The sequence below is a fragment of the Ruegeria lacuscaerulensis genome (assembly GCF_013034745.1).
Taxonomy (GTDB): Bacteria; Pseudomonadota; Alphaproteobacteria; order Rhodobacterales; family Rhodobacteraceae; genus Ruegeria; species Ruegeria lacuscaerulensis_B.
Map to the genome: position 1 here is coordinate 224,528 of NZ_WQGP01000004.1, position 54,854 is coordinate 279,381.

A 54,854-nucleotide genomic window follows, 5' to 3' on the forward strand; every position below is an offset into this window, starting at 1 on the left:
TATTGCCATTGTAGTTGTTGCAGAAAATTTTCTGGTTCAGCAGTTAATGCATGGGCGGCTTTTCCCGCTTCTGCTGTTCGATTTCTCACCGAGGAACCTCGATACTTCGCAACTACGCCGATAGCAAATCGTGGCTTTTGTGCCAGATGCGGGGCAAGCCTAACTTATAAGCTCGTAAAGCCACGAGAAACGGCCTATCTGGTCCTGCATACTTCGAGCCTCGACCAACCGGAAAACTTTGCTCCTTCAGTCCACTCCGGAATAGAAAGCAAAATGCCTTGGTTTGATATTTTGGATGATTTGCCGCGGACAAGATCTTCAGACTCCAGAGTTTTGCAAGAAGCATGGTCAAGTGTCGGTCTACCAGACCCTGAAACTTGGGGACCTTTGGCTAAGCCGCCTGATGTTTTTTAGTGATCGAGCGATTTCTGCTTTATCCCGCATGGCGGTCATTCAACGCAAATAATCCAAAGTCTGGTATCCGGAGGAGCGGCCGTTCGCGCCTAAACCTTCGGAACCCGTTTTGAGATGACGGACGGCTGCTGCCGTTCGTGAAACCGTCAGATGTCGATCTTCTCCGCGATGCTCAACGCGTCGTCGAGTTCGACCCCAAGGTACCTGAACTTGTAAACGCGGCGTGTGACGGCTCGGTTGGCAATATAGTGGATGTAAAGAACGCGTCTTGGACAAATGACATTGGCCAGGCAATTCTCGCCGGATATTGGGAAGACCCGGACTACGACCCGACGCAAAGCGCGTTCTGCTACGTGAGAGTGTTGGCAATACCGACACCGCGGTGAACGACATACGATGCAAAGGTGTTCGGAACGCAGATCCCTAACGAAGCCCCGCATTCGCTACAGGAACGAGCTAACCTATAGCCAATATGGTACATACCTCGCAGATGATTTTTTGATAATCCAATACGGCCATTCGCATAGTTTGCTTCGGGCTCAAAGCGGCTGTTTGAAGCAATCCGCGTGAGAGTCTGCTATCGTATTTGACCAACGTCCTATCACTTGACATCGAGTTGTGTGTGGTAGGTATCGTGGTATTTCTCCTGATACTTCTAATTTATTTCTCACTTAACAGTATCTTATGGGCTTAGTTATGCTGACTTCGTCTCCGCCATTTGTTTACATTGGGGCCAAAAATACCTTTGGTCAGCGATTTGGGGTTGCACCGGATTACCGGAGTCCGGTTACGCGTTGGTGCGCGGCACACAAAACATCTTACTGAGAAAAGAGTCATTTAATTCCGTCAAATTGCCCGACCCAATCCACCACAGTTTGCGCCGTTTTGTTCCATTGAGCGTCAAACTGTATATAGTGGCAGGCCCCCTCGACGGGCATGAACTCGGCTGAGTCATAACGGTTCGCCATCGCCTTGGCCGTGCTGGTCGCCACGGCCTTGTCTTCCGTGCCAGAAACGAACAAGAGCGGGCATGTCACATTGTGCGGGTCGATCAGGGTCGTTTGCGCGCTGTCATACATCCAGAACACGAATTCGAACAGCACCCGACCGGACTCGGTGCCTAACCGCTGGTGGATGTCGTGTTGCAGCGCCTCTGGCAGAGTGTTCAACCCGTAGGTTGCCAAAAGCTCGAAATCCTGACCCAAGGCTTGATCCCAGAAAGCTCCGGCAGAGATGAACAGTTTTCCAAGATCGCGCTCTTTGTCGGTGGTGGGCAGGACACCATCGACGATACTGCTGTTCAGCAGAACTCCGGCACGTATCAGACCTTGTGCCGCCAAAAGCTGAGCGACCACGCCTCCGAGCGAATGGCCAACGACAATCGGGGTTTGTCCGATCTCATTGATGGCGCGTCGTGCATCTTCGACATAGTCGGCAATGCTAAGCCCGATCAGCTTGGCGTCCCGATCCGGGCCCGGAGGCAGATCGTGGTGGCGATAGGTCAGGCTGTGACAGTTATAACCCGCTTGTTCGAAGACTTGGCGGACGGGCGCCATCGTCCAGGCAGCGGCATTTGTTCCGGTCAGCAAAAGGACGGGTGGCAGGGGTTCGTCGGTCATCGCGTGCTCGGATCCGCATGGGCTTGGGGCGTGATTTACGTATGCCCCAGAACTTTGCGCGCCACGCGGAAACATTCAAGGGCTTGGGGTACGCCACAGTAGATTCCGATCACATGGATGATGGCGCGGATCTCTTCGGGCGTAACGCCGTTGTTGATCGCGCCTTTGCAGTGAATCTCCCATTCATGCATCTTGCCCAGGGCGCCGATCATCGACAGGTTCATCATCGACCGTGTTTTGGCGTCGATGACATCATCGCCCCATCCAAAACCCCAGCACCAGGCTGTCATCGCTTCTTGGAACGGGCGGGTGAAGTCGTCAGCAGCCGCGAGGTTCTTTTCCACATATTCTGCGCCAAGAGTGCTCTTGCGTTGTTCCAGTCCTTTTAGAAACAAGTTTTCGTTGAACAGGTCTGACATTTTCACCTCGGGAGTCGTGGACAATTGTTGTGTGTTGAGCCGAGAAAATTCGTCGAATTTTCTTCGCCCTCGGGTAGGTCAGTCATCAATGGCGTCGCGCATCCATTGTTGCAACCGTGCGATTGAATGTTCGGACATAACCCCACAGCCGGGGTCCAGCACCAACGGTCCGGGGCGATAGCCGCGGGATTTCAGGCCGCGGTGGACGGATTCGACTAGACGGATATCCTCTTCGACCGTTGTCTCGCGGTCTTGCACGGCCAGTTGGCGGATGACGGCGCTTTCCGATCCGCCCTCGGTATACCATCCGCGCCAGACGGTGCAGTGATCGGCGTCATTCGCGCGCCAGTGATAGGTGTTGAGTACGTTACCCGGATAGCACTGGAACGAGAACATCGGCCACAGGAACCACGACTGGTAGTCGCCCGCATGAGGCACGGACATGTCGATAGGGTAGGTCATCTTGTCGAGGCTCTGACACTCGGTCGTATGACGTAGGACATAGCCGCCGCTGGCATCGGGCTGGATGTCGTAGGTCTCGGGCTTGACGACGCCTTCGGCAAAAGTCGGGTGGTTGGTCGGGCAGTGATAGCATTCCGAGTAGTTCTCGATACTGACCTTCCAGTTGCAGTTTTCCGGAATCTCGACCCATTCCAGCGGTTCCAGAGCGTCGATATGCGGCACAAACGCGCGGATTTCCTCGCGCACGCCAGGGTACCAGTCGTCCATGGGTGCGGCGTCATCGTCGAGGTTGACGAAGATGAAACCGTTGAACACTTCGGTCCGAACCGAGGTCAGGCAGATCGCGCTGCGGTCGAAACCGGGAACCGATTTGATATTCGGGCCGGCGCGCAATTGGCCCGTCAGTTCATAGGTCCAAGAGTGATAGGGGCAGACGACCACGCGGGTATTACCCGCGCCACTGACCATCTCGTGCGCGCGGTGTTGGCACACATTGTAGAATGTGCGGATTTCCCCGTCGCGACCCCGAATGCAGAAGAGGTTTTGCCCCGCGATCTCGAACGCAAAGTAATCACCCGGTTCGCGCACCTGCGCCACGTGGCCCGCGAATTGCCAGGTTCGGGCCAGCAGCCCCTGCAGCTCCTGCGCGAAAATCGCGGGGTCGGTATAGTATCGCGCGTCCAGTGAATGGGTCAGGGGTGCGTTCATTCGGGCTCCTCCGCGTAGAGGCCAAGTTGGTGTCTGCGTTGATGAAACCGCTCAACCCTCTCGACGATTTCGTCGCTGGAGACGGCCACCACAAAGGACAGCAGCGTTTCCAGCAAGGCGATGGTCGAGACGGAGGAGGGGAAGAATTGCGGTGTATCAGCTGCCACGACAAAGCCGTGCTGCGCGTTCAGAATGACCGGGCTGGCCGGGCTGTCCGAGATTCCTACGACAGTCATTCCCTGTTGCCGAGCCAGTTTGATGGCGTCGATCACCTCGGTCCGGTAGGGATGGCATGTGATGGCAATCAGCACGTCCTGTTCATCGGCCCAGGCCAGATCGTCCACAGGGGTTGATCCGGGGCGGGGAATAGCGTGGAATTGCTTCATCCCCGTTGACGCTAGATAGGTGAAGTTCCGTGCGTTCGCGTTGTTCACGCCCACGCCCAGCGTGAAAATCTGGCGACAGGTCCAGATATCCTCGGCCGCCGCCTTTAGGTTGGCGGCGTCAATTCCGGCAAAGGTCTCTTCGATATTGCGGATCGCGGCACCGATCATGTCTGCATAGAGCCCGCCCAGCTCACCCGACTTGCCGATATCCTGCAGCCAACGTGCACGGTCGGGGAACGAGACGCCGCCCCGGCGAATCGCATCACGGAAGGGCGCGCGGAAATCTTCGTATCCTTCGAACCCCACCTGCCGGGCCATGCGGACAAAAGTGTTGGGCTTTACTTTTGCCGCCTCGGCGATCTCGCGCACGGTCGAAACCCCAACATCCGTGGGGTTTTCCAACACGTAGCGTGCGGCCTTTTGCGCCTCGGGCGTCAGGGCCTCCCATTCCTCCGTGAGGCGGTCGAGAACGATTGATGATACATTTGTGTCATTCATGATTGACGATGGTACAAATGTGGAATTAGCCTGTCGAGCAGAAAAGCGACTCGGGAAGAGGAAATGTCATGTCCGAGAAGAAATTGCCCACCCACGCCCGCGTGGTCATTGTTGGAGGCGGCGTCATGGGGGTCGGTCTGGCCTATCATCTGGCGCATGAGGGGTGGGGCGATGAAACCGTTCTGCTGGAAAAGGCCGAGCTGACCAGCGGCAGCACGTGGCACGCGGCGGGCCAGATCACGCATTCGACCTCAAGCTTTGGGCTGGGCAAATGCGTGGACTACAATATCGGTCTCTATTCCGGTCAGCTGGAGGCCGAAACGGGTCAACCGGTGACATGGCATGGCTGCGGGTCCTTCCGCCTGGCCTATACCGAGGATGAGATGGACTGGCTGCGCCATACCCTATCGGTGGGGCGGTCGCTGGGGTTCAACATCGAACTGGTCGGTCCTGAGAAGGTGGCCGAACTGCATCCGTTCTACAATCTGGACGGTGTGTTGGGTGCGCTGCATACACCCGACGACGGTCATGTGGACCCGACCAACGTGACCATGGCGATGGCGACGGGCGCGCGCCAAAAAGGCGTCCGCATCTTCCGCAACTGCCGCGCTACCAACATCACGCAGGCCGAGAATGGCGAGTGGGTGGTTGAGACCGAGACGGGCACCATCACGTGTGAGCATGTTGTGAACGCGGGCGGCACTTATGCGCGTCAGATGGGTGAATGGTCGGGGCTGCAATTGCCGATGACCTCGATGACCCACCATTACTTCGTGACCGAACCGGTGCCTGAGTTCCAGAATCTGGACAATGAACTGCCAGTGATCCGCGATGACCGCAAAGTCTCGGGCTATATCCGGATGGAGCAACAGCGCGGGCTGATCGGGATTTACGAGAAAGAGAACCCGAACTCGGTCTGGCATGATCATTGCCCGTGGGAATACGAAAACTGGCTGTTCGATGCGGATTACGACCGGGTGATGCCGTGGCTTGAGGAAAGCCTGAACCGTATGCCGATCTTTGCCGAACTGGGCATTCAGCGTGACGTGCACGGCGCGATCTCGCACCCGCCGGACGGCAACCCGCTGATCGGGCCTGCGCCGGGTGTGCAGAACTACTGGTGCTGCTGCGGTACGCAGATCGGCATTGGCTGGGGGCCGGGTCTGACGCGTGAGTTGGCGCGCTGGATGGTGCATGGCGCCGCCGAAATCTCTATGCGCGAGTTCGATCCGCGCCGGTTCGGCAGCTATGCCACGAAGGACTGGCAGGTGATTAAGGCCGAGGAAGATTACTGCCTGCGCCACGAAATCCCCTTTCCGCATTTCAACCGTCTCGAAGGGCGTCCGATCAAGCCATCGCCCCTGTATGAATTGCTGAAATCCAAGGGCGCGGTGCATGAGGAAGTCTATGGTTTCGAGCGCCCCCGCTGGTTCGCCCGCGATGGGGTTGAACAGCGCGACCATTATTCCTTCCGCCGCACGCCCGCCGACGACATGGTCGCGGCCGAGGTCAAAGCGGTGCGCGAACGCGTCGGCATCATGGATGTCACCGCCTTTACTAAGGTCGAGGTTTCGGGGCCGGATGCCTACGCCCTGCTGGATCGGCTGACGGCCAACCGGATGCCGCAAAAAGTGGGCTCGATCACGCTGACCCATATGCTGAACCGCCGGGGCCGGATCGAGTTGGAGACCACGATTGTCCGCATGGCTGAAGATCGCTTCTATCTGGTATGCGCCGCGTTCTTCGAACAGCGCTTGCTGGATCACCTGACGCAACGGCGGGCGGATGAGGATGTTCAGATTACCGCCCTCTCGTCCGATTGGTCAGCCTTGTCGCTGAACGGTCCCCGATCGCGGGACGTACTGGCGCGCTGCACCGATGCCGATTTGACCAATGTCGGGTTCCGCTGGTTGTCCGCGCAGGAAATCACAATCGCAGGCCACAAGGTCTGGGCGTTCCGCATGTCCTATGCCGGGGAACTGGGCTGGGAGTTGCACATGCCCAACGCCGCTTGCCTCGACGTTTACAACGCACTTTGGGGCGCGGGTGAGCCGCATGGCATCGCCGACTACGGCAGCTTTGCCATGAACGTGATGCGGATGGAGAAAGGCTTCAAAGGCGCGGGTGAACTAACCAATGAAGTCACATTGGCCGAGGCGGACGTGCTGCGCTTTGCGCGCACCGACAAGGAGTATCTGGGCAAGGACATGACCCTGAACACCGACCTTCCGTGGATTTGCGCCTATCTGGAAATCGAACCGGATGGTGAGATCGACGGCCATGGCGGTGAGGCAGTGATGCTGAATGGTCGCGTGGTCGGCTCGACCGCTTCAGTGGTCTATGGGCATACCGTCGGCAAGATCCTCGCCTTTGCCTACATCAAGCCCGAGGCCGCCACGCCCGGCACCGCATTGCAGGTCGTGATCCACGGTCAATCCCGTGCAGCGCTAGTGCTAGGCGAACCGGCCTATGATCCGCAAAGCCTGCTGCCACGAACCGACGCTGCACTGGAGGCCGCGCAATGATCTTGCCTGATAGAATGAAAGCTATGGTCACGATGGGCCATGGCGGTCTCGAGCAGATGGTGCTTCACCCAGACTGGCCTCGCCCCGAACCTGCGGCTCATGAAGTATTGATCAAGGTCGCCGCCTGCGGTCTGAACAACACGGACGTCAACACGCGGTCGGGTTGGTATTCCAAGACAGTCACCGACGCGACAACCGGCGGCGCGTTTGATGAGGTGGGTGAGGAAGACCCCACCTGGGGCGGCAACCCGATCACCTTCCCGCGCATCCAGGGGGCGGATATCTGTGGTTATATCGTAGCCGTGGGTGCAGGTGTCGACCCCGCCCGTATCGGTCAGCGCGTAATCACCGATGGCTGGTTACGGGACCCGAATGATCCCGGCAACAAGGACAAAACCGGCTACTACGGCTCGGAACGGGACGGAGGGTTTGCCGAATATGCCACCACTCTGGCCGTGAATGCAGTGCCGATTACCTCTGATTTGTCGGATGCGGAACTGGCGACGTTTTCTTGCTCCTACTCAACCGCCGAAGGGATGCTGACCCGCGCTAACGTCAACGACAAAGACACGGTTCTGGTGCCCGGAGCCTCGGGCGGTGTCGGCGGCGCCTTGGTGCAACTGGCCAAACGGCGTGGCGCGCGCGTTGTCGCAATGGCGTCCGAGGCGAAACATGCCGACGTCGCTGAGCTTGGTCCTGACATGATCCTGCCGCGCGCACCAGAAAACCTGCGTGCCGCGCTGGGTGGTGAAAAAATCACGGTAGTCGCCGACGTAGTAGGCGGCCCCTATTGGCCGACCCTGATCGACATCCTCGAGCGCGGCGGACGCTATACTTGCTCCGGAGCCATCGCGGGCCCGATGGTTGAGTTCGACTTGCGCACCTTCTATCTGCGCGACCTGACCTTTACCGGCTCGACCGTGATTGACCCGCAGGTCATGCAGAACCTCGTGAAATATATCGAGGCGGGTGAGATCAAACCGGCTCTTGCCGCGACTTATCCTCTGGAGGAGCTGCGCGAGGCGCAAGCAGCTTTCATCGCCAAGCAGCACACGGGCAATATCGTGGTGATCGCATGACTTTGATTGATGTGCTGAACGCCGCGCGACAGCTGCACCAAACGCATCCTGATCTGGCTGCGTTCGGTGATTGGCCAGATGATCTGTGCGCTGTTGACGTGTCGCCAAACGCGATCCCGGCGGTTCCTCTCGTGCAGGCGATCCAGTCCGATGCCGGGCCGACCCAAGCCCTTACGAAGGCGATCTGCGCAACCGCGCATCTCGCCAATTGGAAGCTGACTTACTCCGAAGACGAAGTCGGTGCCGACTTCCTGAACCGTTTTGGCTACTATGAACTGTTCGGTCCCACGGGCCATTTCCACTCGACAAAGCTGCGGGGTTACGTGGCTTTTTGGGGTGAGGGATTAGCCTATGATTGGCACAGCCATCAGGCCGAAGAACTGTACCTAATCGCCGCCGGCCGTGCGAGGTTTCACGTCGCTGGCAATGACGCCGAACTAACACCCAACCAAACTCGTCTGCACACCAGTTGGCAAAGCCACGCCATGACAACCACCGACAGCCCCATCCTGACCTACGTGCTGTGGCGCGGCGAAGGGCTGGACGCCTGGCCCCGAATGGACGCCGCATGAAAATCACCCGCATCCGCATCTATCAGACCGGGCTGCCCTATGTCGGCGGGGCCTATGTCTGGGGTGCGGGCAAAGCGATTGAGACGGCCATCGCCTCGATTGTGGTGATCGACACCGATGCTGGGTTGCAGGGTTGCGGTGAGTTCACACCTTGCGGCGAAAACTACATGGTCGCGCATTCCCAAGGCGTGCCCGCGCTGGCGCGTTTGGTGGCCCCATCTCTGCTGGGTGAGGACCCCCGGCAGGTTGGACGGATCGAGCAGCTGATGGACCATCTGGTGCAGGGACACGGCTATGCCAAGGCGCCGTTCGATGCGGCTTGCTGGGATATTCTGGGGCAAGCCTGCGTGCAGCCCATCTGGATGTTGCTGGGTGGCAAGCTGACGGACGGTGCCCCGATGTATCGGGTGGCACCTCAGAAGGCAGTGGATGAGACCGTGGCCGAGATGAACACCTATCGTGATCATGGCTACCGTCAGTTCCAGATCAAGGTGGGCGCAGATTGGGCCACGGATATCGACCGCATCAGGGCCACGGTCCCTTTGCTGCAACCGGGTGAGATCGCCATGGCCGACGCCAATCAGGGCTGGCGCGTGGATAACGCGATCCAGGTGGCTCGGGCGACGCGCGACCTGGACTTTATCCTCGAACAACCCTGCAGAACGTACGAGGAATGCCAGCAGGTCCGCCGCGTGGCCGAACAGCCGATGAAGCTGGATGAATGCCTGACAGGAATGCACATGGCGCAGCGGATCGTCGCGGATCAGGGGGCCGAGATCTGCTGCCTGAAGCTTTCCAATCTCGGCGGGCTCAGCAAGGCTCGGCGGGTGCGCGATTTTCTGATTGAAAACCGTATTCCAGTGGTGGCCGAGGATACATGGGGCGGTGAAATCACCACTGCCACCGTCGCCCATTTTGCCGCCTCCACGCCCGAGGAATACCTGCAAAACACCACAGACCTGATGAACTACAACACCCGCTCGACCGGATGCGGCGGGGCTGTGTCGCGAAACGGCAAACTCTACGCGCCAGATGCGCCAGGTTTGGGTGTCACCCCGGATTTCAAAAGCCTCGGCGCGCCCGTGGCGGAGTACACTCTATGAAGATCAAAACCATCACCGTCTACCAAATCGACCTGCCGCTTGAGCATCCCTATTGGTTGTCTGGCGGGCGTTTGAAATTCGAAACGCTGGACGCAACGCTGGTGAAGATTGAAACCGATACTGGCTTGATCGGCTGGGGCGAGGGCACGCCCTGGGGCCATACCTACGTCCCCGCCCACGGCCCAGGCATCCGTGCCGGGATTGAAACCATGGCCCCCTTTATTATGGGCCTCGATCCACGTCGCGTGTTGGATGTGGAACGCGCCATGGATACGGCGCTCCCCGGCCATCTCTATGCCAAAAGCCCTATCGACATGGCCTGTTGGGATATTGCCGGGCAGGCTGCGGGCCTGCCAATTGCCGACCTGATGGGCGGCGGGTCCCGTACCCCGCGCCCGATTGCCTCGTCCGTCGGTGCCAAAACCGCTGAAGAAACGCGCGAGGTGATGACCCGCTACCGCGACCGTGGTTACATCGCCCATTCGGTCAAAATCGGCGGAGACGTCGAACGCGACATAGCCCGCGTTCAAGATGTTGAAAGCTTCCGCCGCCCCGGCGAAATTGTCCTTTATGACGTGAACCGGGGCTGGACTCGCCAACAGGCGCTGCGCGTGATGAAGGCCTGCGAGCCTTTGCAGGTGATCTTCGAACAGCCTTGCGAATCCCTCGATGACATCGCTGCGATCGCACCCCGCCACGCGTCGCCGGTGTCGATGGACGAAAGCCTCGTCACACTGCAAGACGCCGCCCGCATCGCCCGCGACGGGCTGGCCGAGGTCTTTGGCATCAAGCTCAACCGCGTCGGCGGCCTGACCAAGGCAGCCCGAATGCGCGATATCGCCCTGGCCCACGGGATCGACATGTTCGTCATGGCCACCGGAGGCACCGTTCTTGCCGATACCGAGGCCCTGCATTTGGCCGCCACCATCCCAGATCAGAACTGCCATGCCGTCTGGGCCTGCCAGGATATGATCACCGTCGACATCGCCAACGGTCGCGGTCCCCGCAACAATAACGGACATCTCCACCTGCCCGAAACCCCGGGCCTTGGCGTCCACCCCGACGAAGATACCCTCGGTCTCCCAATCGCAACCTACGAGGCCCCGCGATGATCCGCCCCTTCATCTGGCTAGAAATATCTCGGGGTGTGAATTGGCCGAAGGCCAAGAGAGGGGCTGGCCCCTCAGACTGCACGACATCAACACCCCAAGGACGGCCTGAATGAAAATCACCGCCATCACCCTCTGGTCCGTCGACCTCACCAGCCACGAAACCTACCACATGGCCGAGGGCAAAACCTGCGCCACCGTCAAAACCCATGTGCTTTGCCTTGAAACCGATACTGGCCTTAAAGGATGGGGCGAGGTCTGCCCGATTCCCCACTATCTGCCCGCTTATGCCGATGGCGTCCCAGCGGCGATCACCGAAATGGCCCCGGAAATCCTCGGAATGTCGCCCTTCGGGGCCGATGCCCAGATGCGCAAGCTCGACGGGTTTCTACAGGGCCACAGCTACGCAAAATCCGCCGTCGATCTTGCCATATGGGACCTATTCGGCCAGGCCACAGGCCAGCCGGTCTATGCGCTGCTGGGCGGGCGCACGCGCAGGGACACGCCGCTCTATCACTCGATTACCTGCATAGACCCCGATGAGATGGCCCGCATCGCGCAGACCGCCTATCAGACCGGTATTCGCCAGTTTCAGGTCAAGCTGGGGGTTGAAGCCGACTGGCAGGCCGATGCCGAACGCCTGACCAAAGTGCGCGAGGCTGTGGGGCCAGGGCCTATCGTTTACGGAGACTGGAACTGCGGCGCATCGCGCTTGCAGGCCACACGCACGGGCCGCGCCGTGGCGCATCTGGATGTGATGTTGGAGCAGCCTTGCAAAACGCTGGAGGATTGCGCCGCCGTCCGGCAAGCCACTGGCCTGCCGATGAAGATCGACGAAAACGCGCATGATTTGGCCTCGCTGCTCCGCGCGCATGAACTGGGCTGCATGGATGCGGTGGCGTTGAAACTGTCCAAGTTCGGCGGTCTGTCAGCAATGCGCCGCGCACGCGATCTGACCGTGCATCTGGGGGCCGAGATCTGCGCCGAATGCACTTGGGGGTCCGATATCGTCACCGCCGCCGCGTTGCATTTCGCGGCTTCGACCCCGAATGGCTCGCTGATGAACACCTGCGATCTGTCCTCATACGTGGGCCCGCGCCTCTGCCCGGATGCCCCCAGTCGCAAAGACGGTCGCATCGCCTCGCCCGAAGGCCCCGGATTGGGCGTGACGCCTGACCTGGAAATCCTTGGTTCCCCGATATTGGAGATCGCCTGAGATGCTCAAGATCAACACCCAATCCGAATGGATCGCCCGCGCCAACGCTGTTCTGCCCGCAGGGGGTTTTGGCAATTTCGACCCGGGTATCATCATCGCCCGTGGCGAAGGCAGCCGTGTCTGGGATGAGGATGGCAATGAATATGTCGACTATCTGATCGGATCCGGCCCCATGCTGTTGGGCCATGGCCACCCCGAGGTGATGGAGGCGGTGCTGGAACAATTGCCCAAGGGCATGACTTTTTTCGCCAACAACGCCAAAGGCATCGAACTGGCCGAGGCGATCATCGACGCCGTGCCGTGTTGCGAACAGGTGCGCTTTGTCGCTTCGGGCGGTGAGGCGGATATGTACGCCATCCGTTTGGCCCGTGCCTATACCGGGCGCGACAAGATCCTGAAATTCGAGGGCGGCTATCACGGCATGAGCGCCGAGGCGCAAATGAGTCTCGCCCCCAGCCGACAGGTCAACTTCCCGCAAGCGGTGCCCGACAGCGCGGGTATTCCGGCTGGCGTGGCCGAGCAGATGCTGATCGCGCCCTTCAACGATTTGGACGCTGTCGCGGCGTTGCTGAGCGAACATGACGACATCGCCGCTATCATGGTTGAGCCACTGCAACGGATCATCCCGCCTCTGCCGGGCTATCTGCAAGGGCTGCGCGACCTGTGTGACAAACACAAAGTCCTGCTGATCTTCGATGAGATCGTCACCGGTTTTCGTCTAGCCTACGGCGGCGCGCAGGAGAAATATGGCGTCACCCCTGATATCTGCACCATGGGGAAGATCATCGGCGGCGGCTTCCCCCTGGCCGCGTTGGGTGCAAGCGCCGAGATCATGAAGCATTTCGACAAAGATCAGGTGGGCGAGGGTGGCTGGCTGATGCAGTTGGGCACGCTGTCGGGCAACCCGGTGGCCTCGGTCGCGGGGTTGAAAACGATGGAGGTACTGCGCCGCGACGGCGTCTATGACCAACTGCGCGTGACCGGCGCTGCCCTGCAAAAAATGCAGACGGATGCCCTGACCGACGCGGGGATTCCACATCAGATCTGCGGGGATGAAACACTTTTCGACATCTATTTCACAGATAGCCCCTGCCGTGATTATCGCAGTGCCCGTCACGATGACCCCCAACGCAACGCGCTCTACAATAACAGTTTAAGGGCGAGTGGTGTCTTCAAGTCACCGGGTAAGCTCTACCCGTCTTTGGCCGTGACAGATGCCGATCTTGAGCTGACCCGTGATGCAGTGCGAAACGCGGTCGAGGTAATCCTTCGCGCAGGTTAATGGAAAGGAAACGGGCCGCTGTCATCGCTGACAACGGCCCTAACAGATCGGATATCAGGGTTGCGTCTCGCCCCCTCGAATACCACTTAAAATGGACAGACTTACAAAAAACTTCGACTTATTCGAGACCAACCCAACCTCTCAATCGGTGTGATCCCAATATGCGCGGATTTTTGCGCGCTGGCAGTGAACTAGATCACATACCGCTATTTTTTCTCAATTTTTCCAGTCGAAGAAACCAGGGCCAGCCCTTTGAAGCAGAGTACTTGCCATGGCGCGGCCCATTTCGGCCCCGTCCTCCACCGCGCCGGAGATCTCCTCGGCAATTGCCTCGGATCCATCGGGGCGCAGCACCTCGCCGCGCAGGCGCAATTGGCCGCCTTGCAGTTCGGCCAGACCCGCGATGGGCGTTTCGCAGGACCCGTCCAACGCCGCGAGCAGCGCGCGCTCGGCCGCCAGACGTTGTCCGGTTTCGGCGTGGTGGATCGCCTCAAGCATACACGCTGCGCGGGAATCGTCGCTGCGACGCTCGATACCGATCGTGCCTTGGGCGATGGCAGGCAGCATGTCCTCGGGCGCGATGGCGGTGGCGGGGACGTCCTCCATGTTCAGGCGGCGGATGCCGGCCATGGCCAGAAAGGTGCAATCAGCCACGCCGTCTGCCAGTTTTTTCAGTCGCGTTTGCACGTTGCCTCGGAATTCAACCACGTTCAGGTCGGGGCGGCGGTTCAGCAATTGGGCCCGGCGGCGCAGGGACGAGGTGCCGACGGTCGCACCCTGCGGCAGGTCGTGAATTGAATTCAAACTTGGCGAGATGAAGGCGTCGCGCACATCCTCGCGCGGAAGGAACGTGTCCAGCACCAGACCTGCGGGCTGTTCCACCGGCATGTCCTTGGTGGAATGCACCGCGATGTCGATATCGCCGCGCAGCATTGCCTCTTCGATTTCCTTGGTGAACAGCCCCTTGTTGCCGATCTCTTTCAACGGGCGGTCCGCGTCGATCATGGCGCGGTTGTCGCCAGTGGTCTTGATCACCACGATCTCGAACGCCTCTTCGGACAGATCAAATGCGGTGCCCAGCCTTTGGCGGGTCTCATGGGCTTGCGCCAGCGCCAGCGGCGATCCGCGTGTTCCGATCTTGAGCGGTGAGTCGGGGGAGGGCAGGGTCAGTGTCATGGCGCAAGCTTTAATCGCGTCACATTGCCCTGACAATGGGGGCAGAGCTTGACAAATTGCCACTGAGGGCCGACCCGTGGCGCAAACCGGATGATTGGGGGCAAAGATGGCCGAGACAAAGAAGATACTGCGCGCATTGGCAGGTGAAGTGCAGGATGTGCCGCCGATCTGGATGATGCGTCAGGCCGGGCGGTACCTGCCCGAATACCGCGCGACGCGGGCGCAGGCGGGGGATTTCCTGTCGCTGTGCTATAACCCCGAACTGGCGGCCGAGGTCACGTTGCAGCCGATCCGCCGCTATGGGTTCGATGCGGCGATTCTGTTTGCCGATATTCTTCTAGTGCCACAGGCGCTGGGCGCGGATTTGTGGTTTGTCACCGGTGAGGGGCCGCGCTTGTCGACCATCACCCAGCAGGCCGAGTTTGATGCGTTGAAACCCGTGGATGCGATTCATGAGACTTTGTCGCCGGTCTATGAAACCGTGCGTATCCTGTCGCGGGAATTGCCGTCCGAGACGACTTTGATCGGTTTTGCAGGCGCGCCCTGGACGGTGGCCACCTATATGATCGCCGGGCGCGGCACGCCGGACCAAGGCCCGGCCCATGCGCTGCGCGAGGGGAATGTGGCATTGTTCGAGGCGGTGCTCGAGCGGATCACGCTGGCGACGATCGAGTATCTGTCGGCCCAGATCGAGGCCGGGGCTGAGGTGGTTAAGATATTTGACAGTTGGGCCGGGTCACTGAAGGGCGAGGCATTCCAGAAATATGCGGTTGAGCCCTGCCGAGTGATCACACAGGCCATCAAGGAGCGCCATCCCGGTATTCCGGTCATCGGTTTCCCGCGCGAGGCCGGAGAGGGCTATGTTGGGTTTGCCAAGGCCACCGGCGTGGATTGTGTGGCGCTGGACAACTCGGTCGCGCCAGATTGGGCGGCGGCCAATGTGCAAGTGGATGGCTGCGTGCAGGGCAATCTGGCCTCGTCTCATATGGTGACAGGTGGGCAGGCTTTGGTGGATGAGACGCGAAAGATCGTAGAGGCGTTTTCCAAGGGACCGCATATTTTCAACCTTGGGCATGGGATCACGCCGGATGCGGATCCCGAGAATGTTCAGTTGATGATTGATACGGTGCGCGCGCGGTAAGCCAGGATGGAGGTGGCCAGCCCCCTTCTTGACCTTTGGCCAATTCATCCCCTGGGATATTTTTGGCCAGATGAAGGGGCGGATGCGGGCTGTGTTTCGATCTCGGCGCGGATTTCGTCACTGTGTTCGCCGCGTCTGGGGCTGGGTCTGAGGCGCCAATCATGGGTTGAAAACCGTGGTGCGGCCGTGGCTTGCAGCGTGCCGTCTTGCGCCGTCCATGTTTGGCGGCTTTGGTTCATGGGATGGTCGAGCGCTTGTTCGGGACTGAGGACCGGGGCGACGCAGGCATCGGAGCCATGGAACAGGTGTGCCCAGTGATCGCGTGGGTGTTGGGCGAAAATGTCGGTCAGGCGATTGGTGAGCATTGGCCAGAGTTCGCTGTTGTATTGCTGTTGGAAATCCGGGTCGTCAGACAGGTTCAGTTTGCGCAAGAATTCGGCGTAGAATTTGGGCTCCAGGCATTGGACGGTGACGAATCCTGCGTCCGAGCACGCGTATGTGCGGCTCCAATGGGGGCCGTCCAGCAGGCTTTGCCCCCGCGTGTCATGCAGGTTGCCGGTCTGCCGTAAGCTCATGAGCAGGTTCATCATATGGGCCGAGCCGTCGTAGATGGCGGCGTCAACGACCGTGCCTTGCCCGGTTTTCTGCGCATTCAACAGCCCGGCCAGAAGACCCGCTACCAGATACATGGCGCCGCCGCCGATATCGCCCAAAAGGGTGGCTGGTGTTTGCGGTGCGTCGCCGGGGGAGGATGCATACCAGAGCGCGCCGGACAGGGCGATGTAGTTCAGGTCGTGTCCGGCCGTCTGCGCTAGAGGGCTGTTCCGGCCCCAGCCGGTCATGCGACCATAGACCAGCTTAGGGTTCGTCTCGTGGCAGGGTTCGGGGCCGAGGCCCAGCTTCTCCATCACGCCGGGGCGGAAGCCTTCGATCAGGGCATCGGCCGTGGCAATCAGGCGTTTGGCGGTGCTCAGGTCGTTGGGGTCCTTTAAGTCCAGCGCAATGGATCGCTTGCCCCGATCCAAAAGCGATTGTTCGGGCATACCTGGCGTTACTGCGCCGCCTTTGCGGTGGATGGTGATGACGTCGGCGCCCAGATCGGCCAGAAGCATGGCGGCGAAAGGGGCGGGGCCGAGTCCTTCGATTTCGATGATGCGTGTTCCGGTCAGCATGGTGTTTTCCCTTTCAGGGCAGGGTTTCCGGGGCTGGGCAGAATTGCAAGGCGGATTTTGAGCGGGCAGGGTTGTGCCTCGCTTGTGAAATGGCTCTGTTCTGTTCCGGCGCAGCGCGATACTGTCCCTGCCAGAACGGGGAATATGTATGATACCAATTCTGTCGATCCGGGATTTGCGGAAATCCTATGCCGGAGGGTTTGAGGCGCTGAAAGGCGTGTCACTGGATATCGAGCAGGGCGAGATTCTGGCGCTGTTGGGCCCCAACGGGGCCGGTAAGACGACGCTGATCTCCACCGTCTGTGGAATCACCACTCCAACCTCGGGCAGTGTGACGGTTGGCGGTCACGACATTCAAACGGATTTCCGCGCCGCGCGTCGGATGATTGGCCTTGTACCGCAAGAGATCGCGCTGGAGCCGTTTGAAAAGGTTTGGAACACCGTGCGGTTTTCGCGCGGGCTGTTTGGCTATGGCACCGACAATGCCCGGATTGAGGAAATTCTGCGCAAGCTGTCGCTGTGGGACAAACGTAAAAGCGCCATCAAGGAATTATCGGGCGGTATGAAACGCCGGGTGCTGATCGCCAAGGCGCTGGCCCACGAGCCGCGCGTGCTGTTTCTGGACGAACCCACCGCAGGCGTCGATGTCGAGCTGCGCAAAGACATGTGGGAGATCGTGGCCGAGTTGAAGCAAGCGGGTGTGACAATCATCCTGACTACCCATTACATTGAAGAGGCTGAGGCCATTGCCGACCGCGTCGGTGTAATTGACAAGGGCGAGCTTCTGCTGGTGCAGGACAAGGCAACCTTGATGGCTCAGATGGGCAAGAAACAGATCGAGGTGATGCTGACCGCACCCATTGAGGCCATCCCAGATTGTCTGGCCGCGCATAACCTGACGCTGAATGGCAATGGGGACTCGCTGGTCTATACCTATGATACCAATGCCGACCGTACCGGGATCACTACCTTGTTGAACGACGTGGCCGAGGCGGGGTTGGTGTTACGTGACGTGCAGACCCGGCAATCGAGCCTGGAAGAGATTTTCGTCAATCTTGTGTCAGGAGATCCTGCATGAACTGGACCGCCATCGCCGCCATCTACCGGTTCGAAATGGCCCGGTTTTTCCGCACTCTGGCGCAGAGTTTTCTGTCACCGGTCCTGTCGACCTCGTTGTATTTCGTGGTTTTCGGCACCGCCATCGGCAGTCGTATTCAAGAGGTCGAGGGCGTGTCCTACGGGGCGTTCATCGTGCCGGGGCTGATCATGCTGTCAGTGGTGATGCTTTGTATATCGAACGCGTCATTCGGCATCTACTTCCCCAAATTCCTTGGCACGATTTATGAGCTGCTCTCGGCCCCGGTGAATTTCATCGAGATCGTGATCGGATATGTGGGAGCGGCTGCAACCAAGGCGTTGTTCGTGGGTGTGGTGATTTTGATCACCGCGACGTTCTTTGTGGACTTACGGATCGAACACCCGCTGGCCATGGTGGCCTTTTTGGTGCTGACCTGCCTTAGTTTCTCGCTCTTGGGGTTCATCATCGGCATCTGGGCCAGTAACTTCGAGCAGATGTCGCTGGTGCCGCAACTGGTGGTTACGCCGCTGATCTTTCTGGGAGGGACGTTCTATTCGATCTCGATGCTGCCGCCGGTGTGGCAAACGATCACGTTGTTCAATCCGGTGGTCTATCTGATCTCGGGGTTCAGGTGGTCGTTCTACGGTTTGGCTGACGTTCCGATCGTGTTCAGTCTGCTGGCCATTCTTGCCTTCACAGGTATTTGCCTTGGCATCATTTGGTGGATTTTCAAAACCGGTTGGCGCATCCGGAGCTAGCCAATGATCGACGTTGCATTTTTGCCCATCGACGCCGAGAAATGTGACCCTCCCGCATCCAAGGTTCAAACCGTCCCTTGTTTACCGGTGGGCCGCACTCTACATCGGCTCCCATGAAACTGCGCCTGCCCTTCGTCAAAAAACAACCCTGTGTGGCCGTTATTCGCCTGTCTGGCGCCATCGGAATGACGGGGCGCGGCTCGATGTCCGATACATCGCTAGCGCCGGTTCTTGAGAAAGCGTTTCGAAAAGGCAAACCGGCCGCCGTCGCGCTTGAGGTCAATTCGCCCGGTGGATCGCCCGTTCAAAGCTCACTGATCGGGGCGCGGATTCGGCGATTATCTGAGGAATTGAACGTTCCTGTCATAGCGTTTGTCGAAGATGTCGCCGCCTCGGGTGGGTATTGGCTGGCGGCAGCTGCAGATGAAATTTATGCCGACGACAGTTCGGTGCTGGGCTCGATTGGCGTGATTTCATCCGGTTTTGGCGCGCATGTGCTGCTAAAACGGCAGGGGATCGAACGGCGGGTTCATACAGCCGGGGCGTCGAAGTCCATGCTCGACCCGTTCTCGCCCGAAAAGAAAGAAGATGTGGCTCGTCTAGAACGTCTGTTAGGCGACATTCACGAAAATTTCATCACCCATGTGAAAACCCGGCGGGACGGGAAGCTGGACGAAAGCCAGGACCTGTTTACTGGCGAAATCTGGCTGGCGCGGCGGGCACAGGAATTGGGTCTGATCGACGGCATTGCGCATCTGAAACCCAAGATGCAGGAGCGGTTCGGCGACAAGGTCAAATTCCGCCGCTATGGCCTGCGCAAGCCGCTATTGTCGCGGGTTGGTGCGTCGGTGGCGCAAGACGCGATTGCAGGGCTTGAGGAGCGCGCGGCCTATGCGCGTTTTGGTCTGTGACGTGATCATCAAGATTGTCACACTCTTCCTGATTGCCATGGGCGTGCTGGCCATGTTCGGCAAGCTGCGCTTTCCGGGTCAAAAGAGGCTGCAATCATCCCGGTGTCCGCGCTGCGGGCGGTTCAGGATCGGCAAAGGCCCCTGCGCCTGCGAAAAAGGAGGCCGTACATGACGGCATGGCTGCTTTCGGGGCTCGGGCTGCTGATCCTGCTGCTGGCGGGTGATGCGCTTGTGCGTGGGGCCGTGAACCTCAGCCTGCGCTTGGGCGTGCCTGCTCTGATCGTCAGCCTGACCATTGTGGCTTTTGGCACTTCGGCGCCTGAATTGTTGATTGCGATCAGCGCGATTCAGGAAAACGCACCGGGGATCGCGCTTGGCAATGTGGTCGGTTCAAACACGGCCAATATCCTGTTGGTGCTGGGCCTGCCTGCGCTGCTGGCCACGTTGCACACCAGCGAATGTGACAGCCGCAAGAACTATGTCTTCATGATCATGGCAACGGTGCTGTTCATCGGGTTGGCCTTTTGCGGCGTGTTCAACTTGCTCAGCGGGGCCATCCTGTTGACGGCGCTGGCTTTGGTTCTGTGGAACGCGTTCCGCGAGGCGCATGCACACCGCAAAGCCTGTGGTGACGCCTGCGCAGACGATGATGATCTGGACGGCCTGGAAGAGGCTGATCCGAATATGCCCTATTGGAAAATCTCGATCTATCTTGTGCTGGGTCTGATCGGATTGCCGATGGGTGCGCATCTGCTGGTCGACAACGCGACGGTCATTGCCCGCACCTATGGGGTCAGCGAAACGGTGATCGGGTTGACGCTGGTGGCGGTCGGGACGTCTCTGCCCGAACTGGCGACGACCGTGATGGCGGCGCTGCGCCGTCAGGCGGATGTTGCTTTGGGGAACGTCATCGGGTCGAACATGTTCAACCTGCTGGCCATTGTGGGGATTGCCACGCTTGTCGGGCGCATCCCGGTCGATCCCGAATTCTTGCATTTCGATTTGTGGGTGATGCTGGCGGCCTCGCTGCTGCTGATCCCCTTCGTCTTTTTCAAGAAAGATATCACCCGCGGGTGGGGCCTGTTGTTGACCCTGCTGTATGTGGTCTACATCGTCACATTGCTGGCCTAACCTGACGGAGACCCAATCATGACTCGTGCCCTCGTAACCGGAGCAGGCATTCGCCTTGGTCGGGCTATGGCCCTGTATCTGGCACAGCGCGGGTATGATGTGGCCATCCACTATGCGACCTCGGAACAACCAGCGCTGGATGTTGTGGCCAAGGCTCAAGCCATGGGCCGCAGCGCGATCGCCCTACAGGCCGATGTTCTGGATGAGACGCAGGTTCAGACCTTGTTGCCCCGCGCGGCTGAGGCGCTGGGTGGACCGATAACATGTCTGGTCAACAATGCTTCGATCTTTGAATATGACAACATTCAGACGGCCACTCGAACAAGCTGGGACCGCCACATGGACAGCAACCTTCGCGCGCCCTTCGTTCTGACGCAGGCCATGGCTGAACAAGGGTTGGAACCTGAAAAAGACGATGCAGGAGAACCGGTGGCGACCGGCCTGATCGTCAACATGGTGGATATGCGCGTGCGTAAGCTGACGCCCGAATTTATGTCCTACACTATCGCTAAGATGGGTCTCTGGGCGCTGACTCGTACCGCTGCGCAGGCGCTGACCCCGGCTATCCGCGTCAATGCGATTGGTCCAGGCCCGACGATGCAGGGACATCGTCAAAGCGCCGATCACTTTAGCGCGCAGCGAAGAAACACAGTGTTGGAACGCGGCGCAAACCCGTCTGATATCACCGCTGCGCTGGGCTATTTTCTGGATGCCCACGCCGTCACCGGACAGCTTTTATGCGTGGATGGCGGGCAGCATCTTGGTTGGCAAACACCGGATGTTTTGGGCGTTGAATAGGTAATTCTCAGATAAGTTTTGCACCGCTCTCATTTCTGTTACCAACGCGTTACAAAAATGTATTGTTTTTCATGCACTTGCCCTGTGTATGAAAAAATATCAATTAAAAACAAACAGTTAGTCTACTGCCTATTTTTTGTGCAAATCAAGGAATCCTTAATGAATTAAGGGAAAATCGCGATACCCGGAAACTTATCTTCATACTTATCCACAGAAACCGTGGATTTGTTTTCTCTTGATCTGAGGCGCTCAAGATTGCAGCCATGGTGAGGGAATCATATTTCAGGCACATGACCGTCCAGAACGAATCGAACTCCGAAACCCAAAGCGTTGGATACGAATGTATACAGCGATATGTGAAAACGCTGGACAGCTCGCCCGGTGTGTACCGGATGTTGGATGCGGACAGTCGGGTTCTGTACGTGGGCAAGGCGCGAAACCTGAAGGCGCGGGTATCGAACTATACGCGGCCCGGACATTCGGGGCGGATCGAGAAGATGATCGCCGCGACGGTTTCGATGATGTTTCTGACCACGCGGACCGAGACCGAGGCACTGCTGCTGGAGCAGAACCTGATCAAGCAGCTCAAGCCCAAGTACAATGTGCTGCTGCGCGACGATAAGAGTTTTCCGAACATTCTGGTCGCCAAGGATCATGGGTTTCCGCAGATCAAGAAACATCGTGGGGCGAAGAAAGAAAAGGGCGCCTATTTTGGCCCATTCGCCAGCGCCGGAGCGGTGAACCGGACGCTGAACCAGTTGCAAAAAGCGTTCCTGCTGCGCAACTGCTCGGATTCCATGTTCGACAGCCGGACGCGGCCCTGTCTGCTGTATCAGATTAAGCGCTGTTCTGGGCCGTGTGTTGGGTTGATCTCGGAAAGCGATTACGGCGAAAGCGTCAAGGATGCGGAACGGTTCTTGTCGGGCCGGTCGACCAAGGTGCAGGAAGAACTGGCCGAACAGATGATGGCCGCGTCCGAGGCGATGGAGTTCGAACGCGCCGCCAGCCTACGCGACCGTATTCGCGCGCTGACGCAGGTGCAGACGTCCCAAGGCATCAACCCGCGCGGCGTGGCCGAGGCGGATGTGATTGGCCTCTATCTGGACAACGGGCAGGCCTGTGTGCAGGTGTTCTTTATCCGGGCCAACCAGAACTGGGGCAACAAGGACTTTTACCCTCGGGTCGGGGCGGATGTGTCGCCAGCCGAGGTGATGGAGGCTTTCCTTGGGCAGTTCTACGACAACAAGGAGCCGCCGCGTCAGTTGATCCTGTCGGACGGGGTCGAAAACGCTGATCTGATGCAGGACGCGCTGTCGGAAAAGGCCGGTCGCAAGGTGGAAATCCTTGTGCCGCAGCGCGGTGAGAAACAAGAACTGGTCGCCGGAGCCCTGCGCAACGCACGCGAGTCACTGGCACGGCGCATGTCGGAAAGCGCCACGCAGGCCAAGCTGTTGCGCGGCGTGGCCGAGGCGTTTGATCTGGACACGCCACCCGAGCGGATTGAGGTCTACGATAACAGCCATATTCAGGGCACCAACGCGGTGGGCGGCATGATCGTGGCGGGCCCCGAGGGGTTCATGAAAAACGCCTATCGCAAGTTCAACATCCGGGGCGATGATCTGACCCCCGGCGACGATTTTGGCATGATGAAAGAGGTTTTGACTCGCCGTTTCACCCGCTTGCAAAAAGAAGACCCAGACCGAGACAAGGGTCATTGGCCCGACCTGCTGTTGATCGATGGCGGCGCGGGGCAGTTGAGTGCGGTGCATGAGATCATGGTCGAACATGGCGTCGAAGACATCCCGATGGTCGGTGTCGCCAAGGGTGTGGACCGCGACCACGGCAAAGAGGAATTCCACCGTATCGGCCAACGCGCCTTTGCGCTGAAGCGCAACGATCCGGTGCTGTATTTCATTCAACGCCTGCGGGATGAGGCGCACAGGTTCGCCATCGGCACCCATCGCGCCAAACGGGCCAAGGCGGTTGGGGCGACGCCTCTGGATGAAATCCCCGGCGTGGGCGCGGCGCGCAAACGCGCTTTGCTGACCCATTTCGGCAGCGCTAAGGCGGTCAGCCGGGCCAATCTGGCGGATCTCAAGGCGGTGGACGGGATCTCAGCCGGGTTGGCGCAGAAGGTCTATGATTTCTTCCACGACAAGGGCTAGGCCCGCCGCCCGCGCCACAGGATGTACAGCCCCGAGGCCACGATCAGCGCCGACCCGATCCACATGGTCTGGTCCAGCCGCTCACCAAACATGACCACACCCAACCCGATGCCGAACAGCAGTCGGGAATAGCGGAAGGGCGTGACGGATGAGACCTCACCCGTGCGCATCGCCTTCATCAGCGAGGCATAGGCCATAACGCCCATCACGATTGCGCCGGTCATATGCAGACTGACTTGCGTGCTTAGGGGCTGCATCGGTGTGCCCTCCCAGAACCGATAGGCCAGCCCGGCGACGATGATGCAGAGGAAACCGTAGAACCCCAGCACCTCGGTCCCCAGTGACGCGGGCGCGGCGCGGCTGGCCAGATCGCGGCCTGCGAACCCCAACATTCCCAGCACCGCAAGGATGGACAGGGCCGAGAAGCTGTCTCCGGTTGGTTGGATGATAATGACGACGCCGACAAGGCCGATCAGAATGGCGCTCCACCTGCGCCAGCCGACGGTTTCGCCAAAGACCAAAGCAGCGCCCGCAACAACGACCAGAGGCGTGGCCTGCAATATCACCGTAGCCGAGGATAGTGGGGTCAGTGCGATGGCCAACACATAGAACAACCGTCCGAGTATTTCGAACACCACGCGCACTTTCATTGGGCGCGACAACACATCCGGCTGAAACAGTCGCGTGCCGCGCAGCAGGGCCACCACCGCATAGATCACCGCGCCGCCTGCGCCGAACAGCACCAGCACCTGCCCGATCGGAATTGCGGCCGAGGCGGCCTTGATCAGCGCGTCCTCAAGCGCGAACAGAGCCATCGCAGCGATCATCCATGCACTGCCGATCAGGTTCGATCGTGGGTCGGTTTGAATGTGGGTTGTCATGTTTCGCTCTGTCTGAACCAGTCGCCAATCTGGCCGCAAACACTGTGCGCGCCAAGTCGCGGAAACGGGGTTGCGACCCTTTGACCGCAATCACTGCAACCGCCTGTGATCGGGGCAGATTTTCAACGGGCCATCTTTCATGTCCTGAACCGGCGATGTAAAGTTTTAACCATGAAGTGGAACCTGCCCAATATCCTGACCGTGCTTCGCCTATTGGCGGCGCCAGGCCTGGCCGTGATGTTTTTGTATTTCACCCGGCCCTATGCCGATTGGTTTGCCCTGATCCTGTTCATGTCCGCCGCCATCACCGACTGGTTCGATGGCTACTTGGCCCGTGCTTGGAAGCAGGAAACAAAGATTGGCGCGATGCTGGATCCGATTGCCGACAAAGCGATGGTGGTGATCGCGCTGATGATCCTTGTGGGCTATTCGACAGAACACTGGACGCCTTGGCTGGTTTTGCCCGCTACCGTGGTCCTGTTCCGCGAGGTTTTTGTCTCGGGCCTGCGAGAGTATCTGGGCGATGTAGCCGGAACTTTGAAAGTGACCAAGTTGGCCAAGTGGAAGACCACGGCGCAAATGGTGGCGATTGCCATCCTGTTCTCGCAGGGGATATTCGAGCACTATTTCGTCATGGCCACTTTCGGCATGGACCCCACGATCATAGATCAGGTCCTGACTGGCGAGGTCGAGGACCACAACCACCTCCGCTGGCATTTGGAAGGCATGTTCTGGTCGGGCCGTATTGGGCTGTGGCTGCTGTGGATTGCTGCGACGCTGACATTGATCACGGGCTATGACTACCTACGTAAAGCCATGCCCCATCTGAAGGAGAGCTAAGCGATGGACGTGCTGTATTTCGCCTGGGTGCGCGAACGCATCGGCCTGCCCAAGGAAAAGGTCGAAACGCAGGCCGCGACGGTCAGCGATCTGGTCGCTGAACTCAGCGCGCGCGAAGACCGCTATGCTGCTGCCTTCGCAGATCTGTCGGCCCTGCGCGTGGCGCTGGATCAGGAACTGTCGGACTTTGACGCCCCGCTGTCGGGCGTGCGCGAGGTTGCGTTCTTTCCGCCCATGACAGGCGGCTGAGATGCGGATCGTCGTACAGGAAGCCCCGTTTGACATGGGGGCAGAAGCCAACGCCTTTGCTGCTGGGGATGATGCTGCCAACGGGGCCATCGTGACCTTTACCGGCGTTGTGCGCGACCTGGCCACAGGCGATCTGGACGTGATGGAGATCGAACACTACCCCGGCATGACCGAACGCGCCCTGACCAAGATCGCGACCGAGGCGCAATCGCGCTGGTCGCTGGGCGATGTGCTGGTGATTCACCGCCACGGACGGCTGGCTCCAGGAGATCGGATCATGATGGTGGCCACCGCCTCGCCCCACCGCAAAGATGCGTTCGAGGCGGCCGAGTACCTGATGGACTACCTCAAATCCCGCGCGCCGTTCTGGAAGAAAGAGATCACCAACGCAGGCGCCGATTGGGTCGCCGCCAAGGACGAAGACGAAGACGCGCTGAGCCGGTGGTGACTTAATCCGCGTTGTTGATGCGTCCGCGCAGTTCCTCGGCCTCTTGCCGGGCGGCGCGTAGGCCTTCCATTGCGGCGGACAGCTCGGCCTCGGTCTGGGTCAGTTGATTGGTCAACTCGGCCTCGCGTTGCTGCAGATAGGTTATGGCCTGATCGCGGGTTTCCTCGGCCTCGTGCAGCTCTTGGCTCATGCGGTCCAGATCGGCCACGTCGCTTTGGCGCACGCGGGACAGACGGTGGGCCAGCCAATTGGCGAACCATCCCATACAGAACGCGCCGAACAGGATGATGGCCGTGGCGATGATGAATTCCAGTCTGTTCAACTTATTGGTCCCCCGCGCCGGTATCTACGGCGTCTTCTGTCGGTTCGGCGTCCGTTTCCATTGCCTCAAGCCCGGTTTCCGTCGCAGCGACGGGTTCAGGACGGATCAGGCGAAACTCGATCCGGCGGTTTTCCTCGCGGCCTTCTTCGGTGTCATTATCGGAGATGGGTTGCGTTTCGCCATAGCCCACAGCGGTATAGCTTGAGGTTGGAACCCGGCGGCCGCGCAACTCGTTCAGGATGGATTGCGCCCGTGCCTGGCTGAGCTGCTGGTTCATTTCCTCGCGGCCCTGGCTGTCGGTATGGCCCTGAATCTCCATCCGGATTGGGCCGCAGTCCCGCAGGATTTCGGCGATCTGGTTGACCGTATCACGCGAGTCAGCGGCGACAGTGGCAGACCCAGGTTCAAAGGCGATTTTGCTGGAGGACTGGACCTGCGCGATCTGTTCTTCGCACTGTTCGGGGTCAGGAAGTGTGTCCTCGGGTTCGGGTGGGGCCTGATAGGTGATCGACAGGTTAAATTCCTGGGCGTCGCCCAACTTGTCCGACAAAAGGCTGGTGATCCCGGCCCGTGTGTCGGGGTCATGGGTGACGCCGCTCAGGGCGACGTCATCAGGTGTCACCGTCAGAACGCCGTTGTGTAGTTGCGCCAATGCTTCCAGCCCAGCCAGCACGCGCACGGGCCAGTCGGCAGGCAGGTCCGGTGCGATCCTTGTGGCGGTATAAACCTGTTCCGAGCCAAAGGCCGCGCGGGCAAAGCTGTCGACCATGTCGCGCAGGGTTTCGTCACCCAGACGTCCGCGCATCTGGACCAAACCTTCGGGGCTGCGCGTGGCCGAGAATTCGGGCGGGCCAGCAGGGGCGTCTTCTTCGGGTTCGGGCAGCACGGCATGCAGGGCAAAGACGTCGGGAAGGGCTGTCTCAAGCTCGCCTACTACCCGATCAAAAGTGCCTGGGTCTGTGCCCATTGCGGCCACAAGCGTGATATCTGCGTCGGACATGGTGACAGACCCCTGACCGATCTGTGCCAGCGCCCGAATGCTGAGAATCGCTGCTTCGGACCACCGAGGAGACGGCTCACCCAGTCCGATCGTACAACTATAGGGCCCAGTCATGCCGGTTTCCTGCGCGGCGGCGATGATGGCGGTACGGGCATCTTCATCCTGCGCCGAGCAGGCATCGAACTGACCACCCTCGGCTCCGATCAGATAGCGCAGGGTAAAGGGCGTGATCACCGGGCGCGGGGCCGAGATTGCAAGCCCTATCCGCAAGCTGGGTGGGGCTGCGCGCGTCAGCTCTTGTTCCAGCCGCTCTTTTTCATGGCGACTATCCGCGATGGCGGTGATCTTGACCAGCCCCGGACTGGCCGAGATCTTGGCACGGGGCAGGCGGACCAGCGCTTCGATGGCAAAATCCAGCGCGTCGTCCCAACCTTTAGGGGTGGGATAGTCGGCCGTTTCCATCAGGTCCGATACGTTGTCGGCATCCAGGCGGCGCAACCGCTCGATCAGCGCATCGCGATCTTGGGTGGCGGGGATTAGGCCGATAACCGAGATGCCACTGTCATTGCGCAAAATCTCGGCCGAGAATTTCGGTGGGGCCAGCTGCGTTGTCGGCGCCACCTCCATGTCATCAATGACGCGCGAGGTATCAACCTCGGTCCCGGCGGCGGTCAGGGCGCTGAACCGGGTGGCCTCGTCCTGCGCGGTACCGGTCAGCACCACGCGCAACCCGTCCGATTCGACCTCGGCCCAGTCATGGCCTTTCAGGTCCAGCGCGCGGCGGACGGCAAATTCCGATGCTTCCTCGACCGCGGTCACCGCATAGCTAGCGGCCAGCAGGGACAACCCGGCCGAAACGAGGAAAATCAGGGCAGCAGCTAAGAAATAGGGCAGGCGCATGTGCGGGCAGACGACTCCTCGGGTTTTTGGGGGGACTCTTACAGAGCCCCGCGCCGAGGTGCAATCAAACCAACAGTGCCACGCACAGGAAGATCAGCGGAATAAGGCCGGTGTCGCGGTTGGCGCGGAACAGCTGCAGCAGCTTGGCGTTGTCCTCGGTGTCCAGCCCGCGCAATTGCCACGCCATGTGCCAGCCCATTGCCCACGGCCCGGCCAGCGCAACAAACAGCGCCATGATCGAGGCCTGCGTGGTTATTGCGTCAATAATCGCCAGACCCATCAGGGAAACGGTGGCCACAAGGAAGTATTTCAGCCACTTGGCCGTGTCCTCTCCGAACAGACGCGCGGTGGATTTGATGCCGATCAGTTCGTCATCTTCGGTGTCCTGATGGGCATAGATCGTGTCATAGAACAGCGTCCACGCAATCCCGGCCAGATAGAGCAAAATCGCAGGCACACCGATGGATCCGGTATGTGCGGCCCAGGCCAACAGAACACCCCAATTGAAGGCCAGCCCTAGAAACACCTGCGGCCACCACGTGAACCGTTTGGCGAAGGGATAGATCGTGACCGGCAGCAGCGACAGGACGCCCATTGCTATGGCCGTCTGATTGAAGCTGAGCAGAATGCCCAAAGCCAACAGGCATTGCAGCCCCATCCAGACCACCGCCTGCCGCACCGTGACCTGACCCGAGGGGATGGGCCGCGAGCGGGTACGCTCAACCTGCGCATCGAATTCGCGGTCGGTGATGTCATTCCATGTGCAGCCCGCGCCGCGCATCAGGAAGGCGCCGATGGCGCATCCGGCGGCGATCCACAGATCCTCCCACCGGGGCGAGCCGTCGCTGAGGACAGCCAGCACAAGGCCCCACCAGCAAGGGATCAGCAGCAGCCAAGTGCCGATGGGTCGATCCGCGCGGCTGAGGCGCAGATAGGGGCGGGTAAAGGCGGGCGCGTGAGTGTCGACCCAGTTGCCGCTGACGGCATCAGCGACCTGACCATCTGGTGTTGGGGCATTGCCTTGCATATTAAGGTCTCATGAGTGCAAAGATCAGACTGTATGTAGAGCACCCTTTGGGTGCGGGGCAATCGGTTCCTTTGACGCGTGATCAGGCCCACTACCTGTTCGGCGTCATGCGGCTGGCCGTCGGCGGACAAGTGTCCTTGTTCAACGGCCAAGATGGCGAGTGGCTGGCCGACGTTGCCGAGGCGAGCAAGCGTGGCGGTGTGCTGACTTGCGCCCGCCAGACCAAGCCGCTGCAACTGCCGCCCGATCTGTGGTTCCTATTCGCGCCGATCAAAAAGGCCCGTACTGATTTCATCGTTGAAAAAGCGGCCGAGATGGGGGCTGCGCGCATTCTGCCGGTACAAACCGAATTCACCAATTCCGAGCGTATCCGGCAAGACCGTCTTCAGGCTCACGCGGTCGAAGCAGCCGAGCAATGCGGCGGCACCTACGTGCCAGAGGTTGCCGATCTGCAACGTTTGGACCGACTGTTGGACGCATGGCCCGAGGACCGTCAGCTGATGTTCTGTGATGAGGCCGAGGTCGGCTCGGCCTTGCGTCTGGCTGCCCATGAGTCGGGCCAGCCCTGGGCTATTTTGATCGGGCCCGAGGGGGGGTTTTCGGATCGAGAGCGCGCGCGTCTGGCCGGGTTGTCCTTTTCCCATGTCGTCAGTCTTGGGCCGCGCATCCTGCGGGCCGATACGGCGGCGGTGGCGGCCTTGACCATGTGGCAGCAGGCCTTGGGGGATTGGTCATGAACTGGCGACCGGCTGATACGACGGACGTGCCTGCGATCCGCCGGTTTCTGTCGCGGCATGTCCAGACCTCGATGTTTCCGCTGGCCAATCTGCGCGAATACGGCTTGGGCGGAACCAGCCCGCGCGCGCTGAGTGCCTGGGTGTTGGGTGACGATCCGTGGGCCGTTTTTGCCATCACCAACGAAGGTATGGTTCTGCCACAATGCCCCGATTGTTCCGACGCCGATCTGCTGGCCGCGATCGACCTGATCCGCGGCAGGCCGCTGTTCGGGATTGCAGCCGAGGCGACCCAAGCGCGGCGGATCATGCAGCTTGCGGGCTGGGCGGGCCGTCCCGCGACACTCAATAGTGACGAGCCGGGGTTCACTCTGGACCTGACCCAACTTGTGGTGCCCGATACCACCGGTGCGACGCTTGAGCCTTTGGGTGGGTTCAACGGAGACATCACCGAAGAATGGCGACGCGACTATTTGATAGAGGCGATGGATTTCGCTCCTGACCGCGCGCGGAAGCAAGCGCGTAAGGACTATGTGACCTATCTGGACCTAAATTCGCACCGGGTACTTGTGGTCGATGGTCAGCCCGTGGCGATGACAGGGTTCAATGCGCGCCTGCCCGATGTGGTTCAGATCGGCGGGGTCTATACCCCGCCCAAGCTGCGCGGGCGCGGCTATGCGCGGTTGGCTGTTTCCTTGCATCTGCTCGAGGCAAATGCCAGCGGCGTGTCGCGCGCGGTGCTGTTTGCGGCTTCCAATTCGGCGGCGCGTGCCTATATGGCAATCGGATTCAAACCAGCAGGACAGTTCTCGCTGATCCTGTTCAAGAACCCGAAGGACCCGGCATGAGTTTCATCCGACCCGAAGCCAAACTGACCCTGTGGCGCTGGCGCGAAGTGCTGGTTGCCATGGCCGTCCTGCTGGTTGGCCTGAGCTGGATTGGCGGTCCCGGTGGCCTGCTGGGCTGGATGGGCTGGGTTCTGGTTGCCGTGGCCGTGGCGCTGGCCGTCATAGGTTTTCAGCGCGCGCGATTTCGCACTGGGGCAGGCGGCCCCGGCGTTGTCACCATCGACGAAGGTCAGATCACCTATCTGGGCCCGCTGGACGGCGGCATGGTCGCCACGCGCGAGATCGAACGGCTGGCACTGGACCCGACCTCGAACCCGGCGCATTGGGTACTGTCTCAGCCGGGCCAGCCAACGCTTCACATTCCCGTGAATGCCGAAGGGGCCGAGGCGCTTTTTGATGTGTTCTCGAACCTGCCGGGGCTGAAAACCGAACAGATGCTGGCCGAATTGAACGGCGGTGCGGTGCATCCCGTGGTGATCTGGGAAAAGCGCCCGATGCGACCGGCGCATCTGCGGCTGCATTGACACTGGCGGCATTTCACCCCACGACTCACCCAAAGACAGACACATCAGGATCGGAGAGCGGTTCATGTCCATCCCCCAGTCCGGCGGCGGGCCGATCGAACGCCACGAACAGCTAGCGGAATATCTGGAATCGGGCTGCAAGCCCAAAGCCGATTGGCGCATCGGGACCGAGCATGAGAAGTTCGGTTATTGCAAGGACACGCTGAAACCGCTGCCGTTCGAGGGTAAACGCTCGATCGTCGCAGTGCTGGAAGGTCTGCGCGACCGCCATGGCTGGGCCGAGGTGCGCGAGGGTGACAACCTGATCGGTCTGGAAAAGGACGGCGCGAATGTCAGCCTGGAACCCGGCGGTGCGCTGGAACTATCGGGTGCTCCGCTGGAGACGATCCACGAGACCTGCGATGAGGTGAACACCCACCTGCGCGAGGTGAAGGATATCGCGGATGAGATCGGCGTGGGCTTTATCGGACTGGGCGCGGCTCCGATCTGGACCCATGACGAGATGCCGTTGATGCCCAAGGGCCGCTATCGGCTGATGAACGACTATATGGAAAAGGTCGGCACCATGGGCCGCGCCATGATGCGGCGCACCTGCACGGTTCAGGTCAATATCGACTTTGGGTCCGAGGCCGACATGGTCCAGAAGCTGCGCGTGGCGCTGGCGCTGCAGCCGGTCGCGACGGCGCTTTTCGCCAATTCGCCTTTCTTTGAGGGCAAGCCCAACGGCCAGAAAAGCTGGCGCAGCCATATCTGGCGGCATCTGGATGATGCGCGGACGGGCATGTTGCCGTTTGTGTTCGAAGAGGGCTTTGGGTTCGAGCGTTATGTGCAGTACGCGCTCGATGTGCCGATGTATTTCGTCTACCGCGACGGCCAGTACATCAACGCGCTGGGCATGTCTTTCCGCGATTTCCTGCAGGGCAAACTGCCCGCACTGCCCGGTGAAACGCCAACGCTTTCCGATTGGGCCGACCATCTGACCACCGCCTTCCCCGAGGCCCGCATTAAGAAATACATGGAGATGCGCGGCGCCGATGGCGGCCCGTGGCGGCGTTTGTGCGCACTGCCTGCCTTCTGGGTTGGTCTGACATATGACCAAGGCGCGCTGGATGCGGCATGGGATCTGGTCAAAGGCTGGGATGCGGAAACCCGCGAAGAACTGCGCGTTCAGGCTGCCGTTCAGGGTCTTCAGGCGCAGGTTGGCGTTATCAACATGCACGATCTGGCGCGCGAGGTCGTGGCGATTTCCGAGGCCGGTCTGAAATCCCGCGCCTTCCCCGGCGCAGGCGGGCTGGTGCCGGATGAGACGCATTTCCTGAACGCCCTGAAGGAAAGCATCGATACAGGGAAAGTCCCCGCCGATGAGTTGCTGGATCACTACAATGGCGACTGGAATGGCGATCTGACCCGGATTTATCCCGAATACAGCTATTGATCCGCACCGTCCCGCTTGCATTCGCAGGGCTGGCCCGATAGCAGGTTGGCGACCAAATTCAGAGGGCGTCATGGACGATCTTAAGGCAAAATATCTGGGCCAAATCGCCGAGGCCGGTGACGAGAACGCGCTTGAGGCGATCCGCGTCGCCGCCGTGGGCAAAAAAGGCGAGGTCGCGCTGAAGATGCGCGAGCTGGGCAAAATGACGCCCGAGGAACGCCAGGTTGCAGGCCCCGCGCTGAACGCCCTGAAGGATGAGATCAACTCGGCGCTGGCCGCTAAGAAGGCCGCGCTGGCCGATGCCGCGCTGGATGAGCGTCTGCGCACCGAATGGCTGGACGTTACCTTGCCGACCCGTTCGCGCCGTCAGGGCTCGATCCACCCGATCAGCCAGGCGACCGAGGAACTGACCGCGATCTTTGCCGAACTGGGCTTTTCCGTGGCCGAAGGGCCTCGGATCGAAGACGACTGGTATAATTTTGACGCCCTGAACATCCCCGGACACCACCCCGCGCGGGCCGAGATGGACACGTTTTACATGCACCGCGCCGAAGGCGACGACCGCCCGCCGCATGTGCTGCGGACCCATACGTCTCCGGTGCAGATCCGCTCGATGGAGAAACAGGGCGCGCCGATCCGCGTCATCTGTCCGGGCGGCGTGTACCGCGCCGACTATGACCAGACCCACACGCCGATGTTCCATCAGGTCGAGGGGCTGGCTATCGACAAGGACATCTCGATGGCGAACCTGAAATGGGTTCTGGAAGAGTTCGTGAAGGCGTTCTTCGAGGTCGACGATGTCGAGCTGCGCTTCCGCGCCTCGCACTTCCCCTTCACCGAGCCGTCGGCCGAGGTCGACATCCGCTGTTCCTGGGACAACGGCCAGTTGAAGATCGGCGAGGGCGACGACTGGATGGAGATTCTGGGCTCGGGCATGGTCCACCCCAAGGTGATCGCCGCCGGTGGGATTGACCCCGAGGTCTATCAGGGCTTTGCCTTCGGAATCGGCATCGACCGCCTGGCGATGCTGAAATACGGCATTCCTGACTTGCGGGCGTTCTTTGACAGCGATCTGCGCTGGCTGCGGCACTATGGGTTCGCGGCACTGGATATGCCGAACCTGCATGGTGGTTTGTCGCGGTGAACCAAAACTCGTTGAGTTATGCTGCTCAACTGATTTTTAGGCTTGCTCTTGGTACAATCCCAAGCCTGTCTACGGCTGAGCAAGTCAAAAAAGGCCACCTATGTTTCGAGCTGTGGCAGGACCAGGTTGCGGAGATTCGAAGTGCCTTCCCCGACGGTTTTCCATCAAACCAAGTTGTCTATTTTGCCGGGACCGATGGCAGAACTTTTGACTGCCTAAATGTCGGTGCTCCCTCTAGCGTTCTTGAAGAATCAGAGTTTTGGTCGCAGCAAATCGCGCCGCATGCTGATGAAATGGCGAGAGAGTCGGATGAGGTTTCTGTCAACTTCTGTAACTTAAGTCGCCAAAGAATAGGCGGGTTTCAAGTTGTTGCAGTACACTTGCCTTATGAAACAGAGGAGCTGACTTCTTCAACATGCCAGAAGAGGCTCCGCGACCTCCCGGACCGTATTAAGTTCATCTTCAATTAAGTGGCATGTGGTGCCTTTCGAAGCTTATCAATTCGTATTTTGAGGCGCGGAGCAAAGGCCGATAGGCCGCCGCGCTATCGCCAGACCGCCCGGACGGGCTGGCGATTTGTCTCCGTCCGCGCACCGCTCGAACAGTACACGGACATGGCAGGCATAAAGTGTTAAGCACAGCCCAAAGATCGCCATCCCGCGGTCTGGCGATAGCGCGGCTTGCGCTCTGTCCGAAGGGCCAGAACCTGCGCGTGTTACAGTTTCCCACACGGTTGTGACGTGACAGTCCGCGTCAGGCGGCTAGGCTCCGGCCTATGATTTACCGTCTGCTTTTCCTGCTGCTGACCGCTACCCCTGCCTTTGCCATGGGGCCTTGGAAATCCGATTGCCATGGCGACACCGCCTGTGATCTGGGTGATCGCTCGTATCATGTGTTAGAGCCCGAGGAATGGGACGGGGAGACCCCTCTGCCCGTTCTGTTGCACTTCCACGGCTGGGCGCGTCAGGGCACCGTGGTGGTGAACCATCAGCGCATCGCTGGGGCCACAAAACTGCGCGGCGTGTTGCTGGTGGCCCCCAACGGCTTGGGCAAAAGCTGGGACTTCTGGACATCAGACACACGCGACGTGCCCTTTGCCGATGCGGTGCTTGAGGATGTGGCCAAGCGCTATCCGGTTGATCCTGAACGTATCTACGTCTCGGGGTATTCCTTTGGTGGCGCGATGGCGTGGCGCTATGTGTGCCAGTCTGGCAATGACATTGCCGCCCTGTTGGCCGTTGCGGGCAGCATCCGCCAGACCGAGGACTGCCCCGAAGCCCCGCGCGAGGCGCGCCATGTGCATGGCCTCAGCGATACAGTGATGGACTTCCCCTATGGCACCAACGGGGACACGACCTATCCGGTGGCCCTTTGGCGCGCGGCGTATGAGTGCCACGATGCCACCCCGCGCGGCGATTGGAGCGTGGTGCCGATCCTGACCCTCAGCCGGGTCGAGTGGACCGATTGCGCACGCGGGCAGGTCACGCTGGACACGCATCCGGGCGGGCATTTTATCCCCCATGGCTGGATCGGGCGGCAATTGGACGAGCTTTTGGGCCGCACCCCCACCTATCCGTGACGCGCAGCGCTTGCACCTTGGCGCATTCTTTGTCATTGCCTGTGCCGACTGGATGTTTGCCAAAAAAGGCCCCGAGCAATGAAATTCACTTTGTCCTGGCTGAAAGACCACCTCGACACGGACGCGTCGGTTGATGAGATCGCCGAGGCGCTGACCGACCTCGGGCTAGAGGTCGAAGAGATCGTGAACCCGGCGGACCGGCTGGCAGACTTTACGCTGGGCCATGTGAAACACGCGGAAAAGCATCCCGACGCCGACAAACTGCGGGTTTGCACAGTGGAAACCGATGAGGGCGATCTGCAGATCATCTGCGGTGCCCCCAACGCGCGCGAAGGTATCACTGTCGTGGTTTGCAAACCCGGCATGTACATCCCCGGTCTGGATATCACCATCAGCGTCGGCAAGATCCGGGGCGTCGAAAGCTTTGGTATGATGGCATCCGAGCGCGAGCTGGAGTTGTCGGACGAGCATGATGGCATTATCGAACTGCCCTCGGGCGAAGTCGGTGATCGGTTCGTGGACTGGCTGGCCGAGAATGATCCGTCCAAGGTCGATCCGATGATCGAGATTGCGATCACGCCGAACCGCCCCGATGCGTTGGGTGTGGCTGGCATCGCTCGTGATCTGGCAGCGCGTGGGGTTGGCACGCTGAAAGAGCATATCCACGCGCCAGTGCCGGGGGATTTCGAATGCCCGATCAAGGTGACGATTGATGACGACACACTGGACGGCGCGCCGCATTTCACCGGTCGTGTGATCCGGGGCGTCAAGAACGGTCCCAGCCCGCAGTGGCTGCAGGATCAGTTGAAGGCCATCGGTCTGCGGCCCATTTCGGCGTTGGTGGATATCACCAACTACATGACCTTTGACCAGAACCGCCCGCTGCACGTCTTCGATGCCGACAAGGTGCAGGGCAACCTGCGGGTTCACCGCGCCAAGGGTGGTGAAACGCTGGTGGCGCTGGATGAGAAGGAATACACTCTGCAGCGCGGTATGATGGTGATCTCGGACGACAAGGGCGCGGAATCCATCGCGGGTATCATGGGCGGCGAGGAAACCGGCTGTACCGATGAGACGGTCAATGTCTTCCTCGAAAGCGCCTTCTGGGATCATGTGCAGATCGCCCTGACGGGCCGCGCGCTGAAGATTAACTCGGACGCGCGTTACCGCTTTGAACGCGGCGTTGACCCGCAATTCACCCGTGAAGGGCTGGAGCAGGCGACGCAGATGATTTTGGATATCTGCGGCGGTGAAGTGTCTTCGGTTGTTGAGGCCGGGAAGGCTCCGAACCACGCGCGTGCCTATAAGTTGGATGCGGCGCGGGTGCAGTCTCTGGTCGGGATGGAGATACCCGAAAGCGAACAGCGCCAGACCCTGACCCGTCTGGGCTTCCGTCTTGAGGGTGAGATGGCCCATGTGCCCAGTTGGCGTCCCGATATCATGGGTGAGGCCGATCTGGTGGAAGAGGTCGCGCGGATCGCCTCCCTGACCAAGCTGCAGGGCAAACCGCTGCCGCGTGTGACTGATGGCATCCCCAAGGCGGTGATGACACCGACGCAGCGCCGTCAGTCGATGGCGCGCCGGACCTGCGCGGCGCTGGGATACAATGAATGTGTGTCCTACACCTTCATTGATCAGGCCTCGGCCGCCCTGTTTGGGGGTGGCGATGCCGCGACGCAGCTGGAAAACCCGATTTCCTCGGAAATGAGCCACATGCGTCCCGACCTGCTGCCCGGTCTGCTGCAGGCGGCCGCCCGCAATCAGGCGCGCGGCTTTGCGGATGTCGCTCTGTTCGAGGTTGGTCCGGTCTTCCATGATGGCGAGCCCGGCGATCAGAAAACCCAGATTGCCGGTCTCTTGGTGGGCCGCGATGGCCCCAAGGATGTGCATGGGGCCGCGCGCGCCGTGGATGTGTTCGACGTCAAGGCCGATGTCGAGGCTGTGCTGGCCGCCATCGGAGCGCCCGCCAAGGTGCAGGTCCAGCGCGATGGTGATGCGTGGTGGCATCCGGGACGGCACGGAAAGATCTGCCTGGGGCCGAAAAAGGTGCTGGGTGTGTTCGGTGAGCTGCACCCGCGTATTTTGCAGGCGATGGACATCAGGGGCCCGGCGATGGCGTTTACCATCTGGCCGGACGAGGTACCTCTGCCCCGCAAATCCGGGGCGACCCGTGCGGCATTGGAGCTGCGCGATTTGCAAGCGGTCGAGCGTGACTTTGCCTTTGTCGTCGATGCGGATGTCGAGGCTTTGACGCTGGTGAATGCAGCGGCGGGGGCGGATAAGGCCTTGATCGAGGATGTGCGTGTTTTCGATGAATTCATCGGCGGTAGTTTGGGTGAGGGCAAGAAATCTCTGGCCATTACCGTGCGTTTGCAACCGACGGACAAAACCTTGAAGGAAGAAGATATCGAGGCGGTTGGCCAGAAGATCATCGCCAAGGTCGGCAAGGCCACTGGCGGCGTGTTACGCGGTTAAACCAGCCTTGATCCAAATGCGAAGCGCGCCTGCGGGCGCGCTTTTCTCGTTTCTGGGGATGGTGTTGCCGTGTCGCAACAGAAAACTGCGGGCTCTTTCAGGGGGTTGAGCAGAATCGGCAAGCCACCCTATTGACGCCTTCCTAACGTAATCAAACCCCGGAGTCTGCCAGATGCCAGATCCCAAACGCGCCCAAGCGCCTTTCATTTTCTGATTGCCCGCCAGCATTCCGGCGGGCCTTGTTTCCCGTTGGAGAGCTGTCATGAAACTTCAAGACATCTCGATGATCCGGCAAATTTTGCCGCAAGAGATGCCCTTTCCCTATTATCCGGACCGGCAAAGCCCATGGTTGCTGTGCCAGTCGATGCAGGCTGAGATGCCGATCTCGGACCTTAAACAGTCCGACCTGTCCCGCTTGCTAACGCGCCCTTTGGTGCAGCCGATTGTGGCGTCTTGTGGCGGGGTCCTGCGGCGGCACGATGTGATGGCCGTGGCTCACGCGGACCGCGCGATGCGGCTTGGGGCTTTGGGCCCGGCGGCGACAAGGGGGCTGGAGGTTGCGTATCAATCCGATTGGCTGGATTTCTGCCTGAGCTTCGACATCTGGTCCGGCGAGCAGACGACACGTAAAGCCCACAATCTGGTGGTTCAGCTTGGGTTCCCAAGCGAACACGCGGCGTTACTGTGGCAATTCGAACAGCGTGCTGAGGTTGGCGCCTATCAAAGCAGCCTGCACCCGGTTCGCAGACACGGGCGCCCGACACTGGCTTGGTGTCGTCTGGATCTGGACCTGCAAAGCGGCCATTGCCTGATCTAAGAGATCCAGTCCGATTGGCTGCGTTTCGTAGGTCGCGCCCGGCGGCGGTTGCAACATCGTGCGCCCCGGTCGCGGGCATTGCGGCTGACCAGCGACTATGAGCAAAGCCTGCAGCAGAGATACGCCAAAATCTGGGCCGATGTGATGATGCTGTCGGTCCTGATGCTGCTGCGGGATGAGTTTGCCGTGCGTGATGTCTGGATGCACCAGCCAGAGTCCGGCGCTAAACTGAAAGGGATTACATGGGGTCGGCTGCCGCCGCGTTCGATCTATACCCGACTGCCGCGTGCATTCGGGTTCCAACAAACGCGCGAGATGCCCCCAATGCTGGGCAGCAAACATCGCAGTACAGCCCGGCGGGCGGTGAAAGAGGATCAGCCGATTTTCTGGCGGTTACGCTTCTGAACGCCCCTTGGGTTGCCACCGATTTCTGACTAGGGTCGCAGACAAATAACAAGGAGTTAACTATGGGCCTGAACGTATACCTCTCGGGTGAAATCCATACCGATTGGCGGGAACAGATCATCGATGGCGCCAAGGGGCTGGATGTCACTTTCAACAGCCCCGTCACCGATCACGCCGCCAGCGACGATTGCGGCGTGGCCATTCTGGGGGCAGAGCCGAACAAATACTGGCACGACCACAAAGGTGCGATGGTCAACGCCATTCGCACCCGAAAGGGTATTGCGGATGCCGACGTGGTCGTTGTGCGGTTTGGCGACAAGTATAAACAGTGGAACGCTGCGTTTGATGCGGGTTACGCCGCCGCGTTGGGCAAATCGCTGATCGTGCTGCACGGCTCCGATCATCAGCACGCGTTGAAAGAGGTCGACGCCGCAGCGCTGGCCGTCGCCGAGCACCCCGCTCAGGTGGTCGAGGTGCTGCGCTATGTTCTGACCGGACAACTGCCCGGATAGCGGGCGTTGGGGCGGGGCAATGCCTCGCCCCCGATCTGCCTTAGCTTGTCGCAGGTATAGTTAATCCGCGCTGGACTGCTGGACGTTCCAGGAAACGGTCCACATAAGGCTGAAGATTGGCGAAATCCGACCATCCGAGCATGTCTTTGACGCCGTAGTAGTCCAACCCGCGCAGCCATGGGACTATGGCGATATCAGCGATCGAGTAGTCCCCGGCGATCCAGTCCTGCCCGTCCAGCTGCGTGTTAACGACGTTCAACAGACGCTTGGCCTCGTTGATGTAGCGCTTGCGCGGGCGAGGGTCTTCGATCTCGCTGCCAGCGAATTTGTGGAAATAGCCAAGCTGCCCGAACATCGGACCCAGCCCGCCCATCTGGAACATCAACCATTGGGTCACACGTGCTTTGTCCACCGCGGTTTTTCCAATCAGCTGACCGCTTTTCTCAGCCAGATACAGCAGGATCGCACCGCTTTCGAACAATGAGACCGGCTCGCCATCCGGTCCGTTCGGGTCGATGATGGCCGGGATCTTGTTGTTGGGGTTCAGCGAAAGGAATTCGAGGCTTTTTACGTCTGAGTCCGCCAGCGTGACCAGATGCGCCTCATAGGGCAGGCCGATCTCTTCGAGCATGATCGAGACTTTGACGCCGTTGGGCGTGGGGTAGGAATAGAGTTGCAGTTTTTCCGGTGACTGTGCGGGCCAGCGGGCAGTGATCGGGTGGTTTGCGGCGTCCAGCATAGGGGCTCCTGTATGAAGGTTCCGAACACAGTTAGGTGTTGCGGTGCCGATCTACCAGTGGCGCGCGCTGTGCGTTACTGGTCAGATATTGTGCATTCGGGAACAGGCGGGGAAAAGCAGAGAAATCCGCACCTAGACTGACGCGCATTTATCGCTCACAGTTTGGTGATCTCCGCGCGCGTCGCGGGTTTTCTTATGGCTTGTAGAAGGAGAAACGCGTGGATGAAGTTGCTACACAGGTCGGTGCTTTTGCGCCGCTGGTGATGAATGCCGTGAAGGCACTGGTTGTTCTGGTATTGGGCTGGACCGTAGCTGGGATGATCGCGGGCGTGGTGCGGCGTCGCATCAACGCAACCCCACAAATCGATCCGACGCTAGGGAATTTTGTTGCCAGCCTGGTGAAGTGGGCGATCCTGGCGATGGTGCTGGTCGCTGTTCTGGGCATTTTCGGGATCGAGGCCACAAGTATCGTCGCTATTCTGGGTGCCGCCTCGCTGGCCATTGGTCTGGCCTTGCAGGGGACGCTCAGCGATTTGGCGGCCGGGGTGATGCTGGTCGTATTCCGGCCGTACAAGCTGGGTCAGTATGTCGATATTAGCGGTACTGCCGGGACGGTGAAGGATCTGAACCTGTTCACAACGGAACTGGTCACCCCTGACAACGTCCAGATCATCGTGCCCAATGGGCAGGCCTGGGGCAGCGTGATCACCAATTTCTCGGCCCATGACACGCGCCGCGTCGATCTGGTGTTCGGGATCGACTATGGCGACAGTGCGGATGCCGCGATGCAGATCATCCTGGACGTGGCCAAAGCCGACAAGCGTATTCACAGCGACCCGGAGCCCTGGGTACGTGTGACAAATCTGGGCGATAGCTCGGTCGACCTGACAGCGCGCCTATGGTGTGACGCGGGAGATTACTGGGACGTGAAATTCGAGCTGACCAAAGCTGTGAAAGAGGCATTCGACGCCAAGGGCGTTTCGATCCCTTACCCGCATTCGGTCGAGATTCACAAGCAGGCGTAAATCTCCCGCCCGTCATACGGGCATTGAAATGCCCTTTTCCGGTTGGGCCCAGCGCCGCGCTAATCGCGCGGCGCTGTTGCGTTTTGCGGGAGCGTTCGTCTTGTGCCCTCCGCGCCGCGTCGCAGACGCGGCGCTATGCCCAACGCTGTAGGCGCCCTCGGGAGAGGGCGCTCTCAGGGGCGGGAGCCGTTCAGGCTTTGATGACCACGTTGGGGGAAACGACGTCAATCCCCAGAGCCTTGCCAACCGCATAGTAGGTTAGCTGACCTGCATGGACGTTCAGACCGGCCATCAAGTGCGGATCGTCCTGGCAGGCCTGTTTCCAGCCCTTGTCAGCCAGAGCCAGCATGAATGGCATCGTCGCATTGCCGAGGGCGATGGTCGATGTGCGCGCCACGGCACCGGGCATGTTGGCAACGCAGTAATGCATGACGCCATCGACTTCGTAGATCGGATCGGCATGGGTGGTGGCCTTCGACGTCTCGAAACAGCCGCCCTGGTCGATGGCAACGTCGACCAGAACCGCACCGGGTTTCATGGTGGACAGTTGCGCGCGGGTGATCAGTTTGGGTGCTGCTGCGCCGGGGATCAGAACCGCGCCGATCACCATATCGGCCGTCTGGATCAGCTCGGCGGTGGCACCAGCGGTTGAATACTGGTTCTTGAACTGCCCGCCGAACACGTCATCCAAATAGCGGAGGCGAGGCAGCGAACGGTCCAGAACCGTCACATCCGCGCCCATGCCCGCGGCGATTTTGGCCGCATGCGTGCCGACCACACCGCCGCCAATCACAACCACTTTTGCGGGCCCGACACCTGGCACGCCGCCCATCAGCACACCGCGTCCGCCATTGGCTTTTTGCAGCGTCCAAGACCCGACCTGCGGGGCCAGACGCCCGGCAACCTCGGACATAGGAGCCAGCAGCGGCAGGCCGCCGCTCGCGTCCGTCACTGTCTCATAGGCGATGGCAGTACAGCCCGAGGACAGCAGGTCATGGGTCTGATCCGGGTCGGGGGCGAGGTGCAGATAGGTAAACAGCAACTGGCCTTCGCGCAGCATCTTGCGCTCACCTGCCTGAGGTTCCTTGACCTTGACGATCATGTCAGCGGTGGCGAATACCTCGGCGGCGGTGTCTACGATCTGTGCACCAGCAGCGACATAGTCGGCATTGTCAAAGCCCGAGCCCAGGCCCGCGCCTGTTTCGATGATCACCTCATGACCCCGCGCAACCGCTTCCTGCGCAGCATTCGGAGTCATGCCGACGCGGAACTCCTGCGGTTTGATCTCTTTTGGGCAACCGATTTTCATTTGGTCTCTCCGTTCATAAACTGCCTAAAGAATGGGCAAACTGCGCTGCAATTTCTGTGAAACTCTGCCTGTCCTGGCGGTTTTTTTCGGGAGAATTTCCTGTATTATGCGCCAATCACGCAAAGGAGTTGCACCTATGAGCCTAGATACGACGGATCGAAAGATTCTGGCCTCGTTACAGAAAAATGGCCGGATGTCTAATGCAGAGCTGTCCGAGCAGGTGAATCTATCGCCCTCGGCCTGCCATCGTCGGGTCCAACGGCTTGAGGCTGAGGGCTATATCCGCAACTATGTGGCCCTGCTGGACGCTCGTAAGATGAACGTACCGACCACGGTGTTTGTCGAGATCACCTTGCAGGGGCAGGCCGAAGAAGTTCTGGACGCGTTCGAAAAAGCCGTTGCCCGTATCCCCGATGTGCTGGAATGCCATCTAATGGCCGGGACGGCGGATTACATTCTGAAAGTCGTGGCCGAAAATACCGAGGATTTTGCCCGCATTCATCGCCAATACCTTTCGCGCTTGCCGGGTGTGGCGCAGATGCAAAGCTCATTCGCGCTGAGAACTGTGTTCAAGACTACGGCGCTGCCGGTCTGACGTCAGGCGGGGCCGGGATAGGTGAACAGCGCCAGATGCGCGGCGTTGAAGGCGAAATGCATCAGAACGGGCACCCATAGCCTGTTGGTCGCGTAATATCCCAATCCGCATCCCGCGCCCAAAATAGCTGCGAACACGATAAGCGCCGGGCCACCGGCAAAATGCACCTGCCCAAACAACAAGCTGGCCGCAGCGATACCAATGGCCGCGCCGAGCTTTGAGGACAGGGCCGATTGCAGATAGCCGCGAAAAAAGGCCTCTTCCGCCAAACAGGTTAGGAACAGGTTGGACAGCGCAAAGATCAGCCACCAATGTGGCAGACCAACCTCGGGGCGCACCGCTTGCTGGGACAGGCCTAGCGCAAATAAAGCGGGCAAGGTCAAAATCCCCAGGATCAATGGCGTTTTGCGAATAGCGGGCAAGCCTGCATTCTGTCCGGGCCAGACCAGAAGTGCGGCGAACAGAACCAAAGGTTTGTCCAGATTCATATACATGGAGAAATCGGTACTTCCGGGTCCGGCCTGCACGTGATCAAGCACCAGAAGATTGTTGAACCCCGGAACGATATGCGCACCCAAGGCCACACACCATAAGATCAGCGCGAAATGGCCGGGCAAAGACCAAAGCCCGGATGTGCGGCGCAGCGCTGCGGCCCCCGCAAGCCCGGCAATCGCGACCATTAAGGCGCTGGCTGAAACCAGCCCCTGCGCGAAGGCGACTGTTCCGAACAGGCTCAGCAACGATGCGCCAAGACGCCATCGACCGGATATCGCGCTGATCTGAGCGGCGATCAGGATGAACCAGGGCCAAATAAGGGGCAGAAGGGAAAGGAAATACGCCACAGGCCTCTCGCGGTTTTGACCCGGCCTTGATGCAGCAACAGGGTACGTTGATGCAAGCCGGCGGAGTGCAACCCATTGGCAATGCGGCAATTCCGTTGCTTGCATTTGGGCGTTTTCAGGTCCACATATTTGGAAAGGGTGCCGTTTCCGTGTCCGACCCGCGACCTTGCCGTAACGGTCCGATGAGCATAGGAAAGGGCTTTCATCAATTCATCTGATGACATCAGGCGGTTACATGCGCCCGATAGGGTCCGAACCCGGTTACTAGTAAGGAGCAGACCTTGGCTGACGAATACAACGACGCCCCCAAAGACTGGCTTGAGGCCGAGCTGGAAGACACGCTAGACGAAGATTTCGAGATCGAGTTTAGCGAGCCCATGCTCTCGATGGAGATCCGCAAGATCTATAAGGATCAGCATCCTGAGATGCTGGACCGCAAGGTCTATTTCCGTAACCTGCTGCGCCTTCAGGCTGAACTGATCAGGGTGCAGGATTGGGTACAGCATACCGGGGCCAAGGTTTGTATCCTGTTCGAAGGGCGTGACAGCGCGGGCAAGGGGGGCGTGATCAAGCGGATCACCCAGCGTCTGAACCCTCGGGTCGCGCGGGTTGTGGCTTTGCCCGCGCCCAGTCGCCGGGAACAAAGCCAGTGGTATTTCCAGCGCTACGTTCCGCACCTGCCGGCGGCGGGCGAGATCGTGCTGTTTGACCGGTCATGGTACAACCGCGCGGGCGTCGAGCGGGTCATGGGTTTTGCCACCGAAGATCAGGTTGAACAGTTCTTTCAGGATGTTCCCGAATTTGAACGGATGCTGGTGCGCTCGGGCATCATTTTGCTGAAATACTGGTTCTCGATCACCGATGAAGAACAGCAGTTGCGATTCTTGATGCGTATTCACGATCCGATGAAACAGTGGAAGCTGTCGCCGATGGATCTGGAATCCCGCATCCGGTGGGAGGCTTACACCAAGGCCAAAGAGGATATGCTGTTCCGCACCAATATCTCGGAAGCGCCGTGGTACATCGTCGAAGGCAATGACAAAAAGCGCGAACGTCTGAACTGTATCGAACACTTGTTGACCAAGATCCCCTACACCGATGTACCGCAGGAAAAGGTCAATCTGCCGGATCGCAAGTACAACCCCGAATATGAACGTCGTGTTCTGCCGGATGAGCTGCACGTGCCCAAAATCTACTGATCCTGACGCCCCTGATGTTCCGGGGCGTTTTTCTTTGGGTCAGAAACGACAAACCCCCGAGCGATGCGTCGGGGGTCGTCAAATAGTGTCATCCAAAGCTGGACGAGCGGGGTTTTAGAGCAAACCTTCGCGCTGTGCTTTCTTACGTGCCAGTTTACGGGCACGGCGGATCGCTTCAGCTTTCTCGCGCGCTTTTTTCTCTGACGGTTTCTCGAAATGTTGCTTCAGCTTCATTTCACGGAACACGCCTTCGCGCTGCAGCTTTTTCTTCAGGGCACGAAGCGCCTGATCGACGTTATTGTCGCGAACACTAACCTGCATGTGGTTGTCACCACCTTTCTAGATAGAGTTGCAAGGAAATTGCAGGAAGTGGCCGTATAGCAAAGCCGTTCTAACTTGTCTAGTACTGGTGCCAGAACCCGGAGAACCGCCATGACCACCACTTATGAAGACGCAAAAGAGCAGCTATTGAATGCGATGCTGGACCATGTCCCGTTTGACGGATGGTCGGAAACCAGCTTTCGCATGGCCATCAGTGATTGCGATATTGATGAGGCGCTGGCCCGCTCAATCTGCCCCCGTGGCGCGGTCGATATGGCGCTGGCTTTTCATGCCCAGGGGGATGCGGCCATGGTGGAACGCTTGAAAACCGAGGATTTGAGCGATCTGAAGTTCCGCGACCGTATCGCCGCTGCGGTCCGGTTTCGCCTACAGGCCGTCGATGATAAGGAATTGGTGCGCCGCGGCATGACGCTGTTTTCGCTGCCGATGCATGCCGCGGATGGGGCGAAGGCGATGTGGCAGACCTGCGACCTGATCTGGGACACGCTGGGGGATACCTCGGATGATGTGAACTGGTACACCAAGCGGGCGACGCTGTCGGGGGTCTATTCCTCGACCGTGCTGTTCTGGCTGGGGGATGATTCGCCGGATCATCAGAAGACGTGGGAGTTTCTGGATCGTCGCATCGATAACGTCATGCAGTTTGAAAAGCTCAAGGCGCGGGTGAACGGCAACCCTCTGTTCAAACCTTTCCTTGCGGTTCCGAATTGGTTGGCCGGTCAGGTGAAGGCTCCGATGAAGATGCGGGCTGATCTCCCGGGAATGTTGAACCCACGCAAGTAGCACGTAAGTGTCTGGGCCTTTCCGATTTCGCCTGCTAGGCATTGCGCCAAGGAGGACTTGCCTATGACCCAAATGATGCGCGCCGTTGAAATCACCAAGCCCGGCGGCCCGGATGTGTTGCAACTGACCGAACGCCCAGTGCCCGAGCCCGCCGCTGGTCAGGTGGTGTTGAAAGTGGCCTATGCGGGTGTTAACCGCCCGGATGCTTTGCAGCGTGCGGGCGCGTATGATCCGCCTCCGGGCGCGAGTGATCTGCCGGGGCTTGAGGCGTCGGGCGAAGTCGTTGCCCTCGGCGCAGGGGTCGAAGGTGTCGCCATCGGCGATCAGGTTTGCGCCTTGTTGCCCGGCGGTGGCTATGCCGAATACGTTGCCACGCCCGCTGCCCATTGCCTGCCGCTGCCAGAGGGGATGGGCCTTAAGGAGGCTGCGTGTCTGCCCGAGACCTTCTTTACCGTCTGGTCCAATGTGTTCACACGCGGCGGTCTGAAAGCGGGCGAGCGGTTTTTGGTTCACGGTGGGTCCAGCGGGATCGGAACAACGGCGATCCAGCTTGCAAATGCGTTCGGCGCACGGGTCTTTGCCACCGCCGGATCGGCCGAGAAATGTGCCGCCTGCGAGAAACTGGGGGCCGAAAAGGCGATTAATTACCGGGATGAGGATTTCGTATCCACCATGCGCGCCGAAGGCGGGGCGAACCTAATCCTTGATATGGTGGGCGGGGACTATATCCCGCGCAACGTTAAGGCTCTGACTGAGGATGGGCGGCTGGTTCAAATCGCCTTCCTGCAAGGCCCCAAGGTCGAGCTGAACTTTGCCATGATGATGGTGAAACGCCTGACCTTGACCGGCAGCACCCTGCGCCCGCAATCCGATCTGGCTAAGGCCAAAATCGCCCAGGACCTGCGCGAGGCAGTCTGGCCGCTGTTGGATGCAGGCAAGATTGCACCGGTAATGGACAGCGAGTTTGATATGGCCGAGGCCGCAGCGGCCCATGCATGGATGGAAAGCTCGGGCCATATCGGCAAAATCGTTCTGAAGGTGGGCGGCTAAACACCGCCAGCCTGTTCAGGCCACGGCGCGGCGGTAGAGATGCCACGTGGCGTGGCCCAGAACCGGGATCACCACGATCAGCCCCAGCAGCAGCGGGATCGCGCCCAGGATAAGCATTCCGACGACGATGAATCCCCAACCCAGGATGACGGCGGGGTTCTGTCTCAGCACCCGGACCGACGTCACCACAGCAACCGGCAGCCCGACCTTGCGGTCCAACAACAGCGGAAAGCTGACAACGCTGACCGCAAGCGCGATCAGGGCGAACAAAAAGCCGACCGCGTTGCCGAACAGGATCATGGTCCAACCCGCGCCGGTCGTGAAGGTCTGGGTCAGAAATGCGCCCAACGACTCTGGCAGATCAGGACCAAGGGTTCGCACATAGATGCTCTGCGCCACCATCAGCCAGATCAGAAACAACATAACCAGATAGAACCCCAGCGCGAGAATGGCGCCGAAGGAAGGTGAGCGGAATACAGACAGCGCGTCCAGCCAATGCGCCTCGCCGCCCTTTTCACGGGTGCGGCTGATCTCATAGAGGCCAACGGCGGCCACAGGGCCGATCAGCGCGAACCCTGCGACCAGAGGGGCCAGCAGAGGGATCATGTTGCGGTCCAGCCCCAACCCAAACATCAGCAAGCCCGCAATCGGATAGATCAGCACGACAAACACCGCATCCGCGCGGGTTTCCAGAAAGTCGCGACCCCCGGCCTTCAAACATTCCCGCAGGTCCTGCATGGTCAGATCTCGAACAACTGGCAGTTTTCGTGTGTCGGCACTGCCAAGGCTGTTGACGCTTTCCGCGATGTGATCGCTGGTAGCGCCAAGATTTCGCGCAGCCCAGCTTACCGGGTTTCCAATCGTTTTCGCCATCGTCATCCCCTCCTCTTTTGCGGCTTGGCGCAGCAGAGAGAATCCGGCATCGGTTGCCCTGGGCCGGACCCGCCGGCAACGCTTACCCCCGAGTATAGCACAGTTTTTCCCGATTTGCGCCGGGTTGCGCTTTTGTGCCGATTGCGCTGCGTCACAAGCGTGTTAGCTTGTCGTCAGGGTACAGGAGGTGAGTATGCAGCAAACGGCACGTACAGTCGTCATTCACAAACATGGTGGCCCCGAGGTTCTGACCCTCGAAGATCGCCCGGTGGGCGAGCCGGGACCGGGCGAGGTGAGCATTCGTCACCGTGCCTGCGGACTGAATTTTATCGACGTGTACCAGCGCGCGGGTCTTTACCCGCTTGAGCTGCCACACGCGCTGGGAATGGAAGCCTCGGGCGTGATCGAGGCAGTGGGCGAAGGCGTGACCCATCTGGAACCCGGTCAGCGCGCGGCCTATGCCGCAATGCCAGCCGGGGCCTATTGCGAAGCGCGGGTGATGCCTGCGGCGCAAGTGTGCCCGCTGCTTGAAAGCATCTCATTCGACACGGCTGCGGCAATGATGCTCAAGGGGATGACGGTCGAATATCTATTTCATCGCACGACGCCGTTGAAACGCGGGGATACGGTTCTGTTCCACGCCGCTGCCGGAGGTGTAGGCTTGATCGCCTGCCAATGGGCCAAATCCGAGGGGATTAAACTGATCGGGACCGCAGGAACGGACGAAAAATGTAGCCTCGCCAAGTTCAATGGGGCGGCGCATTGCATCAACTATCGCACCGAAGACTTCGCCGAGCGCGTGGCTGAGATCACGGGTGGTAAAGGCGTGGACGTGGTAATGGACTCGATCGGAGCGGATACGTTCAACGGCTCGCTCGACAGTCTCAAGCCACTGGGGATGATGATCTCGTTTGGCAATGCATCGGGCTCGGTACCGCTTATCGACATCGGCATTCTGGCCAAGAAAGGCTCGATCAAGATCACACGGCCCACCTTGTTCACGCATATTGCCGATCACAGCGTTTGTCAGGCGATGGCGCGCCGTCTGTTCAACAAAGTTGATGGGGGCGAGGTCAAAATCCACATCGACCAGCGTTTCCCGCTGGATCAGGTGGCCGAGGCGCATCGCACGCTTGAGGCACGCAAGACAACGGGCAGCACCATCCTGGAACTATGATCTGACATGGCCCCGACTTCTGGTCGGGACCAAGCTTGTGCGCAAGGAATGGGTCAGAACCGGTATGCGGCGCGGGCCTGAAAGGTGGTCGCATCGACGTCGACGCCGGACGAATTGAAGTCGTTGAACTCGTGATACAGGATTTCGCCACCGATGCTTACATTCGGGGCAACGATCTGTTCGTACCCGGCACCGATGAACCAACCATCGTCACTGCCCAGATTATCGGTTCCGGCTTCGGCAAAGCCGCCAATGCCATAAAGCAGCCCTTGCGATGTGACTTTGTAACCCGCGCGCGCTTTGATGCGCCAAACATCCTCGACCGTGGCTGCGCCACTCAGATCAACGTCTGTCCAATCGTAGTCGAAGCCGCCGCCAACAACCCAATCGCCAAGATCGTAGTCATAGCCCAGAATGATGCCGCCAATCGCACCGTCGCCGTCGATGCCCGAGATGTTTGTGTCGATATCGGCATATCCGACTTGCAGACCGCCATAGAACCCCGTCCAGTCGCCTGAAGATTGCGCAGCGGCCGATCCCGCCGCCAGAAACGCAAGGCCAGTGGCCGCCAAAATCTTTTTTCTCATGTCGTGCTTCTTTCCCTCAGCTCGGTTTATTGCGCCTTTCCCGGTTTGGATCGCGCACTTGCATATTTGAATACGTTTGAGCGAAGGGTTGGATCACTCGGTGATTTAGCGAAGGAGGGGGTTTTCACCGAACCGACGTGGCAGAGGGGCGTCGTGCGGTTGAAAGTTTGCTTGCGGAAGGGAAACTATCTACAGATAGCTGTCCAACGAAAAACGGCGGCAGATTTCTCTGCCGCCGCCCCGGGGTAATCCGTGAGTGGATTATTGAGCTTGCAGCTCTGCCGGAGTTTTGCCGGCAATGTCTTTCCAGTTGGCGTCTGCGCGCTCGTTAAAGCCCGGGATGTCGCCTTCCCAGCGTTCCTGAATGTCGGCCGACAGGTTCAGGTACAGCTTGTTGTCAACGATTTTCCAGTAGTTCGGGTCGCCGTCAAACTTGAAGCCCATCGCGGTGCCGAATGCGCAGTAGCCGCCATATGCGGGCAGGTAAGCTTCAGGGTTTTCTTCAAATGCAACTTTGTTTTCTTCCGAAGCAAAGCGGTACAGCGCATCGTTGTGCAGTGTGGTGATGCGGTAGTCGCCCTTGGTGGCTTCGCCAACGGTGAAATAGGCAACCGGGTCATAACCCTGCAGCGCCAGGCCGGTCGAGCTTGCGTTCAGTTCAACGCCAGCGGCCAGAGCCGTGCTTGCAACTGCGACGGACAGCGCAACGCCGCCGATGAAGGATTTGATCTTGTTCATGGTGTTCACCTTTCGTGAATTGAGCCACCGGACGACACAGTAATTGTATCTGGGCAACCCTGTCGATTTTGTTCTGTGCGGTCGGTAATTGGCCGTCACGACCCCGAAGTGGGGGCCGGTCTGATCACGTTCAAAACAATCAAATGTGATCATGAGGTAACAAACGCGTTTCGCCCATGAATAAAGGGCGATGCTTACTTTTCGGGCTGAAAAGAAATCACGAATTCAGTGACTTTTTGTGCCGACATCTCACAGGGGCGCAGCAGGGCGCCGCTGTTTTTGGTCAGATAAAGGTTCAGGCTGATATAGTCCGGCCCACCGCGTTCACGGGCCACCAGTTTGTGGGATTTCCCACCTGCCAACTCGGATCGACTGACGGCATAGGATTTGGCGCCGCTCTGCCCCTTAGACGTGCCAAGAGGGATTGCGAAGAATGCGGTCAGAAACGCGTCCGAAGCGGTCAAGACTGACCGATTTTTGGCTCGGTTCCAGCTTTGATGCGCGCGATATTGGCGCTGTGGCGCCAGTAGACCAGCAAAGTCAGGATAACACCCAGCCCAAATGTCGGGGACTCAGTCAGCACCATGATCCAGATTGTCGACATCGCCGCAGCCATCAGAGCCGCGAGAGACGAGATGCGCCAGATCAGCGCCGTCACCAGCCATGTCAGGCAACAGGCTACGCCGACGCGCCAATCCAATGCCAGCCACAGGCCGAGGAAGGTCGCGACACCCTTGCCGCCCTTGAACCCCAGCCAGACCGGAAAGCAATGGCCCAAAAACGCGGCTAGGGCGGCGATTTGAGCGGCGTCTTCTCCGGCCAGTGCGCGCGCCAGCAGGACAGCGACCCCGCCTTTGGCGGCGTCAAAGATCAGGGTCAGCGCAGCAGCGCGTTTGTTCCCGGTACGCAGGACATTGGTCGCGCCGATATTGCCCGAGCCGATATTGCGCAGATTTCCCAGCCCCATCACCTTGGCAAGGATCAGACCAAAAGGGATCGACCCTATCAGATAGCCAAATGCGGCCCAAAGGATCAGTTGGGCCGTGGAACTGTCAATTGGGGGCATCAGGGTCTCCGGTATACTTCTTGGCCTGCGACATAGGTTGCCGTGACCTTACCCTGCATCCGCTGGCCGTCAAACGGAGTGTTCTGCGATTTCGATTTCAGGCTGAAGCGATCCAGCACAAAGGGCACGTCCGGGTCAAACAGCACCAGATCAGCTGGTGCGCCTTCGGCCAGTCGTCCGCTCTCCAGCCCCAGCCGTTTGGCCGGGTTCAAGGCCATGGCGCGGAACAGGGTCGGCAGGTCCAGTTGCTCGGCGTGATAGAGGCGCAGTGCGGCAGGCAATAACGTCTCAAGCGCCACTGCGCCCGATGCTGCCTCTTCAAACGGCAGGCGTTTGCTTTCCTCGTCCTGTGGCGTGTGCATCGAACTGATGATGTCGATCAGCCCAGTGCGCACCGCCTCAATTACGGCTTGCCGGTCATCCTCGGGCCGCAGCGGCGGCTTGACCTTGAAGAAGGTGCGATAGTCGGCCACGTCCAATTCGTTCAGCGTCAGGTGGTGGATCGAGGTGCCTGCGGTGATATTCAGCCCGTTACGCTTGGCGCGCTCCAGCGCGGGCAGGGCGCGGGCGGTGGTGATCTGATCGGCGTGGTAGGCGGCTCCGGTCATCTCAAGCAGAGCAATATCGCGGTCCAGCCCCATGCGTTCTGCCATGGACGAAACGGCAGGCAACCCATAAAGCGCGGCGAACTTACCGCTGGTAGCGGCGGCCCCGGTGCTGAGTCCCGGTTCCTGCGGATGCGCTATCACCAGCACGCCGCAGGATTTGGCATAGGTCAGCGCGCGGGAAAAAACCTTGGTATTGGCGACTACGTGGTCGCAATCGGTAAAGGCCACAGCGCCTGCATCTTGCAGAAAGCCGATCTCGGTCATCTCGCGCCCTTCGCGGCCCTTGGTCAGCGCGGCCATGGGCAGCACATTGACCGGCGCATCCGCCTGCGCGCGGCGCGTGGCGAATTCCAGCGTTTCGGGTGTGTCGATGGCGGGCAGCGTATCGGGACGGGTAACGATGGTGGTTACGCCGCCCGCTGCGGCAGCCAAGCCGGCGGATTTATAGCTTTCCTTGTGCCGTTCGCCCGGCTCGCAAACCTTGACTCCGATATCGACGATGCCGGGGGCTAGACATTGCCCGCCGCAGTCGATCACCTGTGCGTCTGTGGCCGGAGCGGCACCTTCGCCGAGGCCAGCAATGCGGCCTTCCGAGACGTGCAACCAACCAACTGTGTCCGATCCGGCCTCGGGGTCGATCAGGCGGGCATTGGTGAAAATCTGGTCGGTCATGTCTGGGCCTCTCGGGCTTTGATCAGGGCTGCCATGGCGGCGTCCGGGTCGGGCAGGTATTCGAATACCAGAAACCGCAGCTGCGAAAACACGATGTTGTGTCCGTTGCGATAGAATTTCAGGTCGGGAAGAACGGATAAGGATTTTGCTTTGAATATCTCGCTGATCCACCAGACGTTGCGGTTGGTCACGACATAGACGCGCCGCGTGCGGATCAACCGTTCCCACCACATGAAAAACGCTAACAACAACGTGCAACCGATAAGCTTCCAATAATCGCGCACAGTCTCCGCAAACCATGGGCTGGCAATCCAACTGAGCGCAAGGCAGGCAATTAGAATGCCATATGCCCATCTCAGGCGTGGAGGAAAATATCCCTGGTCAGGCCGCCCATGCCACAGCACCTGTTCAGTGTCGGGTATTTTCTTGCGCCACCAGTCGTCGCTCATCCCATGGCCCTTTCTATGGCGGCTTTGGTGGCGGCGGGGTCGGCTTGGTACTTGATCAGGTGCTTGTCGCCGCTTTTGGTGACGACCTGCACGAAACTGCCCATCGTGTTGACGGCTTCGATCTGGTTCAGCGCAACCTTGCGCGGGCCGGGACCGGTGAGGGTGCTGTCAGACATTTCCCACGCATTGCTCAGTTCCTCGGACGCCAGATACCACGCGCGGATGCCGATGGCTGCAAGCCCGGCGGGCGCTCCGGTCCAGACATAGGGGTTTCCGATCAGCCAAAGCACGATCATCGCGCCCGCCATTGCGATGGCGGCCAGGGTCAGGTTGGTTTGGATATAGGCGCGCTTGTTCGGGGTGAAGACTACACGATCAGCCACAGGGCACCTCCGACAACAAACAAGATGATCACCGCCAACAGGGCCGAGCCGATGCGGTTGGGTGCGCCGGTCTCGATCGGGGATTGCGGGGCCGAGAAGGGCCGCGCGCTTTCAGTGTCGATCGGGCCGCCGGTCCAGTTGGTGGCCTCTTCGGTATAAAGTCCTTGCAGGTGAAGGCGGGCGTCAGGCGTCAAGTTGGCCGCGCGATCGTGAAACGCGGCACTGCGCACCACCATCACCCAGCCTTCGATGGCGTCCAGCGTGGCGCGGTTCAGCTGATCCTCGGACACACCGCAACCTTCGTGCAGGTATCCATAAAGCCCGAGGTCTTCGAGGTCTGAAACGGGAAAGATATCGATCTGCCCTGTATCCAGACCATCGACCCCAAGAACTTGATCGGCGGCACCGGGTTCGCGCAGGAACTTGGCCTCCTCAGCGCGCATATCCAGCGTGAATAGGCGGATCACGCCGCGTTCATGGGGGGCGACGGTCAGGTTGTTCATGCCGCCTCGCGCAGGTTGCGGGCCAGCAACTCCATCGCGGCCATGCGGACGG

At 59.8% G+C, this 54,854-nt stretch carries 61 protein-coding genes (2 of these 61 running past the window's edge); 37 read left to right on the forward strand and 24 right to left on the reverse strand.

The features are described 5' to 3' along the window. Nucleotides 1-414: the end of a GFA family protein gene (locus GOV79_RS09630; RefSeq protein WP_170546192.1), read on the forward strand. 636 nt of this gene lie to the left of the window's left edge; 414 of the gene's 1,050 nt are visible here — the last part of the coding sequence; its start codon lies off the left edge, out of view; it ends in the stop codon at nt 412-414. Between the two features lie 137 nt (nt 415-551). Next, a complete protein-coding gene (locus GOV79_RS09635) occupies nt 552-800 on the forward strand; it encodes a DUF3604 domain-containing protein (protein ID WP_214648126.1) in 249 nt (82 codons plus the stop codon). A 447-nt stretch (nt 801-1,247) separates the two neighbouring features. Here the strand turns inward: GOV79_RS09635 and GOV79_RS09640 are convergent, their stop codons facing one another. The 4 genes from GOV79_RS09640 to GOV79_RS09655 form a co-directional block, all read right to left on the reverse strand. After that, nucleotides 1,248-2,033, reverse strand: coding sequence for an alpha/beta hydrolase (locus GOV79_RS09640; protein ID WP_170789623.1), 786 nt, complete (start codon nt 2,031-2,033; stop codon nt 1,248-1,250). A gap of 35 nt (nt 2,034-2,068) precedes the next feature. After that, nucleotides 2,069-2,452, reverse strand: coding sequence for a carboxymuconolactone decarboxylase family protein (locus GOV79_RS09645; RefSeq protein WP_170789624.1), 384 nt, complete (start codon nt 2,450-2,452; stop codon nt 2,069-2,071). A 78-nt stretch (nt 2,453-2,530) separates the two neighbouring features. Next, entirely contained in the window at nt 2,531-3,622 is a 1,092-nt protein-coding gene (locus GOV79_RS09650) for an aromatic ring-hydroxylating oxygenase subunit alpha (RefSeq protein ID WP_170789625.1), read from the reverse strand. Continuing rightward, nucleotides 3,619-4,506, reverse strand: a complete 888-nt coding sequence (locus GOV79_RS09655; RefSeq protein ID WP_170772749.1) for a MurR/RpiR family transcriptional regulator — start codon at nt 4,504-4,506, stop codon at nt 3,619-3,621. The genes GOV79_RS09650 and GOV79_RS09655 overlap by 4 nt, the downstream gene beginning before the upstream one ends. A gap of 68 nt (nt 4,507-4,574) precedes the next feature. On the opposite strand from GOV79_RS09655, the gene GOV79_RS09660 reads away from it, so the two are divergent. The 7 genes from GOV79_RS09660 to GOV79_RS09690 all read left to right on the forward strand — a co-directional run bounded on the left by GOV79_RS09660 (nt 4,575) and on the right by GOV79_RS09690 (nt 13,392). Beyond that, nucleotides 4,575-7,031: an FAD-dependent oxidoreductase gene (locus GOV79_RS09660; protein ID WP_170789626.1), complete on the forward strand. Its 2,457-nt coding sequence runs from the start codon at nt 4,575-4,577 to the stop codon at nt 7,029-7,031. Further along, a complete protein-coding gene (locus GOV79_RS09665; RefSeq protein WP_237217994.1) occupies nt 7,028-8,110 on the forward strand; it encodes an alcohol dehydrogenase family protein in 1,083 nt (360 codons plus the stop codon). The genes GOV79_RS09660 and GOV79_RS09665 overlap by 4 nt, the downstream gene beginning before the upstream one ends. Then, nucleotides 8,107-8,682, forward strand: a complete 576-nt coding sequence (locus tag GOV79_RS09670; protein WP_170789627.1) for a dimethylsulfonioproprionate lyase family protein — start codon at nt 8,107-8,109, stop codon at nt 8,680-8,682. Before GOV79_RS09665 ends, GOV79_RS09670 begins: the two co-directional genes overlap by 4 nt. After that, entirely contained in the window at nt 8,679-9,785 is a 1,107-nt protein-coding gene (locus GOV79_RS09675; RefSeq protein ID WP_170789628.1) for a mandelate racemase/muconate lactonizing enzyme family protein, read from the forward strand. Before GOV79_RS09670 ends, GOV79_RS09675 begins: the two co-directional genes overlap by 4 nt. Then, nucleotides 9,782-10,897, forward strand: a complete 1,116-nt coding sequence (locus GOV79_RS09680; protein ID WP_170789629.1) for a mandelate racemase/muconate lactonizing enzyme family protein — start codon at nt 9,782-9,784, stop codon at nt 10,895-10,897. Before GOV79_RS09675 ends, GOV79_RS09680 begins: the two co-directional genes overlap by 4 nt. Before the next feature lie 109 nt (nt 10,898-11,006). After that, on the forward strand, nt 11,007-12,110 hold the full coding sequence (locus GOV79_RS09685; protein ID WP_170789630.1) for a mandelate racemase/muconate lactonizing enzyme family protein: 1,104 nt from the start codon (nt 11,007-11,009) through the stop codon (nt 12,108-12,110). A gap of 1 nt (nt 12,111) precedes the next feature. Further along, on the forward strand, nt 12,112-13,392 hold the full coding sequence (locus GOV79_RS09690; protein WP_170789631.1) for an aspartate aminotransferase family protein: 1,281 nt from the start codon (nt 12,112-12,114) through the stop codon (nt 13,390-13,392). A 216-nt stretch (nt 13,393-13,608) separates the two neighbouring features. Here the strand turns inward: GOV79_RS09690 and hemC are convergent, their stop codons facing one another. Continuing rightward, a complete protein-coding gene (gene hemC, locus GOV79_RS09695) occupies nt 13,609-14,568 on the reverse strand; it encodes a hydroxymethylbilane synthase (RefSeq protein ID WP_170789632.1) in 960 nt (319 codons plus the stop codon). Between the two features lie 106 nt (nt 14,569-14,674). On the opposite strand from hemC, the gene hemE reads away from it, so the two are divergent. After that, nucleotides 14,675-15,709 carry a uroporphyrinogen decarboxylase gene (hemE, locus tag GOV79_RS09700; protein WP_170789633.1) on the forward strand — a complete coding sequence of 345 codons (1,035 nt, stop codon included), beginning with the start codon at nt 14,675-14,677 and terminating at the stop codon, nt 15,707-15,709. Between the two features lie 44 nt (nt 15,710-15,753). Here hemE and GOV79_RS09705 read toward each other — a convergent pair whose 3' ends face one another. After that, nucleotides 15,754-16,881 (reverse strand): CaiB/BaiF CoA transferase family protein, encoded by a 1,128-nt coding sequence (locus GOV79_RS09705; RefSeq protein WP_170789634.1) that lies wholly within the window; start codon nt 16,879-16,881, stop codon nt 15,754-15,756. Nucleotides 16,882-17,029: 148 nt separating this feature from the next. Here GOV79_RS09705 and GOV79_RS09710 point away from each other — a divergent pair, with 148 nt between their 5' ends. From GOV79_RS09710 to uvrC, 7 genes are all read left to right on the forward strand, one after another. Beyond that, entirely contained in the window at nt 17,030-17,959 is a 930-nt protein-coding gene (locus GOV79_RS09710) for an ABC transporter ATP-binding protein (protein ID WP_170789635.1), read from the forward strand. Beyond that, entirely contained in the window at nt 17,956-18,717 is a 762-nt protein-coding gene (locus GOV79_RS09715) for an ABC transporter permease (protein ID WP_170772727.1), read from the forward strand. Before GOV79_RS09710 ends, GOV79_RS09715 begins: the two co-directional genes overlap by 4 nt. A gap of 113 nt (nt 18,718-18,830) precedes the next feature. Beyond that, on the forward strand, nt 18,831-19,628 hold the full coding sequence (locus tag GOV79_RS09720; RefSeq protein ID WP_170789636.1) for a S49 family peptidase: 798 nt from the start codon (nt 18,831-18,833) through the stop codon (nt 19,626-19,628). Further along, a complete protein-coding gene (locus tag GOV79_RS09725; protein ID WP_170789458.1) occupies nt 19,609-19,800 on the forward strand; it encodes a hypothetical protein in 192 nt (63 codons plus the stop codon). Before GOV79_RS09720 ends, GOV79_RS09725 begins: the two co-directional genes overlap by 20 nt. Beyond that, nucleotides 19,797-20,759, forward strand: a complete 963-nt coding sequence (locus tag GOV79_RS09730; RefSeq protein WP_170772722.1) for a calcium/sodium antiporter — start codon at nt 19,797-19,799, stop codon at nt 20,757-20,759. The genes GOV79_RS09725 and GOV79_RS09730 overlap by 4 nt, the downstream gene beginning before the upstream one ends. Nucleotides 20,760-20,777: 18 nt before the next feature. Beyond that, nucleotides 20,778-21,557, forward strand: coding sequence for an SDR family oxidoreductase (locus GOV79_RS09735; protein ID WP_170789637.1), 780 nt, complete (start codon nt 20,778-20,780; stop codon nt 21,555-21,557). 290 nt (nt 21,558-21,847) lie between these two features. Further along, a complete protein-coding gene (uvrC, locus tag GOV79_RS09740; RefSeq protein ID WP_170789638.1) occupies nt 21,848-23,722 on the forward strand; it encodes an excinuclease ABC subunit UvrC in 1,875 nt (624 codons plus the stop codon). Here uvrC and GOV79_RS09745 read toward each other — a convergent pair. After that, nucleotides 23,719-24,603, reverse strand: a complete 885-nt coding sequence (locus GOV79_RS09745) for a DMT family transporter (RefSeq protein ID WP_170789639.1) — start codon at nt 24,601-24,603, stop codon at nt 23,719-23,721. The two genes, uvrC and GOV79_RS09745, sit on opposite strands and share 4 nt — an antisense overlap. 171 nt (nt 24,604-24,774) lie before the next feature. Here GOV79_RS09745 and pgsA point away from each other — a divergent pair, with 171 nt between their 5' ends. The 3 genes from pgsA to GOV79_RS09760 are packed head-to-tail and all read left to right on the forward strand — an operon-like array spanning nt 24,775 to nt 26,140. Then, nucleotides 24,775-25,443 carry a CDP-diacylglycerol--glycerol-3-phosphate 3-phosphatidyltransferase gene (gene pgsA / locus GOV79_RS09750; protein ID WP_170789640.1) on the forward strand — a complete coding sequence of 223 codons (669 nt, stop codon included), beginning with the start codon at nt 24,775-24,777 and terminating at the stop codon, nt 25,441-25,443. Between the two features lie 3 nt (nt 25,444-25,446). Beyond that, on the forward strand, nt 25,447-25,692 hold the full coding sequence (gene moaD, locus GOV79_RS09755; protein WP_170772714.1) for a molybdopterin converting factor subunit 1: 246 nt from the start codon (nt 25,447-25,449) through the stop codon (nt 25,690-25,692). A gap of 1 nt (nt 25,693) precedes the next feature. Further along, nucleotides 25,694-26,140 carry a molybdenum cofactor biosynthesis protein MoaE gene (locus tag GOV79_RS09760; RefSeq protein WP_170772713.1) on the forward strand — a complete coding sequence of 149 codons (447 nt, stop codon included), beginning with the start codon at nt 25,694-25,696 and terminating at the stop codon, nt 26,138-26,140. 1 nt (nt 26,141) lies between these two features. Here GOV79_RS09760 and GOV79_RS09765 read toward each other — a convergent pair whose 3' ends face one another. The 3 genes from GOV79_RS09765 to ubiA all read right to left on the reverse strand — a co-directional run bounded on the left by GOV79_RS09765 (nt 26,142) and on the right by ubiA (nt 29,389). Next, nucleotides 26,142-26,462, reverse strand: a complete 321-nt coding sequence (locus tag GOV79_RS09765; protein ID WP_170772712.1) for a hypothetical protein — start codon at nt 26,460-26,462, stop codon at nt 26,142-26,144. 1 nt (nt 26,463) lies between these two features. Further along, nucleotides 26,464-28,362, reverse strand: a complete 1,899-nt coding sequence (locus GOV79_RS09770; RefSeq protein ID WP_170789641.1) for an OmpA family protein — start codon at nt 28,360-28,362, stop codon at nt 26,464-26,466. Between the two features lie 64 nt (nt 28,363-28,426). Further along, nucleotides 28,427-29,389 carry a 4-hydroxybenzoate octaprenyltransferase gene (ubiA, locus tag GOV79_RS09775; RefSeq protein ID WP_170772710.1) on the reverse strand — a complete coding sequence of 321 codons (963 nt, stop codon included), beginning with the start codon at nt 29,387-29,389 and terminating at the stop codon, nt 28,427-28,429. Between the two features lie 11 nt (nt 29,390-29,400). On the opposite strand from ubiA, the gene GOV79_RS09780 reads away from it, so the two are divergent. The 11 genes from GOV79_RS09780 (at nt 29,401) to GOV79_RS09830 (ending at nt 39,862) form a co-directional block, all read left to right on the forward strand. After that, nucleotides 29,401-30,126, forward strand: coding sequence for a 16S rRNA (uracil(1498)-N(3))-methyltransferase (locus GOV79_RS09780; RefSeq protein WP_170789642.1), 726 nt, complete (start codon nt 29,401-29,403; stop codon nt 30,124-30,126). Continuing rightward, nucleotides 30,123-30,971 carry a GNAT family N-acetyltransferase gene (locus GOV79_RS09785; RefSeq protein WP_170789643.1) on the forward strand — a complete coding sequence of 283 codons (849 nt, stop codon included), beginning with the start codon at nt 30,123-30,125 and terminating at the stop codon, nt 30,969-30,971. The genes GOV79_RS09780 and GOV79_RS09785 overlap by 4 nt, the downstream gene beginning before the upstream one ends. Then, nucleotides 30,968-31,495: a hypothetical protein gene (locus tag GOV79_RS09790; RefSeq protein ID WP_170789644.1), complete on the forward strand. Its 528-nt coding sequence runs from the start codon at nt 30,968-30,970 to the stop codon at nt 31,493-31,495. Before GOV79_RS09785 ends, GOV79_RS09790 begins: the two co-directional genes overlap by 4 nt. 64 nt (nt 31,496-31,559) lie before the next feature. Further along, nucleotides 31,560-32,930, forward strand: a complete 1,371-nt coding sequence (locus GOV79_RS09795) for a glutamate--cysteine ligase (RefSeq protein ID WP_170772705.1) — start codon at nt 31,560-31,562, stop codon at nt 32,928-32,930. A 70-nt stretch (nt 32,931-33,000) separates the two neighbouring features. Continuing rightward, nucleotides 33,001-34,074 (forward strand): phenylalanine--tRNA ligase subunit alpha, encoded by a 1,074-nt coding sequence (gene pheS / locus GOV79_RS09800; RefSeq protein WP_170789645.1) that lies wholly within the window; start codon nt 33,001-33,003, stop codon nt 34,072-34,074. Continuing rightward, on the forward strand, nt 34,071-34,544 hold the full coding sequence (locus GOV79_RS09805; RefSeq protein ID WP_170789646.1) for a hypothetical protein: 474 nt from the start codon (nt 34,071-34,073) through the stop codon (nt 34,542-34,544). Before pheS ends, GOV79_RS09805 begins: the two co-directional genes overlap by 4 nt. A gap of 305 nt (nt 34,545-34,849) precedes the next feature. Beyond that, nucleotides 34,850-35,653, forward strand: coding sequence for a CE1 family esterase (locus GOV79_RS09810; RefSeq protein ID WP_170789647.1), 804 nt, complete (start codon nt 34,850-34,852; stop codon nt 35,651-35,653). A gap of 78 nt (nt 35,654-35,731) precedes the next feature. After that, nucleotides 35,732-38,128: a phenylalanine--tRNA ligase subunit beta gene (gene pheT / locus GOV79_RS09815; protein WP_170789648.1), complete on the forward strand. Its 2,397-nt coding sequence runs from the start codon at nt 35,732-35,734 to the stop codon at nt 38,126-38,128. Nucleotides 38,129-38,390: 262 nt separating this feature from the next. Continuing rightward, a complete protein-coding gene (locus GOV79_RS09820; protein ID WP_170789649.1) occupies nt 38,391-38,945 on the forward strand; it encodes a hypothetical protein in 555 nt (184 codons plus the stop codon). A gap of 78 nt (nt 38,946-39,023) precedes the next feature. After that, nucleotides 39,024-39,350 carry a hypothetical protein gene (locus GOV79_RS09825; protein WP_170789650.1) on the forward strand — a complete coding sequence of 109 codons (327 nt, stop codon included), beginning with the start codon at nt 39,024-39,026 and terminating at the stop codon, nt 39,348-39,350. A 62-nt stretch (nt 39,351-39,412) separates the two neighbouring features. Next, a complete protein-coding gene (locus tag GOV79_RS09830) occupies nt 39,413-39,862 on the forward strand; it encodes a YtoQ family protein (RefSeq protein ID WP_170789651.1) in 450 nt (149 codons plus the stop codon). A gap of 40 nt (nt 39,863-39,902) precedes the next feature. On the opposite strand, the gene GOV79_RS09835 is transcribed toward GOV79_RS09830, so the two are convergent. Further along, nucleotides 39,903-40,601: a glutathione S-transferase family protein gene (locus GOV79_RS09835; RefSeq protein WP_170789652.1), complete on the reverse strand. Its 699-nt coding sequence runs from the start codon at nt 40,599-40,601 to the stop codon at nt 39,903-39,905. A gap of 263 nt (nt 40,602-40,864) precedes the next feature. On the opposite strand from GOV79_RS09835, the gene GOV79_RS09840 reads away from it, so the two are divergent. Further along, nucleotides 40,865-41,626: a mechanosensitive ion channel family protein gene (locus GOV79_RS09840; RefSeq protein ID WP_174839453.1), complete on the forward strand. Its 762-nt coding sequence runs from the start codon at nt 40,865-40,867 to the stop codon at nt 41,624-41,626. 190 nt (nt 41,627-41,816) lie between these two features. Here the strand turns inward: GOV79_RS09840 and ald are convergent, their stop codons facing one another. After that, nucleotides 41,817-42,935 carry an alanine dehydrogenase gene (gene ald, locus GOV79_RS09845; RefSeq protein WP_170789654.1) on the reverse strand — a complete coding sequence of 373 codons (1,119 nt, stop codon included), beginning with the start codon at nt 42,933-42,935 and terminating at the stop codon, nt 41,817-41,819. A gap of 136 nt (nt 42,936-43,071) precedes the next feature. On the opposite strand from ald, the gene GOV79_RS09850 reads away from it, so the two are divergent. Then, entirely contained in the window at nt 43,072-43,530 is a 459-nt protein-coding gene (locus tag GOV79_RS09850) for an Lrp/AsnC family transcriptional regulator (RefSeq protein ID WP_170772689.1), read from the forward strand. Between the two features lie 2 nt (nt 43,531-43,532). Here GOV79_RS09850 and GOV79_RS22590 read toward each other — a convergent pair whose 3' ends face one another. Then, complete coding sequence (locus GOV79_RS22590) at nt 43,533-44,372, reverse strand: CPBP family intramembrane glutamic endopeptidase (RefSeq protein WP_170789655.1); 840 nt, start codon at nt 44,370-44,372, stop codon at nt 43,533-43,535. A 281-nt stretch (nt 44,373-44,653) separates the two neighbouring features. On the opposite strand from GOV79_RS22590, the gene ppk2 reads away from it, so the two are divergent. Next, nucleotides 44,654-45,571, forward strand: a complete 918-nt coding sequence (gene ppk2 / locus GOV79_RS09860) for a polyphosphate kinase 2 (RefSeq protein ID WP_170785014.1) — start codon at nt 44,654-44,656, stop codon at nt 45,569-45,571. A 114-nt stretch (nt 45,572-45,685) separates the two neighbouring features. On the opposite strand, the gene rpsU is transcribed toward ppk2, so the two are convergent. Next, nucleotides 45,686-45,892 (reverse strand): 30S ribosomal protein S21, encoded by a 207-nt coding sequence (gene rpsU, locus GOV79_RS09865; RefSeq protein ID WP_005614280.1) that lies wholly within the window; start codon nt 45,890-45,892, stop codon nt 45,686-45,688. Nucleotides 45,893-46,003: 111 nt separating this feature from the next. Between rpsU and GOV79_RS09870 the strand changes: the two genes are divergently transcribed. Both GOV79_RS09870 and GOV79_RS09875 read left to right on the forward strand, forming a co-directional pair. After that, the gene (locus GOV79_RS09870) at nt 46,004-46,696 is read left to right on the forward strand and encodes a COQ9 family protein (protein ID WP_170789656.1); all 693 of its coding nucleotides are present in this window, start codon (nt 46,004-46,006) and stop codon (nt 46,694-46,696) included. Nucleotides 46,697-46,759: 63 nt separating this feature from the next. Next, entirely contained in the window at nt 46,760-47,746 is a 987-nt protein-coding gene (locus tag GOV79_RS09875) for an NAD(P)H-quinone oxidoreductase (protein WP_170789657.1), read from the forward strand. Between the two features lie 15 nt (nt 47,747-47,761). Here the strand turns inward: GOV79_RS09875 and GOV79_RS09880 are convergent, their stop codons facing one another. Beyond that, nucleotides 47,762-48,619: a DUF2189 domain-containing protein gene (locus GOV79_RS09880; protein WP_170785008.1), complete on the reverse strand. Its 858-nt coding sequence runs from the start codon at nt 48,617-48,619 to the stop codon at nt 47,762-47,764. Between the two features lie 193 nt (nt 48,620-48,812). On the opposite strand from GOV79_RS09880, the gene GOV79_RS09885 reads away from it, so the two are divergent. Continuing rightward, nucleotides 48,813-49,796, forward strand: coding sequence for a quinone oxidoreductase family protein (locus GOV79_RS09885; protein WP_170789658.1), 984 nt, complete (start codon nt 48,813-48,815; stop codon nt 49,794-49,796). 53 nt (nt 49,797-49,849) lie between these two features. Here the strand turns inward: GOV79_RS09885 and GOV79_RS09890 are convergent, their stop codons facing one another. The 9 genes from GOV79_RS09890 to GOV79_RS09930 form a co-directional block, all read right to left on the reverse strand. Beyond that, nucleotides 49,850-50,383 carry an outer membrane protein gene (locus tag GOV79_RS09890; protein WP_170789659.1) on the reverse strand — a complete coding sequence of 178 codons (534 nt, stop codon included), beginning with the start codon at nt 50,381-50,383 and terminating at the stop codon, nt 49,850-49,852. 261 nt (nt 50,384-50,644) lie between these two features. Continuing rightward, complete coding sequence (locus GOV79_RS09895) at nt 50,645-51,121, reverse strand: YHS domain-containing (seleno)protein (RefSeq protein ID WP_170789660.1); 477 nt, start codon at nt 51,119-51,121, stop codon at nt 50,645-50,647. 194 nt (nt 51,122-51,315) lie between these two features. Further along, nucleotides 51,316-51,585 carry a hypothetical protein gene (locus tag GOV79_RS09900; protein ID WP_170789661.1) on the reverse strand — a complete coding sequence of 90 codons (270 nt, stop codon included), beginning with the start codon at nt 51,583-51,585 and terminating at the stop codon, nt 51,316-51,318. Then, nucleotides 51,582-52,187: a glycerol-3-phosphate 1-O-acyltransferase PlsY gene (plsY, locus tag GOV79_RS09905; RefSeq protein ID WP_170772671.1), complete on the reverse strand. Its 606-nt coding sequence runs from the start codon at nt 52,185-52,187 to the stop codon at nt 51,582-51,584. Before plsY ends, GOV79_RS09900 begins: the two co-directional genes overlap by 4 nt. Next, nucleotides 52,187-53,467, reverse strand: coding sequence for a dihydroorotase (gene pyrC, locus GOV79_RS09910; RefSeq protein WP_170789662.1), 1,281 nt, complete (start codon nt 53,465-53,467; stop codon nt 52,187-52,189). Before pyrC ends, plsY begins: the two co-directional genes overlap by 1 nt. After that, the gene (locus GOV79_RS09915; RefSeq protein ID WP_170789663.1) at nt 53,464-53,916 is read right to left on the reverse strand and encodes a hypothetical protein; all 453 of its coding nucleotides are present in this window, start codon (nt 53,914-53,916) and stop codon (nt 53,464-53,466) included. The genes pyrC and GOV79_RS09915 overlap by 4 nt, the downstream gene beginning before the upstream one ends. Further along, entirely contained in the window at nt 53,913-54,299 is a 387-nt protein-coding gene (locus GOV79_RS09920) for a hypothetical protein (RefSeq protein WP_170789664.1), read from the reverse strand. The genes GOV79_RS09915 and GOV79_RS09920 overlap by 4 nt, the downstream gene beginning before the upstream one ends. Further along, nucleotides 54,284-54,802 (reverse strand): hypothetical protein, encoded by a 519-nt coding sequence (locus GOV79_RS09925; protein ID WP_170789665.1) that lies wholly within the window; start codon nt 54,800-54,802, stop codon nt 54,284-54,286. Before GOV79_RS09925 ends, GOV79_RS09920 begins: the two co-directional genes overlap by 16 nt. Further along, nucleotides 54,799-54,854: the 3' portion of an aspartate carbamoyltransferase catalytic subunit gene (locus GOV79_RS09930; protein WP_170772661.1), read on the reverse strand. It continues 880 nt past the right edge of the window; 56 of the gene's 936 nt are visible here — the last part of the coding sequence; the start codon falls outside the window, past its right edge; the stop codon is at nt 54,799-54,801. Before GOV79_RS09930 ends, GOV79_RS09925 begins: the two co-directional genes overlap by 4 nt.

Excerpts from the sequence above, each read along its gene's own strand:
- GOV79_RS09640 (WP_170789623.1), bottom strand. The coding sequence starts at position 2,033 with ATGACCGACGAACCCCTGCCACCCGTCCTTTTGCTGACCGGAACAAAT.
- GOV79_RS09645 (WP_170789624.1), bottom strand. The coding sequence starts at position 2,452 with ATGTCAGACCTGTTCAACGAAAACTTGTTTCTAAAAGGACTGGAACAA.
- GOV79_RS09650 (WP_170789625.1), bottom strand. The coding sequence starts at position 3,622 with ATGAACGCACCCCTGACCCATTCACTGGACGCGCGATACTATACCGAC.
- GOV79_RS09655 (WP_170772749.1), bottom strand. The coding sequence starts at position 4,506 with ATGAATGACACAAATGTATCATCAATCGTTCTCGACCGCCTCACGGAG.
- GOV79_RS09660 (WP_170789626.1), top strand. The coding sequence starts at position 4,575 with ATGTCCGAGAAGAAATTGCCCACCCACGCCCGCGTGGTCATTGTTGGA.
- GOV79_RS09665 (WP_237217994.1), top strand. The coding sequence starts at position 7,028 with ATGATCTTGCCTGATAGAATGAAAGCTATGGTCACGATGGGCCATGGC.
- GOV79_RS09670 (WP_170789627.1), top strand. The coding sequence starts at position 8,107 with ATGACTTTGATTGATGTGCTGAACGCCGCGCGACAGCTGCACCAAACG.
- GOV79_RS09675 (WP_170789628.1), top strand. The coding sequence starts at position 8,679 with ATGAAAATCACCCGCATCCGCATCTATCAGACCGGGCTGCCCTATGTC.
- GOV79_RS09680 (WP_170789629.1), top strand. The coding sequence starts at position 9,782 with ATGAAGATCAAAACCATCACCGTCTACCAAATCGACCTGCCGCTTGAG.
- GOV79_RS09685 (WP_170789630.1), top strand. The coding sequence starts at position 11,007 with ATGAAAATCACCGCCATCACCCTCTGGTCCGTCGACCTCACCAGCCAC.
- GOV79_RS09690 (WP_170789631.1), top strand. The coding sequence starts at position 12,112 with ATGCTCAAGATCAACACCCAATCCGAATGGATCGCCCGCGCCAACGCT.
- hemC (WP_170789632.1), bottom strand. The coding sequence starts at position 14,568 with ATGACACTGACCCTGCCCTCCCCCGACTCACCGCTCAAGATCGGAACA.
- hemE (WP_170789633.1), top strand. The coding sequence starts at position 14,675 with ATGGCCGAGACAAAGAAGATACTGCGCGCATTGGCAGGTGAAGTGCAG.
- GOV79_RS09705 (WP_170789634.1), bottom strand. The coding sequence starts at position 16,881 with ATGCTGACCGGAACACGCATCATCGAAATCGAAGGACTCGGCCCCGCC.
- GOV79_RS09710 (WP_170789635.1), top strand. The coding sequence starts at position 17,030 with ATGATACCAATTCTGTCGATCCGGGATTTGCGGAAATCCTATGCCGGA.
- GOV79_RS09715 (WP_170772727.1), top strand. The coding sequence starts at position 17,956 with ATGAACTGGACCGCCATCGCCGCCATCTACCGGTTCGAAATGGCCCGG.
- GOV79_RS09720 (WP_170789636.1), top strand. The coding sequence starts at position 18,831 with ATGAAACTGCGCCTGCCCTTCGTCAAAAAACAACCCTGTGTGGCCGTT.
- GOV79_RS09725 (WP_170789458.1), top strand. The coding sequence starts at position 19,609 with ATGCGCGTTTTGGTCTGTGACGTGATCATCAAGATTGTCACACTCTTC.
- GOV79_RS09730 (WP_170772722.1), top strand. The coding sequence starts at position 19,797 with ATGACGGCATGGCTGCTTTCGGGGCTCGGGCTGCTGATCCTGCTGCTG.
- GOV79_RS09735 (WP_170789637.1), top strand. The coding sequence starts at position 20,778 with ATGACTCGTGCCCTCGTAACCGGAGCAGGCATTCGCCTTGGTCGGGCT.
- uvrC (WP_170789638.1), top strand. The coding sequence starts at position 21,848 with ATGACCGTCCAGAACGAATCGAACTCCGAAACCCAAAGCGTTGGATAC.
- GOV79_RS09745 (WP_170789639.1), bottom strand. The coding sequence starts at position 24,603 with ATGACAACCCACATTCAAACCGACCCACGATCGAACCTGATCGGCAGT.
- pgsA (WP_170789640.1), top strand. The coding sequence starts at position 24,775 with ATGAAGTGGAACCTGCCCAATATCCTGACCGTGCTTCGCCTATTGGCG.
- moaD (WP_170772714.1), top strand. The coding sequence starts at position 25,447 with ATGGACGTGCTGTATTTCGCCTGGGTGCGCGAACGCATCGGCCTGCCC.
- GOV79_RS09760 (WP_170772713.1), top strand. The coding sequence starts at position 25,694 with ATGCGGATCGTCGTACAGGAAGCCCCGTTTGACATGGGGGCAGAAGCC.
- GOV79_RS09770 (WP_170789641.1), bottom strand. The coding sequence starts at position 28,362 with ATGCGCCTGCCCTATTTCTTAGCTGCTGCCCTGATTTTCCTCGTTTCG.
- ubiA (WP_170772710.1), bottom strand. The coding sequence starts at position 29,389 with ATGCAAGGCAATGCCCCAACACCAGATGGTCAGGTCGCTGATGCCGTC.
- GOV79_RS09780 (WP_170789642.1), top strand. The coding sequence starts at position 29,401 with ATGAGTGCAAAGATCAGACTGTATGTAGAGCACCCTTTGGGTGCGGGG.
- GOV79_RS09785 (WP_170789643.1), top strand. The coding sequence starts at position 30,123 with ATGAACTGGCGACCGGCTGATACGACGGACGTGCCTGCGATCCGCCGG.
- GOV79_RS09790 (WP_170789644.1), top strand. The coding sequence starts at position 30,968 with ATGAGTTTCATCCGACCCGAAGCCAAACTGACCCTGTGGCGCTGGCGC.
- GOV79_RS09795 (WP_170772705.1), top strand. The coding sequence starts at position 31,560 with ATGTCCATCCCCCAGTCCGGCGGCGGGCCGATCGAACGCCACGAACAG.
- pheS (WP_170789645.1), top strand. The coding sequence starts at position 33,001 with ATGGACGATCTTAAGGCAAAATATCTGGGCCAAATCGCCGAGGCCGGT.
- GOV79_RS09810 (WP_170789647.1), top strand. The coding sequence starts at position 34,850 with ATGATTTACCGTCTGCTTTTCCTGCTGCTGACCGCTACCCCTGCCTTT.
- pheT (WP_170789648.1), top strand. The coding sequence starts at position 35,732 with ATGAAATTCACTTTGTCCTGGCTGAAAGACCACCTCGACACGGACGCG.
- GOV79_RS09820 (WP_170789649.1), top strand. The coding sequence starts at position 38,391 with ATGAAACTTCAAGACATCTCGATGATCCGGCAAATTTTGCCGCAAGAG.
- GOV79_RS09830 (WP_170789651.1), top strand. The coding sequence starts at position 39,413 with ATGGGCCTGAACGTATACCTCTCGGGTGAAATCCATACCGATTGGCGG.
- GOV79_RS09835 (WP_170789652.1), bottom strand. The coding sequence starts at position 40,601 with ATGCTGGACGCCGCAAACCACCCGATCACTGCCCGCTGGCCCGCACAG.
- GOV79_RS09840 (WP_174839453.1), top strand. The coding sequence starts at position 40,865 with ATGAATGCCGTGAAGGCACTGGTTGTTCTGGTATTGGGCTGGACCGTA.
- ald (WP_170789654.1), bottom strand. The coding sequence starts at position 42,935 with ATGAAAATCGGTTGCCCAAAAGAGATCAAACCGCAGGAGTTCCGCGTC.
- GOV79_RS09850 (WP_170772689.1), top strand. The coding sequence starts at position 43,072 with ATGAGCCTAGATACGACGGATCGAAAGATTCTGGCCTCGTTACAGAAA.
- rpsU (WP_005614280.1), bottom strand. The coding sequence starts at position 45,892 with ATGCAGGTTAGTGTTCGCGACAATAACGTCGATCAGGCGCTTCGTGCC.
- GOV79_RS09870 (WP_170789656.1), top strand. The coding sequence starts at position 46,004 with ATGACCACCACTTATGAAGACGCAAAAGAGCAGCTATTGAATGCGATG.
- GOV79_RS09875 (WP_170789657.1), top strand. The coding sequence starts at position 46,760 with ATGACCCAAATGATGCGCGCCGTTGAAATCACCAAGCCCGGCGGCCCG.
- GOV79_RS09880 (WP_170785008.1), bottom strand. The coding sequence starts at position 48,619 with ATGGCGAAAACGATTGGAAACCCGGTAAGCTGGGCTGCGCGAAATCTT.
- GOV79_RS09885 (WP_170789658.1), top strand. The coding sequence starts at position 48,813 with ATGCAGCAAACGGCACGTACAGTCGTCATTCACAAACATGGTGGCCCC.
- GOV79_RS09890 (WP_170789659.1), bottom strand. The coding sequence starts at position 50,383 with ATGAGAAAAAAGATTTTGGCGGCCACTGGCCTTGCGTTTCTGGCGGCG.
- GOV79_RS09895 (WP_170789660.1), bottom strand. The coding sequence starts at position 51,121 with ATGAACAAGATCAAATCCTTCATCGGCGGCGTTGCGCTGTCCGTCGCA.
- plsY (WP_170772671.1), bottom strand. The coding sequence starts at position 52,187 with ATGCCCCCAATTGACAGTTCCACGGCCCAACTGATCCTTTGGGCCGCA.
- pyrC (WP_170789662.1), bottom strand. The coding sequence starts at position 53,467 with ATGACCGACCAGATTTTCACCAATGCCCGCCTGATCGACCCCGAGGCC.
- GOV79_RS09915 (WP_170789663.1), bottom strand. The coding sequence starts at position 53,916 with ATGAGCGACGACTGGTGGCGCAAGAAAATACCCGACACTGAACAGGTG.
- GOV79_RS09925 (WP_170789665.1), bottom strand. The coding sequence starts at position 54,802 with ATGAACAACCTGACCGTCGCCCCCCATGAACGCGGCGTGATCCGCCTA.